Source organism: Rhodothermales bacterium (assembly GCA_040221055.1).
Classification (GTDB): domain Bacteria; phylum Bacteroidota; class Rhodothermia; order Rhodothermales; family UBA10348; genus 1-14-0-65-60-17.
The window spans coordinates 1-57671 of the sequence record JAVJVN010000020.1 but is presented as its reverse complement, the minus strand read 5'-3'; the positions used below and the strand labels follow the sequence as shown (position 1 = coordinate 57671).

Sequence of the window (57671 nt, the reverse complement as noted above, 5' to 3'; positions counted from 1 at the left end):
GCGCGCTATTTCGGTGAGAACGCTCCCGCCCGTGAAGCCCTGCAGGTATCGGCATTGCCGCGCGACGCCCGGGTGGAAATATCCTGCGTGGCGGTTCGGTAGGACGCTTCCTACACGCCCTCTACTTCCACCCGAACGGTGAGGACCAGGCTCATTTCGTAGGACTGCCCGGTACGCAGTGTCTCCGGATCGATCTGCAGGATCAGGCCGAAGTTGGGCCGCTCAAGGAAGGCGGCGATATCCCGGTTGGGCAGCACGGTCATCTGGGCGGTCCGGGAAGCCGGGAAGTTGGACGTATTGGCCACTTCCGTCTGCGACACGCCGGTTGCGGTGAATTTCAGGATGGCCTGGTCCAGGAAGGCCACGTTCTCGTTCACCGGGAAGAGCATGACGATCTGGGCTGATTGCAGCGACGCCGAGACGATTTCGCCCTTTGAGAACCCCTGTTCGGACAGCTTGCCGGCAATATCCAGTTGGCACCCGCAATCCAGATCCTGGAGGCGACCGGTCTGCAGGTCATTGGCATTGAACCCCAGGGAGATGGGATTCCCGTCCACGTCTTCTGTGATCTGCATGGTCAGGAAGATGGTTTCGGAGCTCGGGTCGACCGAGTCGCACCCGGCCAGGATGACAAGAAAAAAGGCTCCGAGGATCAATTGGAATCGGGATCGCATCATGGAAATGGTACAGGATTGAACGGAAAGCGGAGCAGGAGAGCCAGTCGTGTTCGACGCGAATCAGACTGGCAGGAGGGCATGTACGGGAACAGCGTCGTCCAGGTTGGATCGCCCATTGAGCGCCGTGAGTTCCACCAGGAACGAAAATCCTACCACACGGGCCTCCGCGAATTCGGCCAGGCGATGGGTGGCGGCAGCGGTACCGCCGGTGGCGATGACGTCGTCGTGGATGAGGACACGGTCCCCCTCCGAGAGCGCATCGATGTGCATTTCGATGGTGTCCGTGCCATATTCCAGGTCATACGTCTCTTTGATGGTCGTGTACGGCAACTTGCCTTCTTTCCGGACCGGAACGAAGCCCGCATCGAGTGCTTCAGCAATCATGGCGCCAAGGATGAACCCCCGGGACTCAATCCCGATGACCTTGGTGATGTTTTCAGCCTTCCAGGGTTCAACCAGAAGATGGACCGCCTGCCGTACCAGATCGGCCCTGGCCAGGATGGGTGTAATATCCTTGAACTGGATGCCCGGTGACGGGAAATCCGGGACGTTCCGGATGGCAGCGAGAAGTTCGGTGATCATGGGTTGGAGAGAGTCAGGTGGAGGCCACGTTCGTAGGCATCCTTGAATTCGCGGACCGACCGGAAGATAGCGCTGGCCAGATAGGTCTGTCCATCGTCGGAAGCAAGGAATCGGGCTTCATCCGGGTTCGTGATGAACCCCAACTCCACGAGAACGGCAGGCATGGACGCACTCCAAAGCACGTAGAACCCGGCTTGCTTCACACCCCGGTTCCGTCGCCCGACACGATCGGTGAATTGGCCCTGGATGATGCTGGCCAGGGCTTCGCTCTGCCGGATATAGCCGCTCTGTGTCAAGGTATGCTGGATGAGTCGCGGCCCACGAAAGGCTTCGTACACGGTGGGATCGTCTTCCAGCTGGATGACTTCATTTTCCTTTTCCATGACCTGGCGGGCCGCCTCGGTCTTGTGCAGGCCGACAAAGAACGTTTCCGCACCGTGCGCTTGCGCGCTCCGGGCGGAATTGGTGTGCAACGAAATGAACAACTTTCCGCCGGCTTCATTCGCCAGTCGCCCCCGTTCGTGCAATGGAATGAACGTGTCGTCCTCCCGCGTATACACCACGTTCACGTCCAGCAATTCCTCCAGGTAGGCCCCCAGTTTCTTGGCCACCGAGAGTACGATGTCCTTCTCACGGAGCCCCCGGTGTCCAACGGCTCCCGAATCCTTGCCTCCGTGACCGGCGTCGATCACGACCGTGTCCAGTCGCCATCGGCCGGCGGCCTGCTCGGTATTCACGGGCGTCGGCATGCCGGGTCGGGGGGGAGGAACGGCCACAAGGATGTCGGTCGATGCGCCATCACGGTAAACGGTCGGGGCCTCCGTGCCTTCCTGGACGGTCAGGCGGAGTTCGACCTGTCCATCGGCTTCATCCAGCCGATACGCCGAAACCGGCCCGATGGATGCGTCGAGCTGCCTGTCCGGAGAAAGGGAGGTGCGGAAGAGGACGATGGACCATGTGCCCGTTTCGCCGGACCGGGCCTCACTGAAGGCATCGACTTTTCCGGTTGTGTGGATGCGCACAATGGTGTGTCCGGTACGCGAAGACAGGGCGAACGAAACCCGTTCGATGACGGACACCTCTTCGGAAAGGGGTGTGATGAGAGCGGCCCGGGTCGCGCCTGCACCCAGCAGGACGACCCAGGCCGTGATCAGGAAGGATATGGCGGAGCGGGGTGTGCGCATGGATGACGTGGATACCCTTCCATGCCGCGATGTTCCCGCGCTCGGCCTACCAGTCGTAGACGTCGCGGTGTCCGAGCAATTCGCTTTTGCGTTTCCGGATGATCTCATCACGGGCTTCGGAACGGGTGGCAATCCGTTCTTCCAGACGTGCGATTTCTTCTTTCATTTCCTCAACGCGTTGTCGCTGGGCTTCCAGTTTACCGTTGAAGATGTCTTCCAGCAGATCATCCAGTTCCGCCTCGAGTTCGGCCGTATCCCCATCCGCCTGGCGGATTCGCTCTGCCAGACGACGGGACTGCATTTCCTTTTCGGAGAAGCGGTGGAGTTGGCCGAAGAACGGCTCGAGCCGGGCCTTGTATTCGCCATCGCGAAGCATATCGAGATGGGCCTCGAAGCCCGGAGAAACAAGGGAGTAGGCGCGGACGGACGATTCCTTGTCCTGGGCCTCGGCATGGCTGGCGGGAAGCATGAGCAGGAATGCACCGGTCATCAGGGCCAACGCGGTTGTTCGATTCAGAACGTTCATGACGTATAGGGTTTGGTTGAGGTACGTGCGTTGGGGGTGGAATGAGTGGCTACCGGTGCGCGGCCTTCTATTGCTTGCCGGTGAGTTCTTCTATCCGCCGCTGGATGAGGGCATCCCGCTGGCTCTCACGGGCCTGCAGACGCTCCTGGAGATCCCTCAGCTGGGCGGAGAGCTGCTCGATTTCACGCTGGCGGTTTTTCTGTTTGAGCTCGAAGATCGTGTTCAATTTGGTATGCAGCTCTTTCCGGAGTCGCTCCGAATCGGCCTCGGAGCGGGCCGAGACAATCCGTCGGGCAAGCATGCGGGATTCCGACTCCAGCGCATGCTCCAGGCGAAGCTGTTCGTAGAGCTCGCGATCATTGTCCTGCACTTCGTGGAGGTAGGCCTGGTACTGGGCCTGCGGAAGGACTTCAGCAATCCGGGCGGCCGATTCGACTTCGGCCACCATCCGTCGCATGATACCTGCCTTTTCCGGTGTGGTCTTCTCGAAGACGACACGGATACTGTCCAGCTCAGCGGCCTGGGACTGCAGGGCTTTGACGTAGAACGAGTATTGGTCGTTGCTGCGTTCCGTCAGTACGCCGGCGTTGTTGGAACGGAGCACGCGTACCGGGAATTCCTTGTCCTCATTTGCAAAGTAGACCATGACCCGGCCGGGTTCCTGCTCGTCCACCTTGACTTCCAGCAGCTTGCCGTCCACCACCTGGTACACGTGGTCGCGGATTTGAAGCAAGGCATCCTCATCACTCCAGAAGTTCAGATTCCCGCGGAGGGAGCGGGCATCGAGGGAGGCCGGCAAGTCCTTGGGTGCCAGTCGGTTGCCGTCAACATAGACGACGCCGTTTTCGAACGACACCTTGTGCACGGTCTGTGCCCGGGTGGCCGTACTTGATCCCAGCAGAAGGATCGCAAGAAGAATCAGGGTTCTCGTATTCATGACCGTAGCGTTCTTTTCATCAGTTGGCACCCACCGGCACCAGATTGCCGGGGCGCCCTGAAGGCAGTGATTCAAGTGGGACCGGGGGTTCGTCCCATGAGAGTGGGGATTGGGGCCGCATGGAATCCATGCGGCGATAGACTTGGCGGATATGGGTCGCATCGTCCCACGACAACTCGGTGTCGGCAGCAAGCGCAGGCGGCGTGGTCCCCGGAACGGTTTCCGGATCCGGTGTGGAAAACCACCCGAGGGCCACCGCCAGTACAAGGGCCGCGGCCACCGCGAGACCCGAGAACAACAGGCGGCGGGGCCGCATGAACCGGTGGACGGCCGGACGGTCCGTACGTTGGGCCGACGGAGGAGCGGTGGCCGCGGCCATGATCCGGTCCAGGACCTCGGCATCGGGTCGGACGGCCGGGCGCCGATCGAGCTTGAATTTCACCTCGGACAGCGTCCGGTACTCGTCACGCACCGACGCATCGGCCAACAGCGCGCGCAGGTCGCTGTCCTCGCGGGGCTCATCGTACAGGTGCAGGAGGGTCTGTTTGCGTTGGTCTTCCATATCAGGCGCCTACCGGTAATTCGGTGACTTCGAGCATTTTTCTGAGGTTCAACAGGGCGTATCGCATGCGGCCCAAGGCCGTGTTGATGGAACAGTCGGTCAGTGCGGCAATCTCGCGGAAGGTCAGGTCGGATTCATGCCGGAGCAGGACCACTTCCCGTTGTTCGGGAGGCAACCGATCTATGCAGGCCATGAGGATATCGGCTTCCTGGCCGGCCTGCAACACGTCGTCCGTGGGGAGGTCATCAGCGGGCAGGGTGTCCCACCAACTGAAGTCTTCATTGTCCGGTACGTCCTGCCATTTCTTGCGGGTACGCAAATGGTCCAGCGCCGCATTGCGGGCAATCCGCATGATCCATCCAAGGAAGCGCCCCTGATGATGGTAGGAGCCCCGGTCTTTCCGGAGCGCCGCAATCACGCGGATGAAGGTTTCCTGGAAGAGATCGTCGGCGACGGCCCGGTCCCGGACCATCCCCAGCAGGTACCCATACACCTTCTCCTGATGGCGTTCCACCAGGATCCGGAACGCGTGGTCGTCACCCCGTTCCGCGTATGCGCCAGCAAGCTCCTCGTCCGTCGGATGCATGTCGTTGTTGAACCGTTCCCGGATACAACGCACGCGCTGCCGGGATTATTGCCTGAGTATCCTGAGCTGCTGTCCGACGCGGATGGTGTTCGAGGACAGGTTGTTCCAGTCCTTGATCAGGGCGACCGTCACACCATGCCTGCCGGCAATTCCGATCAGCGTGTCACCGCGTTGGACCGTGTACGTTACGGAGCTCGACGTTCCGGGATACACCGTCAGGCGCTGTCCAATGCGGATGTTCGATCCGCTTATGCTGTTCCACTGGCGCAATTGGGAGACGCCGACGCCGTACGATTCGGCAATCTGACTCAGGGTGTCGCCCCGCTTGACCGTGTACTGAACCGGCTCATTCGATTCCGCCGTTGTGGTTGCCGGAGCCGATCGGCCATCCGTATAGATGGTCAGCCGTTGTCCGACATTGATCCGTGACCCGGACATGCTGTTCCACCCGCGGATGTTGTCGAGCGGGACATTGTACCGGGTGGCGAGCCCGCTGAGGGTCTCGCCGCGGCGGACCACGTGGACAATCCGGACTTCAGCCGGCGGGGTGGCCGAAGCCGTTCCCGGTCCGTCCGCACCGATGGGTGTAGTGGAGACCGTACGGACCGGCGTTGCGGCAGGAACAGGGCCTGCACCGGCAAGGGCAGGAGCCTGCTCCTGTTCCAATCGGATGGGCTGGATGCGACGCGGTGGATACGATATATCCGCGGCCGTTCCTGCGAACTGGACGGTCGAAATGTCGGTCGTGTAGTCGGCGATGGGTACCACCAGGCGCTGGCCGATGTTGATACGCGTGGATCGGAGTCCGTTCTTCTGCATGATCTGCGAGACCGATACGCCGAAGTCCTGCGAAATGCCGCTCAACGTGTCTCCGGACTTGACCACATATTCGCCCGAGGGTCGCCGTGCCGACGGGGGCAATGCCTCGTAGGCCGCTGCGAAGGCGTCCCGCGTTCCGAGCGGAAGTCGCAGGTTGAATTCACCCGTCGAAGGGGGCAGGGTATCCCTGCGAAGGTTGGGGTTCAATGCCTTCAACGTGGTGACGTCGGTACCGGCCATGGTGGCCACGTCCTCAAGGGACAGCATTCCGGTGACCGGCACCACATGGTAGGCATAGGCGGGGCCCGGTTCGGACGGCACCGGCACACCGAAGGCGGTCGGATTGGACGCAATCAGTGACGTGGCAATGAACATCGGAACATAGTTCCGGGTCTCCCGGGGCAGGTAGGGGTAGATATCCCAGTAGTCCGGGTTGCTTATTCCGGTGTTCCTTGCACGCTGCTGGGCACGCTTTATGCAACGGGGGGAACAGTTGTACCCGGCCAGGGCCACCTGCCAATCCTGTCCATACATCTGATACAGATCCTTCAGGTGGCGGGCTGCGGCGCGGGTGGCAAGTTCAGGGTCGGCACGATCGTCCACCCACGCGTTCACGTTCAGGTCGTAGGCCCGACCGGTAGCCGCCATGAACTGCCACATGCCACCGGCAGACGCCCAGGATCGCGCCCGGGGGTTCAATCCCGACTCGATCATGGCCAGGTACTTGAGTTCATCCGGCACACCTTCCTCCGCGAAAATCTGTTCGATCATGGGGAAGTACGTATCCGCCCGGCGCAGCCAGGTCTGCAACACTTCCTTCCGGTCGCGCAACAGGAACTCCATGGAATTCTCGACCAACCGGTTCATGGTCATGGGGACATCCGTCCCGACGGGTTGCAGTCCGGACGGGACCACGTCCTCCAGCAGGGGATCCTGCGTCTGTTCCAGGGCCGCGAACATGTCACGGCGCAGTTCGAAAATGTCCCCGAAGGCCACAAAAAGGGTGTCCGTCGGACCGTAGAATCGTTCGTACTCGGTCACGACCATCCGATAGGCATCGGAAAAACGGTCATTGTCGGTGACGCCGTCCTGTCGCAGCAGATCGCCCAGCTCCGTCATGGCCAGATCCAACGAAGCCACGACGGCGTCCCGGTCGTCACGTGCAATAGCGGCCATAAGATCGGACTGATGACCGTAGAGGACGGACAACTTTTCCATCAGCACACGCTCGGACCATTGCTCAGCGCCCTCTCCCAACCCCATCCGGTCCAGGTTCACGGTCGTCTGCAGGGTGGTCGGAGGAAGGAGGTCCACCCGTTGTGCGTCCTGCTGGCGGGCCTCGGCCGCTCCGGACGACAGGACAATCAACAGGGTCAGGGTCAGGAGTCGGACGGTGGCCAGGTAGGATGGATGCACAGCTTTGTACCGGATGGTTTAAGCGGTAGAATACAATGGGTTAAAGCGGGATGTTTCCGTGCTTCCTTTTCGGGTTGCGAACGGCCTTGTTCCGCAACATCTCCAGCCCCCGGATGAGCCGCGCCCGCGTTTCCGACGGCCGGATGACATCGTCCACATAGCCGTACTCAGCGGCAATATAGGGGTTGGCAAACCGCTCCCGGTACTCGGCTTCAATCCGGGCCTGGGTGGCCTCTGGTTCGTCGGACCCGGCAATCTCTTTCCGGTAAATGATTTCCACGGCGCCCTTGGGCCCCATAACGGCTATCTCCGCGGTAGGCCACGCCAGATTCAGGTCGCCGCGGATATGCTTGGAGTTCATGACATCGTAGGCACCACCGTAGGCCTTCCGGGTGATGACGGTGATCTTGGGTACCGTGGCTTCGCAGAAGGCGTACAGCAGCTTGGCGCCGTGCCGGATGATTCCGCGCCACTCCTGATCGGTCCCCGGCATGAACCCCGGTACATCCTCGAAAACGACAAGGGGAATGTTGAAGGCATCGCAGAAGCGGACGAAGCGGGCCCCCTTGACGGACGAATCGATATCCAGCACCCCGGCGAGGACCGCCGGATTGTTGGCCACGATGCCGATCGGTTGCCCATCCATGCGGGCAAATCCGACCAGGATGTTGGGGGCGAAGTCCGGGTGGATTTCGAAAAACGAATCCGCATCCACGATCCTGCCGATCACGGAATGCATGTCGTAGGGTTTGTTCGGGTTCTCCGGAACAGCCGCGTTGAGCGATTCATCCGACACCGGTTGTCCGGGCGACGGCGAACGGGGGGCGGGCTCTTCGCAGTTGGACGGCAGGTATCCCAACAGGGCGCGGATGGCCATCAGGCAATCCACCTCGCTGGCGCATGCACGGTGGGCCACGCCGCTCTTGCTGGCATGGGTGCCGGCACCGCCCAGTTCCTCGGACGAGACATCCTCCTGCGTGACCGTTTTGACCACATTGGGTCCCGTCACGAACATGTAGCTCGTTCCCTGAACCATGAACACGAAGTCCGTGATGGCCGGACTGTAGACCGCGCCCCCGGCGCAGGGACCCATGACGGCGGAGATCTGAGGGACAACCCCGGAGGCCAGGGTATTCAGCAGGAAGATGTCGGCGTAGCCTCCCAGGGAAACCACGCCTTCCTGGATGCGGGCGCCCCCCGAGTCGTTCAGCCCGATGATGGGTGCGCCGTTGTCCATGGCCAATTGCATGACCTTGACGATTTTCTGGGCATTGGCTTGTCCCAGCGAACCCCCGAAAACGGTGAAGTCCTGGGAGTACACATAGACGAGACGACCGTCAATGGTGCCATAGCCGGTGATCACCCCATCACCATACGGGCGGTTGTCGGCCAGTCCGAAGTCCTTGGTCTGGTGGCGGACAAACATACCCAACTCCTCGAACGAACCTTCGTCCAGGAGCAGGTCCAGTCGTTCCCTGGCTGTCAGTTTGCCCTTGGCATGCTGTTGCTCGATCCGTTTGGCTCCACCGCCCTGCAGGGCAAGATCCCTGCGTTCGTCAAGATCCTTGTAGAGGTCGGCCATGATGCGGTTCAGGACTGGTTGGGATGAGGGTGATACCGGCTTTCGACGGCATTCGTGAATGCCACCGCGGTCTCGGAATATATGTCGACCGCGTGGGGCCTGTACACATCATTCGCAAGGATGCGGGAGGCTGCCGTCCAATCGGGCGCGGCGTTGAGGCGGGACAGGACCGTTCTGTAGAGCGACTCGTTGCCCGCGAAAAGCTCGGCAATGACCCGCATCCGGTCGGGCCCGTTCGTGCCGACCACCTGCCGTTCCATTTCCGGAAGCTCGGGCTCGGGTACAGCTGCACGTTCCTGGAATGTTTTCCAAAGCGGCTCTCCGGGCGCCGGGGCAGCATCCGGGGGACGCGTCGTTGCAGGCGGGTGCGGGTGGTTGGGCGCCTTTGAAAATTGTTTCCAGAGTGGCGCGGGCTCAGCGGGCGCAGACGGAGCGGCTTCCGGAGCCGTCCCTTCCTGACTGGCAGGTTCCTCGGTACCCAGTGTGCGCAGCAAGGACGTCAGGGTGGGTACGGAAATCATGTCCGCACGCGCCTTGTCGGCCGCCGTTTCGACAGCGTCCCGCGCGGCCGTATGGCCTCTGGCTTCCAGGAACCGGCTGGCGAAAGCAACCGGCAGGCCCTCGGAAATCAATCCCGAAAACGACACAAAGGTCACCAGCGGGCTCAAGTGGTTCATCCATGCATCGGCATCGAATTCCGAGACGATGTTCCGATCCACGTGGCGCAGGACACCGGCCAATTCGTGACGTGAAATCAACTCCTCCTTCTTCTTGTCGATGAATGCCCCGACGGCCCGGGTCAGGTGGGAGTAGTCCCGGAAGTAGCCGCTCCTGCGGCGGGCGTCGGCCGCACGGGCACTGTCGGATCCCTCCGCGAACAGGAAGGCGACAAGGGTCCGCGTCGGATCCAGCAAATAGGACAGTGTGGTCTCGACTGCGTGGTGAACGGCCCGGGGCCACTCGTCCGGTGGAAAACATGCGGCCCGCAAGGCTTCATGGTGCAGGTGTTCCATGGCTCCGGCTACCCCTGCATCGGCCGCATTGAACCAGGCAAAGGAGCTGTCAAGGGCTTCCCGGAGCTCGAGTTCTGTCCGGCGCTCCAGGGTCCGATCCAGGAAATTCAGCAGTGAAGGAGGGGTCCCGGCCTGTGTCAGGGCGTCCTGCATGGATGCACGACTGTGGGTCGCGCCCTCGGGCAGGTCGGTCAATATCCGGGCCACGATGGCCTCAGTAATTCGTTCTCGCATGGAATCGTCGGTAAAGGATGGCAGTCCTACGCGTGCATACGGGTCTGGTTTTACCAAAACCGGCCTGGTCCACTCCGGAATCCATCGAATGCGTGATGAATGTTCGGTCAATCGCCCGTACCCCCGACCTGTTTAAGTTATTTTCGTGGTGGCCGATACTCTTCATCGAGGCGACATCTTGTTCATCCAGGATCCGTCTCAAGGCGGTTTGTCCCGTGAAGAGCTCGGCCGAAAGGCCGAGCTCTTCTCATTTTATCCCAATCCGGACGTGCGCCTTTACCTTTTTGCCGGTTTACTTTGCCTGTTGGCCATGCCTGTTCGGCCGGCCGTATCCCAGGATACCCGCCCCCAGACCATTGCCGTCTTCCTGGACTGTCAGAACACGCGATGTGATTTCGATTACATCAGACGGGAGATCGACTACGTGAACCATGTCCGGGACCGGGTCGGGTCGGATGTGCATGTACTCGTTACCCGCGAATCGTCCGGCTCAGGTGGGAGCACCTACCAGTTGGAATTCATTGGTCTTGGCCCCTATGCCGGCCGGACGGACGTCCTCACGTACAGCTCGAGTTCCACGGATATTGAAAATGAGCGTCGGGCAGGACTGACGGAGGCCATTGCGCGTGGTCTCGTCCCGTACTTGGTGCGCACGCGGACCGGTGACCAGGTCGTGGTACGTGTGAACCCGGCCGTCGGGGAATCCATCGTGGACGAGGGTCCCGTGGAGGATCCCTGGAATTTCTGGGTCTTCAACGTGAGCGTCAACGGCAACTATGATGCCGAGGAGTCCAGCACGTCCCTGCGCCTGAATCCGCGTCTCAGCGCGAGTCGCGTCACGGAGATGTGGAAAACCTCCATGAACGGTCGTTTTTCATACCGGGAGAATACCTACGACGTGACCGATGGGACGCTGTCCGTCATCCAGCGGGACGGCTCCGTGTATGGCCTCGTTGTCAAGTCCATCGGGGATCATTGGGGTGTCGGAGCAACATCCTATTCGGAGACCAGCACCCGGAACAACATTGACTACTCCCTGTCGGTCTCACCGACCATCGAGTACAACATCTTTCCGTACGATCAGTCCTCCCAACGCGAATTGCGCATCCAGTGGGAGCTGAACTTCCGGCACTTCAACTACAACGAGATTACGGTATTCGAGAAACTGGAGGAGTCGGTCATCCAGCAGCAACTGTCGCTCCGGCTTGACCTCTCGCGCCCGTGGGGTTCGGCCAATGCACGCGTCCAGTTCGAATCGTTCCTGACGGACTACGAGAAATCCCTGACGGACCTGTACAAGGTCGAATTCGGCGGGGACATTTATTTCCGGCTGCTGCGAGGGCTCTCGGTCAACCTGGGTGCACAGGTATCTTCCATCCACGACCAGATCTATCTTGCCCAGGCAGACGCCTCGGACGAGGACATCCTGCTCGGGCGCATCAGCCTGCCGACCAGCTTCTCGTATGAGCTGGAGATGGGGCTCAGCTACCGATTCGGTTCCATTTACAACAACGTCGTGAATTCCCGTTTCGGCGGATAAACGCATGAGTATGACCGGAAAAAAGAGACTTGGTGTCGGTTTCATCGGAAGTGGCTTCATCGCCCAATTCCATATCCGTTCCTGGCAGGCCGTCCGTGACGCGGATATCCTGGGCGTCTGGAGTCCCAACAGGGAGAATGCCGAGGAGGCTGCGACCCTCGCTCGAACGCTTCGGGTCGGTGAGGCCAAGGCCTATGGTTCGATTACGGAGATGATTGCCGATCCGGCCATTGATTGCCTCTGGATCTGCGGCCCGAACCACCGCCGTGTCGAGAATATGGAAGAGATTGTCGATGCGCTGGGACGGGGCGTAGGAGAATTGGTGGGACTGGCCTGTGAGAAACCCCTCGCCCGGAATGTCGCCGAGGCCCGCCGTGTGGTGGAACTGGTGGAAGAGTCCGGTCTGCTTCATGGCTATCTGGAGGACCAGGTATTCTCTCCGGCCCTCATGCGCGGCAAGGAGATTTCATGGAAGCGGGGTGCGGCCCTCAGCGGCCGACCGTATCTGGCCCGGGCAGCCGAAGAGCACTCCGGCCCGCATGCCGCCTGGTTCTGGGACGGTACCCGCCAGGGTGGAGGCGTCCTCAATGACATGATGTGCCACTCCGTCGAGGTAGCCCGCTATCTGCTTACGCGTCCGGGGGCTCCGCGGTCGTCCATCCGCCCGGTAGCGGTGACCGGGCATATTGCCTCACTGAAGTGGTCGCGTCCTGAATACGCGGAAATCCTGCGTGCGCAGTTCGGGAAGTCCATCGATTACGCAACGCGACCTGCCGAGGATTTCGCGCGTGCCACCATCGAGTATGTGGACGAACAGGGGCATCCCTTGATTGCCGAGGTGACAACATCCTGGAGTTTCGTGGGGGCCGGTCTTCGCCTTTCTTCCGAGTTGCTGGGACCTGAATACTCCATGCGGGTGAATTCACTGGATTCCGGCGGGACCGTGTTCCTGAGCAGGAATGTCACGGGTTCGTCCGGCGAAGACCTGGTGGAGAAGCAGAATGCTGAGCAGGGCAGCATGCCCTACGTGGGCAACGAGGCGGCTGAATATGGATACGAAGACGAGAACCGCCACATGATCCGCTGTTTCCTGGATGGCCAGCAACCCGCGCTGGACTTCCATGCGGGTCTTGACGTCACGGAACAGCTCATGGCCGCCTACATGAGCGCGGAACAGGGACGACGCCTGACCTGGAGACCGGACGGTCTCGACACCTTCATTCCTGCCGTCGCGCAGGGCACGTGGAAACCCAATATCCCGGACGCATGAAACACCTGGCCACGACCACGACCACGACCTTCCTGATCCTTTTCATGTTGGCTGTGCCGGTGGTGCGTGCGCAGCAGCTGGACATGGACGCGATGTCGGCCATGAAGCCCCGCAATATCGGCCCGGCCGGCATGAGCGGACGCGTGACGGCCATCGATGCGGTCCACGATGATCCGTCCGTCATCTATGTGGGCACGGCTTCAGGGGGACTCTGGAAATCCACGAGCGGCGGCGTGGACTGGAAGCCGATTTTCGATGAGGAACCGGACCATTCCATTGGTGCCGTGGCCATCAACCAGTCCAATCCGGATATCGTCTGGGTGGGAGCCGGAGAAGGCAATCCTCGCAACAGCCAATCTTCCGGAAGCGGCCTCTATAAATCCCTGGACGGCGGCCGTTCGTGGACACGGCTCGGCCTGGAGATGTCCCGCAATATCCATCGGATCCTGCTGCATCCGACCGATCCCGACGTGGCTTGGATCGGGGTCCAGGGACCGGCTTGGGGCACATCGGACGAACGGGGAGTCTATGTGACCCGTGACGGTGGCAAAACGCTGGAGCGGAGCCTGTTCATCAACGATGGTACCGGTATCGGCGATCTGGTCATGGACCCGTCCAATCCCAACCACCTGCTCGCGGCCATGTGGGAGTTCAGGCGGTGGCCGTGGTTCTTCCATTCCGGAGGAGACGATTCCGGAATCTGGGAAACGTGGGATGGCGGCATCAACTGGGTCCGACAAACGACCAAGAATGGACTGCCCGCCGGGGATCTCGGTCGGATCGGCCTGGCCTTCGCCCACAATGAACCGGAAGTGGCGTACGCCTTGATTGAAGCCAAGAAGAACGGGCTGTACCGATCGGATGACGGCGGTTCGAACTGGCGGCTCGTGAACTCCGATGATGGGGTGAACAGTCGGCCTTTCTACTATGCGGACATCTTCGTCGACCCGGAGAACGAGAACCGGATCTATCGTCCGGAGACCTACATATATGTAAGCGAAGACGGAGGGCGTTCCTTCCGTCAATGGCAGCCTGGCTACAGCCAGAACGGCATCCATCCGGACCATCATGCCTTCTGGGTCTCCCCGTCCGATCCTGACTTCATTATTGAAGGGAATGATGGTGGCCTGTCCATTACGCACGACAAGGGGCGTACGTGGCGATTTGCCGAGAATCTGCCGGTGGCCCAGTTCTACCATATCAACGTGGACATGGACATCCCCTACAACGTCATGGGCGGCATGCAGGACAACGGGTCATGGGTGGGTCCGGCGTACGTGTGGCGGAGTGGCGGCATCCGGAACAGTCATTGGCAGGAAATGGCCTTCGGTGACGGCTTCGACGTGTCGCCCGATCCGGAAGACAGTCGGTTCGGCTACGCCATGAGCCAGGGGGGGAGCATTTCGCGATACGACCGGGAAACCGGGAATTCCAGCTTCATCAAGCCGCTCCATCCGGAGGGCACCTTCCTGCGGTTCAATTGGGACGCTGCCTTCGCGCAGGATCCGTTCGATGCCGGCACCCTCTGGTTCGGCAGCCAGTTCCTGCACAAATCCACGAACAGGGGACAGCGTTGGGAAATCGTATCGCCCGACCTGACCACGAACGATCCTGAAAAACAGCAGCAATTCGAGTCCGGCGGTCTGACGTACGACGTCACGCAGGCCGAAAACCACACCACCATCGTATCGATCGGCGTATCTCCTGTTGAACCGGGCATCCTGTGGGTCGGTACGGACGACGGCAATCTGCAGTTGTCCCGGGATGGCGGCGGATCGTGGACGAACCTGGCCAGTCGCCTGCGCGGCGTACCCGACGGATCGTGGGTGAAACAGATCAAGCCGTCCCCCCATCATGCCGCCGAGGCCGTGGTGGTGGTGGAAGACCATCGCCGGAACAACTGGGAGCCGTACGTTTATCGCACGCGTGATTTCGGTCGCACCTTCGAACGTGTGGCCGATGCCAACACCGTATATGGTTTCGCCCTCTCCTACGTTCAGGACCCGGTGGAACCCCGGCTGGCCTTCATGGGCACGGAATTCGGACTGTACGTGACCATTGATGATGGCGCGACCTGGACGAAATGGACGCAGGGGTACCCCACGGCGTCCACCATCGACCTGGTCATCCACCCGCGCGAGCACGATCTGGTCATTGGCACGTTCGGTCGCTCGGCATGGGTCCTGGATGACATCCGCCCGCTTCGGGCGCTGGCGTCTGAGGGGCTGGACGTGCTCGAAGACCCCGTCCGGCTGTATGAGCCGCCGATAGCCTACATGGCCGCCAATATCCAGGCATCCGGAACCCGTTTCATGGGGGATGCCATGTATGCAGGTGAGAATCGTCCGCGCGGTGCCATGCTTACCTACAGCATCCGGCCCGATACGTCCCTCGAGGAACAGGAGGTCACGGTCGACATCCTGGACGCGGATGGCGCGGTCATCCGGACGTTCGACGCGCCGGCCGAGGCCGGAATGAACCGGACGTTCTGGTCATTCACGCGCAAGGGGGTCCGGACGCCCAGTCGGACCGCTCCCCGGGCCAATGCCGCCGAGCCTTCGGGTGCGCAGGTGTTGCCGGGTACCTATACCGTGAAAATGACGTACGGCGATCACACATCCAGCGTCCAGTTGCACGTCGAGCCCGATCCCCGCTATCCGTACGACCGGGAGGCGGCACTGGCACGTATGGCCATGTACCGCACGTATGAACAACTGGCCACCCGTGCCACCCGGACTACGGATCGGTTGCGGGAGTTGAAAGAAGTCATTGCACGCGTATCGGCGCAGATGGAAGGTCGGGACGACTCCCTGGCAACGGCTGTCGCCAAACGCGGCGCATCGGTGGGCGATTCCCTGGATGTCCTCCTGGATGAATTCTTCGGCGTGGAGGGCAAGCAAGGCATCTACCGGAATCCGCATACCGTATCCAATACCCTTGGCACAGCCCGCTCCTACATCTTCTCGAGTGATCGCGCCCCGAATACTCCGGAAGATGTCGCGCTGTCACTGGCCTCAGCGTCCATCGATGCCTACGAGAAACGCGTAAACGCCGTGCTTCAGGCTGAGTGGGCGGCGTACCGTGCGGCCGTGGATGCCGCCGCGATCGAACTCGTACCGGCCCTCGAGGACGTCGGGGATGGCCAGTGATTGCGGGGATATCCCCTACACAACGTGCATGACTTTCGTGTACGGGCGGGATTGATTTCCTTGCGGATACTGCGGGTGTTGAGATCCGAACACCCCGAGGTCCGTCATGCGCCTACTGTACACCCTGTTTTTCGTACTTTTTCTGACCGCCTGCGCGAAACCGGCCGAAGAGGCACCTGAGGCCGTTACCGATCAGGTCCGCCTGCTGGTCGCCCATGAGGTCGACGACTATGCCGTCTGGCGGGAGCGGTTCAATGCACAGGTCGACGCCCGTCTGGATGCCGGCGTCGAGGATGAACTGGTCATGCAGGCGGAGGACAATCCGAACCTCGTGTTCGTCCTGCTGACGGTCCGGGACCGGGAAGCGGCCACGGCCTTCCTGACCGATCCCGAGACGGCCCGGTCCATGGAATTCGCCGGGGTCACGGGCGAGTTGCTCACCGAACTGGTCACATACGGGACCCTCTGGCCCACGACCACCGAGACCGGGCTGCGTCTGCTGGTCCGCCACCCCGTCGAGGATTTCGAGCGCTGGATGAACACCTTCAAGGGGCACGAACAGGAGCGGGCCAACGCGGGTGTGCACACCATGATGGTCACTCAGGCGCTGGACGACCCGAACGACGTGATGATGATGTTCAGCGTGACGGATCCGGAAACTGTTTCGGACTACATGTCGTCCCAACTGCTTCGTGTGACCATGCGGTTGGCCGGCGTCATCGGTGAACCACAGGCGTATTTCGTTACCGTAGCAGACTAGAGCATACAATGAGCCAGGAACTCCTGATAGAAGACGTGGAAATCGGCACCGGACCGGAAATCAAAGCCGGCCAGCATGCCGAGGTGCATTACACCGGCTGGCTCTTCGATATGAGTGCACCCGAAAACCGGGGTGACAAGTTCGATTCATCCCGCGATCGGGGGGAGACCTTTTCCTTCCCCTTGGGTGCAGGCCGCGTGATTGCCGGATGGGATGATGGCGTTGCCGGCATGAAGGTGGGTGGACGTCGGATCCTGACCATTCCGCCGGAGCTTGGCTACGGCCGCTATGGTGCCGGAGGCGTCATACCTCCACATGCAACGTTGGTGTTCGATGTTGAGCTTGTAGGTATAGGATGAGGGCATGGGCGAAGAGGAGCACGCCCATCATTTCCATGCCTTCTTCCACCAACACCGTCATGTTGTAAACCAGCGTGTCGGCGTCCATGGGATCCCCGACGATCTCCATTCCGATGGAGCCTCCGACGAACACCAATCCGGCCAGGATGAACCGAAAGGTGGTGGCGCGCGGCAGGGCCCGCAGGAACGGCAGGAACCACAAACCCAGCAAGACTACCAACGCGAGCGCCGGCCAGACCCACAAGGTGTCCGTCGCCGTGTTGAGCGTTTCGTGGACCCCGGCCACTTCGTCCACCGACATCAGGAAGAAGCCTGCCGCCAACAGCGTCCAGTGCCCACGCCACGCATCGGTCGACTTCCGGATGAGGAAGAGCAGGCCGGCCACGTTCAGCATCAGGAAGCTGGAGAACCACGTCGGCAGATTGTTTTCCTCATCCAGGTCAATCAATTGACGGACCAGCCAGGGCACGTCGTCCATCCAGTAGTGGTACATCATGACCAGCATGTGTGCGGACAACAACGCGAGCGCCCAGGGCAACAGGATACGGCTGGCGTACCCGTCGGGAATACGTACAGGAATCATGGTTCTTTCCTTTGGCCGGGGTAAGTTGGACACCTGCAATGTAGCATGACCTGACCATGTTGTCGCTTTCGAAAGATAAAATCCGGATTCTCCTCCTGGAGGGCATAGATGCCTCGGCCGTGGAGCATTTTGCGCGCGCCGGCTATGCCAATGTGGACTGCATACGCGGCACCTTGCCGCCCGATGAGTTGGCCGAACGCCTTGCGGACACGCATTTCGTGGGCATCCGCTCGCGTACGAAGCTGACGGCAGATATCCTGGCCGCCGCTCCCCGCCTCGCCGGCGTTGGGTGTTTTTGCATCGGGACCGACCAGGTGGATACGGCTGCTGCCCGCACGCTCGGGATTCCCGTATTCAACGCACCATATGGCAACACCCGGTCGGTCGCCGAACTCGTCCTGGCCGAGATCATCCTGCTGCTCCGGGGAATTCCGGCCCGAAATGCGGCAGCGCACAGGGGCGAGTGGCAGAAAAGCGCCGATGGGGCCCACGAGGTCCGCGGAAAAACCTTGGGTATTGTGGGATACGGGCACATCGGTATGCAATTGGGCGTGCTGGCCGAAGGATTGGGGATGCATGTCGCGTATTTCGATACGGCGCCCCGGTTGCCGCTGGGCAACGCCCGTGCCTGCACCAGTCTGGAAGAGGTCCTGGGGGCCGCGCATGTCGTCACGTTGCACGTACCCGATACGCCGAGCACCCGGGGCATGATCGGTGCGGTTGAAATGGCCCGCATGCGGCCCGGCAGTCACTTGGTGAATGCGTCGCGCGGCGGCGTGGTGGACATCCCGGCGCTGGCTGAAGCCCTTCGACGCGGACACGTCGCCGGTGCTGCCGTGGACGTCTTTCCGAAGGAGCCGGCCACGACACAGGAGCGGTTCACATCTGAATTGCAGGGCATGGACAATGTGCTCCTGACGCCCCACATAGGTGGCAGCACGCATGAGGCCCAACAGAATATTGCGGCCGACGTGGCCATCAAGCTCATCCAGTATTCCGACAACGGATCCACCGTGGGCGCGGTCAACTTCCCGGAAGTCAGTTTGCCGGATCATGTGTCTGCCCGCCGCATCCTGCACATCCACCGGAACGAGCCCGGGGTGCTGACGGCGGTGAACCGTGTACTGGCCGCCAATCACGTGAATATTGCCGGCCAATACCTGCAAACCATGCCGGATGTCGGGTATGTGGTCATGGATGTGGAGACCGACGACGTGTCGCCCTTGCTGGTGGGGTTGGGCGCCCTGGAGGCGACGATCCGGACACGCTGGTTGCGGTGATCAGACGAGTGCAAGAAGGTTCGGGGAGCGGTATGTTTGGTACGGTAATCGGGCCTGACCGCCCGCACTGTATATCTACTCCCAAAGTCCCATGCACCGCTTGCTTGCCCTGCTTCTGCTCGTCCTCTCGCCCGCGGCCTTTGCCCAGGCCCAGTCCGTAGACCCATCCCTGCTTGAGGGATTGGAGTATCGTTTCGTGGGTCCGGAGCGGGGCGGCCGCAGCGCGGCCGTGACGGGCGTGCCCGGAAAGCCGGACCTGTTCTACATGGGCGCGACCGGAGGAGGCGTGTGGCGAACGGAAGATGGGGGTGGGTCGTGGGAGAATATTTCGGACGGCTACTTCGGCGGATCCATTGGCGCCGTGGCTGTGTCCGAGTGGGACAACAATGTGATCTACGTGGGCGGTGGCGAAAAGACGTTGCGAGGGAACGTGTCCCACGGATCCGGCATGTGGAAGTCCGTGGATGCCGGGCGTACCTGGACGGCCAGCGGGCTGGCCGACTCCCATCACATACCCCGTGTACGCATCCATCCGCGTAACCCAGACCTGGTGTATGCCGCCGTGCTGGGACGCATCTATGGTCCGAGCGAGGAGCGGGGGGTGTATCGCTCGAAGGATGGAGGCGCCACGTGGGAGCGGGTCCTGTTCGTCAGCGACAAGGCAGGTGCCGTCGACCTGGTCATGGACCCGTCCAACCCGCGCGTGCTGTATGCCTCGACGTGGGAGGTGTATCGTTCCCCCTACGAATTGTCCAGTGGCGGGGAGGACTCGGGTCTCTACAAGTCGACGGATGGCGGGGATACGTGGACCGAGCTCACGAACCAGGACAACGGCCTGCCCGGGGGAGTGCTGGGCATTATCGGCGTGGCGGTCTCCCCGGTGAATGCGGACCGGGTCTGGGCGATCGTAGAGCATGAGGAGGGCGGTGTGTATCGCAGCGAGGACGCCGGAAAGAGCTGGCGCCGCATAAACGACGACCGGAATCTGCGCCAGCGGGCCTGGTACTACACGCGCCTGTATGCCGGAACGCAGGATGAGAATGATCTCTGGGTGTTGAATGTGAGCCTGTGGCATTCGGCGGATGGCGGTCGTACGTACGAGTCCGTCTCTACACCCCACGGTGACCACCATGACTTCTGGATTGCTCCCGAAGACCCGGATCGCATTGTTGTGGCCGATGATGGCGGTGCCCAGGTCACGTACAACGGTGGTGAATCCTGGAGCACGTATCACAACCAACCGACGGCCCAGTTCTATCGCGTGGCGACGGACAACCACTTCCCATACCGCATCTATGGCGGCCAGCAGGACAACTCGACCGTTCGCATCCTGCATACCTCCACCGGGAGCGAAGACGACTGGGAAGAGACTGCCGGAGGAGAGAGTGCCTGGTTGGCCGCCCATCCGGACAACCCGGATGTGGTGTTCGGGGGCTCGTACGGTGGCTACCTGCAGCGGCTGGATCACCGGACCGGGCAGTCCCGGAACGTGAACGTCTGGCCGGACAATCCCATGGGTCACGGCGCGGAGGACTACACGTACCGGTTCCAATGGAATTTCCCCATCAAGTTTTCCCGGCACGTACCCGGACGCGTGTTGACGGCCGCCCAGGTCCTGTTCAAGAGCGACAATGACGGGCAGTCCTGGGAGGCGTTGTCACCCGACCTGACCCGCAACGACCCGACGACGTTGGGGCCCTCCGGCGGTCCCATCACGAAAGACAATACCGCGGTCGAGTACTACGCCACCATCTTCACCTTTGCGGAAGGAGCGGAGCCGGGGGTCATCTGGACCGGATCCGATGACGGCCTCATCCACATCACGCGCGACGGTGGAGCCAGTTGGACCGATGTCACACCGCCGGCACGCCTGTTTCCGGAGTGGATGCAGGTGAACGACATGGTCGTGGATCCCCGGAACCCGGGCGGCCTGTACGTGGCCGGAACGCGGTACAAGTCCGACGATTTTGCCCCGTACCTGTACAAGACGTCCGATTACGGCGCTTCCTGGACGAAGATCACGAACGGGATTCCGGCCGATCACTTCACGCGCGCCATTGAAGTCGACCCGGTCGTGGACGGGCTTCTGTTCGCCGGTACGGAGATTGGGATGTACATCTCATTCGATGACGGTGCCCATTGGCAACCCTTCCAGCAGAACTTGCCCATCGTACCGATCACCGACCTGGAATGGCGGGATCATGATCTGGTGGTAGGCACTCAGGGACGCGCGTTCTGGATCATGGAGGACCTCACGCCGCTGCACCATGTAGGTGCCGATCAGGTGGCGGAGTCCTACCGCTTCCACAGTCCGTACCCGATCACCCTCGGTGCCGAGTCAGCGGTTCGCCTCCGGTACTGGCTGCCCGAGGACATGGAAGATGCGTTGACCCTCCGGATCCTGGAAACCGACGGCACGCTTATCCAATCGTTCGACAACGACGATGTGCCTGCGGAAGCCGGCTTCAACGAGTTCCGTTGGAACATGCGGTACGAGGATGCGGAATCGTTCGATGGGCTCATCATGTGGGCGGGATCCGTGCGGGGCCCACGCGCCGTCCCCGGCACGTACCGGGCCCGCCTGGTTGCAGGTGACGACTCGACGGAGGTCCCCTTCGGGATCCAGCCCGATCCCCGCAGTGAATCGTCCATGGCCGACCTGCAGGAGCAGTTCGATTTCCTGATTGACGTGCGGGACAAGCTCTCGGAAACCCACAGGACCATCAAACACATCCGTTCCTTCCGGACCCAGATCAATGACCTGGTGAAGCGCATTCCGGACGGGAACGAAGACGTGGAGGCCCTCGCCGATTCCATGGTAGCCGACATGACGGCCATCGAGGAGGCGTTGTACCAGACCAAGAACCGGTCCGGTCAGGACCCGCTGAACTTTCCCATCCGGTTGAACAACAAGCTGGCCGCCGTGGGCGGGGTCGTGGCAAGCGGCAACTACCGCCCCACGGACCAGGCGTACGTCGTCCGGGACCAGCTGGTGGCGGAAATCAACGACGAACTCGGCAAATGGACGGCCATCCTGGACATCCGGGTGCCGGAATTCGAGCGCAGGATTGCCGCACTCGACCTCCCGGTCCTGGAGCGTCCGGAATAATCCGCCCTAGTCCAGGTCTGAACTAGTCCAGGTCTGCCCGGGCTCCCCGCGGCAGCGCCATGGCATCCAGGAGCCGTCCGTTGATCATGACGTGCGAGACGTTCTCGGCGGCGCGCAGATCGACCAGTGGATTGCCGTCCACCAGCAGCAGGTCGGCCAGTTTGCCGACCTGCAGGGAGCCGATGTCGCCGTCCATGCCCAGGTAGCGGGCACCATGGAGCGTGGCCGAACGCAGCACTTCGTGCGGTGTGAAGCCACCGGTTTCCAGCAGGCGCATTTCCCAATGGAAGGCCAGGCCCTGCATTTGACCGTGCGAGCCGATCTGGACCAGGTTGCCCTGATCCACCAGGCGTTTGGCAGCGGCCGCAATCTCGTCGTGGAAATACTCGTCGCCGGCGGCTTTCTGTCGGCGGCGGGACTGGGGATCGATGCCTGAACGCGGCACGTAGCGCAGCAGGCGTTCATTCTCCCATACGTTGTCCTGCTCGTAGGCCCAGCGCTCGCCGCTGGGTCCACCGTAGGCTACCACCAACGTAGGTGTATAGCCCGTTCCGCTGTGACGCCACAACTCCAGTACATCGTGGTACAGGGGAGCCACGGGAACGTTGTGCTCAATGCCCGTATGCCCGTCCACGATCATGGTCAGGTTGTGGTTGAACGTCGAACCGCCTTCCGGCACCACGTTCATTCCCAGCTCCCGTGCGGCCTGCATGATCTGCTGGCGCTGGTCACGGCGCGGTTGGTTGTAGCTCTTCACGCTGACGGCTCCGACGGCTTTCATGCGTCGCAAATGTGAGCGTGCATCTTCCATGGAATTGACAATGGCCCGCATGTCGCCATCCGCCCCGTACAGGACGGTCCCGGTTGAGAAAATGCGGGGTCCCTGCAGGCGACCGGCCTTCACCATTTCCGACAGTGTGAATACCGTTTCGGTATTGGCCGACGGATCGTGCGCGGTCGTTACGCCGAAGGCCAGGTTGGCCGAATACCCCGCGTGCTGTTCCGGTACCGGTCCGGAGAAGAAATGGGATACATGCGCATGGGCATCCACGAATCCGGGCAGCACTGTCTTTCCGGTCCCATCCACCACGCGCGCTCCGTCCGGGACCGTGGTCGAGGCCGTCGGGCCAACGGCCACAATCCGGTTGCCGTCCACGACCACCGTACCGCGCTCAATGATTTCATCCCCGTTCATGGTCACAATCCGCGCATTCGTAATAGCGGTCATGCCTTCCGGGACATCACTTTCCAGGACCAGTCCCAGGTCCGTCCGGGTGGAGGACACGTCGTCCTTGTCCAAGCGACCGGCCTCTCCCGAGGGCCGTTCCGTGCTGACATAGGTGGGACCGATCACCCAATGGATGCGCTGCCCGTCGGCCGACCAGTGGACATCCGTACCCAGGTCTTCCGTGATCCGTGTTACCGGTACCGCCTTTGTATCCTTGTCCAGGTCCACGGCCTCGCCGGTTTTCGGGAACGGGGCCACGTAGGCGTTGAACAACTCATTGAACGCCACCCACTCGAAATCGGGACTGGGAACCACCACATTGGCGTACTTCATGGTGAAATGCGTGCGTTCGTCGCTGCCATGCAGGTCCACGGACCGGTAGGATTTGTTCAGGCCTCCGCCGCTCATGAAATAGATGCGCTCACCATCGGGGCCGAAGCGGGCATCGGAGCCTCCCCGACTGACCAACACCGGCGTTCCGCCGGTCGATGCCATGCGCCAGATACCGGTGTCCATCCCGTGAAGCGGACCGATCAGCGAACTGGCACCGCCGCGGCGGTACACGATCTGCGTTCCGTCGGGCGAGAACCGGGGTTCGTGGTAGTGCCCGGGCCGCGTTGTAAGGACCTGTGACCGGCCGTTCGCGAAGGAGAGCACACGGATGGTGGCATACGTGTCGTCGTCCCAGGTCGTGTAGACAAGCGTCTGGCCGTCGGGGCTGAACGACGGGCTGTATTCCCAATGATCGGTCTGGGACGTGAGCCGGCGGGGCATGCCGTCCGGAAGCTCTTTCACGTACAGGTATCCGGCCGCGTGGAACACCACCTGTGTTCCGTCGGGGGACGAGGCTACGTCGCGGATCATCCGGGCTTCAAACTGCTCCGGAAGGACGTCAACCGGTACCCGCAGTGCCGTATGGATGGTGCGCTCCACGTCCACACTGAAGGGAATGGGGGTCGTGGTGCCGGCTGCCACATCCAGTCGGTGAATACCTCCGCCCGCCCAGAACACGATGGAGCGGCCGTCCGGTGTCCAGTCCATGCGCGGATACACACCAAAAATGGCCCAGGCCTCCTGTTGATCCCGATCCAGGCCGTCATACACCATGCGCTGGCGGCCGGTCGTGGTATCGAACAGGTAAATCGTGCTCTTGTCGCGGACCCGGCGGACGAAGGCCAGCTTCTTACCGTCCGGGGAGGGGGTGGCGCGGGCCGATCCACCGGCGCCCGTCACATAGCTCTCCGTGCGGCCGGTTTCCCGATCCAGGCGACGGATGACGTAGATCTGGCCGTTCGGATCCTTGTTGTACTCGAAGGTGGAGCCGCCCGACATGTCCTCACTGTAATACACGTACCGGCCATCGGGGCTCACGGCGATCTCGTTGCCCTGATCCTGCTGGTCGTTTTTTCGCTCCGTGAGCTGGAGTCCGCCCGAGGCCGTCCCGGACGCATGATACATCCAGACTTCACCGGCGCCAAGCGACCGGCCCGATGTGAAGTGCTTGCGCGCCAACAGGTACTGGCCGTCAGGTGTCCACGCCGGACCGTTCAGCAGCCGGAACGACTCCTTGGTGATCTGCTTCGGGTCCGATCCGTCGCGGGCCACCGTCCAGATGTTGTCACCCCCCGCCCGATCGCTGGTGAAGGCAATCCGGGACCCGTCCGGGCTGAACACGGGCTGCACATCCCACGCCGGCCCCGATGTGAGCGGCGTGGCGCGGCCTCCTCCGATGGGCATGGTGTACAGATCGCCCAGCAGATCGAACACGATGGTTTCGCCGTCGGGCGACACGTCGAGGCTCATCCACGTTCCTTCCGTGGTCGTGAACGACACGTTCTCGGTCGGGCCGAATGCGTCATTCACGTCCCACTTGGACTCGTCCTGGGCCATGGCGGACGGGGGCAGAAGCAAGGCCAGGGCCAGTGCGGAAAACACAAAGGCCGGGATCGGGAAATGGATGCAGCGCATGGGGCTATTCGGGCTGGTTAGGGCAGAGCGGGATTGGTTCGCCCCAATATAGGATTCACGCAGCCGGTTATGCCGCCGCCCTGACGGTGTCGAAACCAGACGTCGATCCCGTCGTTGGAACCATTATGGAACCAAAACGGGGAATCGGAATGGCATCGTTGACCTTGAAATCCATACCGGACGACCTCATGGACCGTCTTCGCCGACTCGCAGACGAAGAACGACGCAGTTTGAATCAACAGGCCATCCTGTTGCTGGAGGAGGCGTTGGAGCAGCGACCGCGTCCCTTCAGCGAACTCTACGACCAATTCCTGAAGACGTACGGGCCGTCGCCCCTGGACCCGGAAGACCTGGAGGGACTTCGCGATCGGTCGCCGGGGCGGGAATCATGATCCGGTATCTGTTGGATACCAACATCGTATCGGAACTGTCGCGTCCTGATCCTCACGCGCACGTTCTGGCGAAAATGAGGCGTCACGGACGAGAGTCCGCCATTTCATCCGTGTGTCTGCATGAACTGGTGTACGGTGTAGTACGCCTGCCGGACGGACGTAAGAAAGCCTGGCTTTCGAAGTATCTGGAGACCATGGTGCTGCCCGCGCTGCAGGTCCTGGAATATGACTCCGCCGCATCCATATGGCATGCCCGCGAACGAGCCAGGCTGACGGCTGCCGGTCAGACACCCGCCTTCGTGGATGGTATGATCGCAGCTACGGCGGCTTCTCGTTCTCTTATTCTGGTGACCCGGAATGAACGTGATTTTGCGTCCTTCCAAGGGCTGAGCGTCGTGAACTGGTTCGAGAATTGACCCGAACCGACCGCACCCAGCGACAAGCCAACCGTCTATTCGTTCGAATGCAGCCCTACGCGGTTGCCTTCCGAGTCCTCGAAATGGCCCACGAAGCCGTACTCACCGATGCTCATTTTTTCGGTGATGACCTTTCCGCCCGCCGAGCGGACGCGATCGAGCGCCGCGGCTACATCGTCCACGCTCAGGTAGACCAGACTGCCCTCATACGATGGCACATAGGACTCCTGTTGGATAAGGGCTCCGGACGATCCGGCCGCTCCGGGTACCATCGGAAACCAGGCCATGGGCAGGCCCATGACGTCCTGACGGTTCAGTTCCACGCCGATTACGGTCTCATAAAAGCGCTGGGCCCGATCCAGGTCGGACGTAGGGATTTCAAACCAATTGACAGGGTTCATGACAAGGAAGGATGATGGTGATGAAGCGCTGGTCGGGGAACGGTGCCCGGGTTGCGGGATAAACCGGCCCTTGCTTGCAGTATAAGATTGCATATTTGCGTAATCATTACCACGCCAACGGCCAAGTCATGCATCGCACCGCCTATCCGCCCGTCCGGGCCGTCCACATGAACATGGGCGGCTTCGCCGTCAGGCAGCCGCTTCCGCATGCCCGCATCAACAACATCGATCCCTTCCTGCTGGTGCATCACGCCGGTCCGGTGACGTTCGAGCCCGGGGGGCGGCAGTCCCAGGAAGGCGTGCCTCCGCATCCCCACCGGGGCTTCGAGCCGGTCACGTTCGTTTTCAAGGGAGGGGTGCATCATCGCGACTCACGTGGCAATGACCACGTGGTCCGGGCAGGGGGTGTGCAGTGGATGACTGCGGGCATGGGCATTGTCCACTCCGAACGTCCAACGAAGGAATTGGCCGAGCAGGGTGGCGAATGGGAACTCATGCAGATCTGGGTGAACCTCCCGGCGCGTGACAAAATGGTGCAGCCCCGGTACCAGGGGTTGTCTGCAGCGGACATTCCGGTCCTCGAGCAGGATGGATTCCACGTCCAGGTCGTAACCGGGGCGCTGGACCGGACCGCAGGCCCCGTCCTCACCCATACGCCCATCACCGCACTGGTGCTGCACGCCGAGGAAGGGGCGTCCACGACGCTGGCGCTTCCGGACGGCCAGGTGGGATTCCTGTATGCGCTCGACGGTCAGCTGACACTGAATGAGGAGGTGGAGCTGCCCGGTGGATATTTGTCCGAGTTGGCCGGCGTGGGGCCGTTGCGTGTGGATGCCGACATGGATACGCGTGCGTTGCTCATGCTCGGCGAGCCGATAGGCGAGCCCGTGGTAACGTCGGGTCCCTACGTCATGAACACGACCACGCAGATACTGGAAGCCATGCGCGACGCGCAGATGGGAAAGATGGGGGTGTTGGTCGAGGATTTCTGAGGTCCAGAACCTGAACCGATGCTACCTTGGGGCATCTGTTCCACCCACGTCCGCTCGACATGTCATTCTTCCCACCACGTGCCTTCCGCTTCTCTTCGCTCGCCCTGCTTTCGTTGATGTTGATGCCTGTCCAGGCACAGGAAGCATCCGCCCAAGCCGCACCTGCCAGCCTGGAATCCACCTTCCAGGACCTGGACTACCGATACGTCGGGCCCTCGCGCGGCGGTCGGGTGACGGCGGTGGCCGGTCACCGCGCTCATCCCCACACCTTCTACATGGGATCCACGGGGGGCGGCGTCTGGAAAACTTCCGATGCCGGGCAGACCTGGACCAATATCTCCGACGGCTTCTTCGAAACGGCCTCCATCGGATCCATTGACGTGGCCGACAGCAACCCCGACATCATTTATGTCGGTACCGGATCCGACGGCCTGCGCAGCAACGTCATCATCGGGCGCGGCCTGTACAAATCAACCGACGCCGGGAAGACCTGGACACACATGGGCCTCCGCAAGACCGGTCAGATCGGCGCTGTGGTGGTGCATCCCACGAATCCCGACATCGTTTGGGTCGCGGCGCAGGGTTCACCTTTCGGGCCGAACCCGGACCGGGGCGTCTACAAATCGGTGGATGGGGGCACCACCTGGCAGCATGTCCTGCACGTCAGTGACCGGACCGGTGCCATCGACCTGGAATTGAATCCGGCCAATTCGGATGAGGTCTACGCTGCGCTCTGGCATGCCGAGCGCAAACCGTGGACCATCATTTCGGGAGATGATGGCTCCGAGAATGGCATTTATGTTTCGCACGATGCGGGCGCCACGTGGACCCGCAGCATGAAGGGGTTGCCGACGGACCTCATCGGCAAGATCGACTTTGCCGTCACGCCGGCCGATGCGTCGCGCATCTATGCGCTTGTGGAGGCCCGGCCGGAAGTGGAAGGCCTGTACCGCTCCAATGACCACGGGGAATCGTGGCAACTGGTGTCCAACGAGGGCTTCCTCATGACGCGCCCGTTCTACTACACCAACGTGGATGCAGACCCGGTGGATGCGGACCGGGTGTACGTGAACAACCTCGGCTTCCATCGCTCGGATGACGGCGGCAAGACCTGGGTGCGGATTTCAACGCCGCACGGCGACAACCACGACATGTGGATCAATCCGGATGATACCGATCTCTACATCCAGGCCAACGACGGGGGTGTGAACGTGACCCTCGACGGGGGGAGAACGTGGTCCCCGCAGGACAACCAGGCGACCGCCGAGCTCTACTCCGCCGACGTGGATGACCGTTTCCCGTACTGGATCTACTCCGGGCAGCAGGACAATTCCACCATCCGGGTCCCGTCCAATCCGGCCGGATCCCGCGCTGGCGGATACCAGGCGTACTGGGAGGCCGTCGGCGGCTGCGAAACCGGACCGGTCGTGCCCAAGCCGGGCGATCCCGACATCGTCTATGCCAACTGCAAGGGCCAGTTCGGGGTCTACAACGACCGGACGGGCCAGGAGCGCAGCTACTACGTAGGTGCGTGGAACCTGTACAGCCGCAATCCGGCTGAATTGCCGTACCGGTTCCAGCGTGTCGTGCCCATCGAAGTCTCGCCGCACGATCCGGAGACGGTCTACCATGGCTCCCAGTACGTCCATCGGACGCGGAACGCCGGGCAGGATTGGGAAACCATCAGCCCGGACCTGACCGCCTTCCGGCCGGAGCGGCAGATGGTTTCCGGCGGCCCCATCACGCGGGACGGGACGGGGGAGGAGCACTACTCGACCCTTTACGTCATCGAGGAATCTCCCCTGGAGCCCGGCGTCATCTGGACGGGCGCCAACGACGGTCCGGTGCATGTCACGCGGGACGGGGGAGCGACCTGGGTGGACGTGACGCCGGGCGACATGCCGCCCGAGGGGCGCATCAACAGCCTGGACCCATCGCCGCACACGCCGGGCGTGGCGTATCTCGCGGCGTATCGGTACCTGTTGAATGATTTCACACCGTACTTCTATCGCACCGCCGATTACGGCAAAACGTGGACCCGGATAGCGACCGGGATTCCTGCCGACCACCCCGCGCGGATCCTGCGCGTCGATCCCGAAGTGCCGGGGCTGCTCTATGCCGGTACGGACTATGGCGTATGGGTCTCCATGGATGATGGCGCAAGCTGGCAGACGTTCCAGTTCGACCTGCCGGTCACGCCGATCACCGACATGCGATTGGTGCACGGCGACCTGGTGCTGTCCACCATGGGACGCGGTTTCTGGGTGATGGACGACCTGAGCCCCGTTCGGGAATGGGCCGGCGCGCACCGCACAGCCCGTTTGCAGATGGATGCGTTCCAGGCAGAGCCCCACCTGTTTGCTCCGGCCCCGGCTGTCCGTGGACGGTGGGGGGCCCGGGGCGGACGGCCCGAGGAACCTGAATACGCGCCACCGGGCGCCCGGATTGACTACCGTTTGCCCGAAGGCTTCACCGGTCGGGTCACCCTGGAGGTGCACGATGCCGCAGGTACACTCGTCGGGTCGTTCGAGGGGGAAGCCGCAGCGCCCGCGAGTGAGGAACAGGGCATGCGCCAGCCGCCCCGCCCGGCCCCGCGCGGCAGCGATCTCGACACCACCCCCGGCGTCCACCGGTTCGTGTGGGACATGCGCCATGAGGGACCGGACTACGGCAACGGCCGGACCGGCCGAGGCCCGATGGCCGTCCCCGGGGACTACACCCTCACGCTCAGGGCCGGCGCGGTGGAACGCACACAGGTGTTGACCATCGTCCCCGACCCGCGCCTGGAAGGTGTATCGCAGGCAGACATGGAAGTGCAGTTGGCCTTCAACCAGAAAATGGTCACGCTGATCTCCGAGGCCTATGCGTTGCAGGACCGGGTGGAGAAGGCCCTTGAGGCATTGCCGGAGGGCGCCGACGCCAGGAAGGAACTGACCGCCATCGCAGAGGCGCTGGAGAATTCCGATACCGACAGCTATGCGACCCCCATGATGTTGAACCAGATGGGGTACCTGTACGGGATGACATCCGGTGCCGACCAACACCCTGGCGGGGAGGCCGAGAAGCGCTATATGGAATTGAAGTCAGAACTACAGGATCTTCAAGCGCGTTTCGAAGCGGTGGCCAAGTAATCCATTGCCATATCAACAGTCTTCCAGGACGGCTTGAAAAACAATAGCGATTACTTGAATAATATATAGCTGATCAGTAGACTGGCTGTGTTCATTCAAAGTGACCACGGTATTCAGGACAGCCGCCATGTCTTCAAAGCAAAAAACCCGGCCCAAACGATCCTACGGACAATATTGCGGTCTGGCGTTGGCGCTGGACGTGATCGGCGAGCGGTGGAGTCTGCTCTTGGTCCGGGAATTGATGACCGGGCCGAAGCGGTACTCCGAGCTCGAGGTGCGTCTGCACGGGATCGGGACGAATCTGTTGGCGGACAGGTTGAAGTCCCTGGCGGCGGCTGGTGTGTTGCGGAAGCTGGACTCCGGTGAATACGAACTCACGGAGACCGGCCGCGAGCTTGAAAAAACCATAGTTCCGTTGGCGCGCTGGGGTCTGGGCATTGCGCCGGCGCCGGCAGCCGACGACTACCATGTACCGAGTTCGTCGGTCCTCATCATGCACGCCGTATTCCGGCCGGATCGGGCCGAGGGCGTGGACGAGTACTATGAGTACCGGATAGGCGACGACATTTTCCATGCCCACGTGTGCGACGGGGAGTTGCACACCTGGGAAGGCCCGGCGCCCGATCCGGCCTTCACGCTCACGGCCGATGCGTCCACGTACCGGGATCTGCTGGCCGGGACCGTGTTGCTCAGGGAAGCCGTCGCCCAGGGGAAGGCCAGCGTCACGGGCAGTACGGACGCGCTCATCCGGAGCGGGAGGGTGTTCGACATGACCGGGCTTCGACCGGCGGACCGACGCTGACCACCTTCCGTTCTTGTGTGAGCTGCTGAGCAAATGAGCTGCAGAGCAGGCCCTACTCCGTCTTGAGCGCGACCACCGGATTCACGGTCGATGCGCGGATGCCCTGGTAACCGACCGTCAGGAGCGCGATCAACAGTGCGCCCACCCCGGCTCCGGCCACCAGCCAGACCGACACCGATGTGCGATACGCGAAATCGGCCAGGTAGGCATCCATCAGGTACCAGGCTACCGGTGCAGCGAGGGCGAATGCGACGATGACCAATACCGTGAACTCCCGCGACAGCATGACCACGATGTCGGTCACGCTCGCGCCGAGCACCTTGCGGACGCCGATCTCCTTCGCCCGCTTGCGGGCGCTGAATGCCGACAGGCCGAACAGGCCCAGGCATGAAACGAAGATGGCCAACAGCGCGAAGAACGTGAACAGGTCACCCAGCTGTTGCTCGGTTTCATACAGCCGGTTGAAGTCCTCATCCAGGAACCGGAAATCGAACGGGTAACCCGGGCTGACGCCGGCCCACGCCGCCGTCAGGACGTCGACGGCTTCCTGGGCATCGCCCGGCGCCACGCGGAAGGCTGCCCATGAAATCCAGGGCTTGATGTTGATGACCACGGGATGGATGGCTTCGTGCAGGGACTGGAAATGGAAGTCCCGGACGACACCGATGACTTCGCCCATCTCCTTGTCCCACGCCCGGAAAGGCTGTCCGATGGCTGCTGCCGGATCCTCGAACCCGAGCTCCCGGGCGGCCGTCTCGTTCAGGATGTACGCATTCTCGAAGTCGTTCGGCCGGTCACGGGAGAAGTCCCGGCCGGCAATCAGTTCCAGCCCGAACGTGCGGATGTAGTCGTGGTCCGCCAGTACGGTTGTAAAGGAGCGCCCTTCCTCGCCTTCCCCGGTCTGCCCGGGCCAGTTGTACCCGCGGGACGTGCCCACGCGGCCCGGGACATTGCCGGCCAATGTGGCGGCCTCAATCCGCGAACTCTGCAGGACCGTCGTCCGCAACCGGTCGAAGTTCTCCCTGATTTCGGCATTCACGGGCGCGTACACCACCTGCTCCCGGTCAAAGCCGAGGGCCTGTGACTTCATGAATTGCAACTGGTTGTACACGCTGACCGTGGCAATCACAAGGGCAATGGCAATGGCGAACTGCGCCACGATCAGGCTCTTGCGCAGGACCGCCGAACCACCGCCGGTGGCCATTTCCCCTTTCAGGACGCGCGACGGCAGGAAGGCCGACAGGAAAAACGCCGGATACACGCCGGCCATCAACCCGGTAAGCAGACCGATGGCCAACATGGCACCGAGCAGACCGGCGATCGACAGGACACCTCCGCCGAGACCCATTTCCACGCCGAGCAGCCCGGAGAACACGGGGAGCGCCAGCACGGCCAGCACCACCCCGACAACCGCCGCCATCACGCCGCTGACACCGGATTCCAACAGGAATTGGGAGGTCAGCTGACCCCGAACGGCACCGACCGTTTTCCGGACGCCCACTTCCCGGGCCCGCTGCATGGCCCGGGCTGTCGCCATGTTCGTGAAATTGACACCCGCTATGAACAGGATGAGCAGTCCGATGGCCGCAAACATCCACACCGTCCGGGGATCGGTCGTGGCGTTCGTATCGGCCTGGATTTCGGAGGCCAGATGGATGGACGTGATGGGCTGCAGCAGCAATTCGGACGAGACCGTGCCATCATCCCCCGCGAACTGTTCGACGAGGGGTTGTTGCAACGCATCGTGCAGCGAGGCGGGTGCCACGCCGGGCGCAAGGCGGACGTAGAGGGAGTAGTTCCAATTGGAAAAGTTGGTGCGCGAATCATCCCCCATGCGGTTGGCCATCACATCGAACGGGAGGAGCGCATCGAATTCCAGATGCGAATTGCTGGGCAGTTCTTCGAGCACGCCGGTCACGGTCAGTTCACGGGTCCCGTACCGAACGAGCTCGCCGACGGGAGACCGGTCCCCGAACAGCGTGCGGGCAGCCTCACGCGTCAACAGGATGGACGACGGGGACACCAGTGCCTGTTGTGCATCGCCTTCGACGAGCGGAAACGTGAACGCATTGAAGGCCGCCTGATCCATGAATCCGGCCTTGCCTATGCGACGGCTCTCGCCGCCCACCTCCAGGTACACCGGCTGCGACTCCTCGTACAGGTACAGCTCCACGAGGCCGGACACGCGCCCGTCCAGGATTCCGGCCATCCCCGCCGCGAAGTTCGTGGAGGTCTCTCCGGCATTCTCACCGGTTACGGTCCGGAAATACATCCGGTACAGATTGTCGGCGTTCTCGTGGAAGCGGTCGTAGGACAGCTCATGCCGCACGAACAGCATGATCAGGAATGCACAGGCCAATCCCACGCCCAGCCCACCGATGGTGATGGCCGAGAATCCGGCCTGACGACGAAGGCTCCGGATGGCAACGGTTAAATAATTCCTGAACATGACAAGACTCCATCTGAGATTGAATATGAGGGGATGATGCGCCGCGCGGGTGGATGTTGATGCGTCCTGGATTTTCCGGTACTCGCCAGCCAGGACGTCGGCATGGCCCAGTCTGGCCGATGCGCCGAGCACGGCCTCGCGCACGGACTTGCCGTCCGCAAGCAGGCGCTCGGCCTCGTCGAACAGGTGACTTTCCAGTTCGTCCAGTTGGGCCGGCTTGAACGGCGTGCGCTGCTCCATGGCGCGGCGCCACGCGGCGACCTGCTTTTTCAGCTCGCGTTCCATAACGTCACCAGGGCTTCGTGGACGTGGAGCCACTGTTCCTTTTCGAGCTCAAGGGCGGCATGGCCTTCCTGCTTCAGCCGGTAATAACGGCGGCGACGTCCGGTTTCGGACCGGCCCCACCGGGCCAGCAGCAGACCTTCCTGCTCCAAACGGTGCAGGACGGGATACAGCATGCCATCCTGCCACTCCAATCGACCGTCCGTCAACTCTTTGACGCGGTTGATGATGTCATAGCCGTAGCTCTCACCGGAATCGGCGAGGATGGACAGGATGAGCGGGCGGGTCGATGCGGCGACGAGGGCTTTGGGTATCACGGGTACATTCGCGTGGTGAAAGGGTGGCCGGACCGTCCGGACCACATACCTTGCGCCACTACGTATGCCGCGCCGCCAGAGTTACATAGCCGCGCTATGTAACGCGAAAGCGTCGGATCCCGCTCGCGACTTCGGGCTCAGAACCGGCTGTCCCGCAACCAGATATCGGCGCGGGCCCACGCGGTCTGGAATGCGGCCCGGGCCGCCTCGGCGTCAGCGGCGCGCGACGGACCCTGGGCCTCCAGTGCCTTCCACAGCCCGAAGTACGACCACCCGTTGCGAGGGTGATCTTCGAGCTCGGTCCGGTATACGGCCTCGGCGTCTGCGGGGCGGTCGGCGGCCAGCAGGGCCGATCCCAGCCAGTGGCGCGCATCGAAGGGCAGCGGCTCGGGTTCATCGTAGTCCAGGGCATCCTCGAAGGCCACGGCCAATTCGAAGTGGCGTATCGCATCGTCCAGATCCCCGTCCATGCGCGCCATTTCCCCGGCCAACAGGTGACGGGCCGATCCCAGCAACTGTTCGGCCGAATGGAAGCGGAACCGACCGGACGACGTATCGGCCAGTGCCTCCACGAATGCCAGATGGCGCAGCGCATCCATCCGGCGGCCCTCCTTCAGTGCGGCATAACCCTGGGAGAAGGACCACAACCCGTGAGCGACGTCACCGCCGCGATCCGGGGCCTCGACCCCGGCGACCTCGGAGAATCGGCCGAACCGGACCAGCGTCATGGCTTCGTACATGGAATTGCCCGTTAGCACGGTGTAGTCGCGGCCGGCCTGCGTGGCCACCCCGCCCTGGCCGTCCATGGACCCCGCAAACAGCAGCATGTGCAGGTTATGGGAGGGGTAGATGGCAAAGCCTTCGCCCCAGGCGGCGCGCTGGTCGGCGTGCCAGGCCTTGATGTTCGCACGCACGGCATCGCCCCAGCGGCCGATTTCGTTCCAGGTGTGGGACGGCATATGGTTGATGTGGCTCGCCCCCGGCATGGCGTCGGCCAGGTATTCACTGCACGCCTCGGCCCGCGCCGGCTCCTGGCTCGACTCCGTGGCGTGGATATACAGGTGACAGGCGCCCGGATGGGTGATGTCACGGGCCAGGATGTCCTCCAGAACGGTGTGCAGACGAATGACATCGGGGTCGTTCACGTCGCGGTTGCCGCGGCGGGGCTCGAGCAGGAACAGGGCCTCGGCGTAGAGCGTGGCGACATCCAGGTCGTCCGGGAATTGGCGGACGACGCCCTCAAGGGCCTCGGCGTAGAGGGTGTCGCGGCGGGCCTGCTCGGCGCGGTCGTAGGGGACGGCGTATCGGATGCCGATGGCGTCGATGAGGGCGCGCTCGCGGGGGTCGGCAGAAGACCGGAGCTCAGCCGCTCGGCGGGCGGCGTGGACGGCGTACTGCGCATCCTGTGCATTCATGGGGCCGTTCAGGTACGGTCCCCACGCCCAGGCCTCGCCCCAGTGGCAAATGGCGCACGTGGGATCGAGCTCGGCGGCCGTGCGGAAGGAGCGGGCGGCATCGCGCTTCGTGAAGGCGTACATCATCTGGACGCCCTGGCTGAAGAACAGGCGGGTCGAGTCCACGGAGGACGAAATCCGGTAATCGTAGTCACCGAGCGCGGTTTCGTAGTAACCAATGCGTTCCAGGTCAGCGGCTTCCTGGGCGACGGCCGCCGGGGACAGCAGGGCTGTGAGCGCAACGAGGGTCACTGCGACGGCGACGACGGGGGTGAACGCGGCGGCGGGAAAACGCGGGAAACAGCGGACCATGTCAGAATTCCGGGAAGATGGACGTACTCTATGATCGTGTGAACATACGGCCCGCGTATATTCCGGAAAACCACCAAACGAACCGCTACTGTCATGGCTGAACAGAATTTTGCCAACCACGCCCGCATGGTGCCCGGATTCCACTATTTCACGTTCCTCGTTCTCCTGCTCACCTTCATTGGCGCCGGTGTGAACATGTACGAGGCCTGGGGCACGAACGCACAGTACAGCGCGAGCCTCATCCTGGCGCTTTGCCTGTTGGTCACGTCTGCGCTGTGGTATTGCCGGGTCTTTGCCCTCAAGGCCCAGGACCGGGCCATCCGGGCCGAAGAAAACCTGCGATCGTTTGTCCGTACCGGTCGTCCGCTGGATTCCAGGCTCTCCATGGCGCAGATTGTCGGCCTCCGGTTTGCCAGTGATGATGAAGTCGATGCGCTCGCCGCGCGGGCTGTGTCCGAGAACCTGTCCCAGAAGGCCATCAAGCAGGCCATCACGAACTGGAAGGCGGACCATCACCGCGTCTGATGCGCCGCGCCTTGACATATGCGTTGTCGTTCGGGCGGGCGCTCGGGTTCGGGCTGGTGGTGTTCGGGCTCGTTGGCTGCTCGAATCTGGATCCGCTCGGCGGTGAGGACTTCGGGGGCACGGCGGGTCCGCTGGATCTGGCGGACGAAGTCTGGGATGTTGTTGCCCTGAAGCGACTCGATGCGCCTGCCAGCTTCATCGATCCCCCGTTCCTGGATTCGGAAATCCCGGAAACCGTAGGGATTGACTATGTGGGCGATCGGGCGGACCGCCACCGGGTCATGACCGACGGATTCCTGCGCCTGGAAAAAGGAGGCACGTACGTCTTCAATGCGGCCTTCGCCACCTATATCGTAACTGCCGGCTTCGACCAGGGGCCGAGTGAGACCTGCATTGCCAATGAGCGGGGCACGTTCGAACGGGGCGAGGTCACGGTATCGCTGACGCCGCACGGCGAGGCGGGATCGGCCAACGCGCCGGAGGCCATCCCCGCCGTCCTCGATGCCGAGGGCGACCTCAGGATGGCCTCCATTCCGGTCACGTGCTCGCGCACGTCCGGCACGTCGCTGATTACCGCCAATATCCTCCTGGAAGGGGTGATCCTGCGGAAGCGGTAGGCTGAATCACGTGCGCCAAAGCGCGGCCCATCAGTCTTTCTTGAGCAGGTCCCGGATTTCGGTGAGCAGCTTTTCCTCGGCGCTCGGCTCGGGAGGAGCGGCGGGGGCGGGTTCCGGGGCGGCCTCTTCCTTCTTCTTCATGCGGTTCATGCCCTTGACCACCATGAAAATGGCGAAGGCAATGATGACGAAGTCGATGACTGACTGCACAAAGACGCCATAGCTGATGGTGACGGCTTCCGCCTCGGCGGTGGCTTCCTTCAGGACATAAGCCAACTCGCTGAAATCGACGCCGCCAATGAGCAGGCCGATGGGGGGCATGATGACATCGGCCACGAACGAGGACACGATCTTGCCGAACGCGCCGCCGATGATGATGCCGATGGCCATGTCGACCACGTTGCCACGCATGGCAAATTCCTTGAACTCCTTCATCATGGACATGGGAGTAACTCCATTTGGTGGGTGGGGGATTGCCAGTAATTAAGGCATGGACACGAAAAGAGAAAGCGCTTCATGCGTGTTTGCTGGGTGACCCGCGGCGCACGTCGCGTTGCGCGCGCCGGTGGCGTTTAGAAGGATGAGCGGTCCCGCTGCCCATGCGAACGCGATTGCCTGCCCATGCTCCGCCCTGCCGTCACGTTTTCTCCCCGAACCGGTTGCTGGACGTTGGTGTCCGACTACCAGGTCGTCGTGGGTTCACACATCGTGGAAATACCCGCCGGGTTCACGTTCGACCTCGCTTCCGTGCCCCGGCCGTTCTGGTTCCTGATCACGCCGTACCACCTGTCCATTCCCGCGCCCCTCATCCACGACTGGCTGTACCGGAGCCGCGGATGCTTCCGCTGTCGTGGTGGGCGGCGCGTGTGCTTGCGCCGATCCGAGGCCGACCGGCACTTCTTCCGGCTCATGCGTGCCGAGGGCGTCCACGTACTGGTGGCGGCTGTCGCATGGTTGGTGGTGCGCGCCGTCGGATGGCTGTGGTGGCGGCCATTCGATGAAGATTCAAGAGCAGAATCCCGGGTGGTGGAGAACCTGGCCCCGGAAAACCGGTTAGCCACGGACACATCTTCGGGGCAGGGTGAAATTCCCGACCGACGGTATGGAGTGTAACAGCTCCGAGCCCGTGACCCTTCCCGGGCCTGTCCGCAGGCCCCTGAAGGTTGATTCGGTGAGAGGCCGAAGCCGACGGTACAGTCCGGATGGGAGAAGATGTCGGGCGTGTGGTCCATGGTGGCCGCATGCCTGCGCCTGCATGTGCCCCGGAGTCATCCATTCTGATGATGACCGATACGGACTACATGCGCGAGGCGCTCGAGCTGGCCGCCCGCGGACTGGGGCATACCCGTCCCAATCCGCCCGTGGGTGCCGTGGTCGTGCACCCGGACGGGACGGTCATCGGTCGGGGCTGGCACAGGCGGGCTGGTGAGGCCCACGCGGAAGTCCTTGCGCTGCAGGAAGCCGGGGATTCGGCCCGGGGCGCTACCCTGTACGTGACGCTTGAACCCTGCAATCACACCGGACGGACCGGCCCCTGCACGACGGCCATCCTCGACGCCGGTATTGCCCGCGTGGTCGTGGGCACCCGCGATCCCAATCCCCATGTGGATGGGGGTGGTGCGGCGCATCTGAAACGGCACGGCGTGTCCGTGGAGTTCGGTGTATGCGGAGAGGAGGCTGCGTGGATCATCCGCTTTTTTGCGCATCACATGCGCCATGGACGACCCTGGGTCATTGCGAAGACGGCCACCAGTCTGGACGGACGGGTGGCGACTGCGTCCGGGGAGAGCCAGTGGATTACCGGAGACGAGGCGCGGGCGCACGCACACGGGGTCAGAGCCGTGGTGGACGCCATCCTGGTGGGCGTCGGGACGGTGGTGGCCGACAATCCGCAATTGACCGCGCGGCGTTCAGGTGGATGGGCTGGAGACCACGCAACATCTCACGCTCAAGCACCAGGATCCCTTCATCAGCCCATGCGGGTCGTACTTGATGGGTCCGGGCGAATTCCCCTGGACGCGACGCTCGTGGGACCGGGCACGCTCGTGCTCACGACCAATCGCATGCCGGACGCGACGCGACGGGCGCTGGAAGATGCGGGCTGCGCCGTGCACCTGTGTGCTTCGACGGACGATACCCGCGTATCCATGGATGATGCGCTCAACGTGTTGGGGGGCTTGGGTATCCAGTCCCTTCTCGTTGAAGGTGGGCCGACGGTCCTGGGCGCGTTCCTGGATGCCGGATGCGTGGACGAGTGGCATGCCTATATGGCACCGGTGGTGATTGGTGGCCTGGGAGCCCCCGCCTCGGTGGCAGGCGAGGGATCACGTCAACTGGGGCTCGCGCCGCGCCTCCGGGACCGTCGCGTGCACGTGCTTGGTGACGATGTGCTCATTTCTGGAACGATCTCGGATTGGAGGACCTGACCATGTTTACAGGAATTGTGGAAGAGACGGGAATGGTGCGGCACCTCGACGGCGGTCAGCTGGACGTGGCGTGTTCGCTCGTGGTGACCGATGCATCCGTGGGCGACAGCATTGCCGTGAATGGCGTCTGCCTGACGGTCGTGGAACGGTCCGCCGACGGATTCCGCGCCGGACTCGCACCGGAGACCCTCAGTCGGACGAATCTGGGAGCGCTGGGTGCGGGCGACCGCGTGAATCTGGAGCGGTCCATGGCCGCCGATGGCCGGTTCGGGGGGCACATGGTCCAGGGGCACATTGAAACGACGGCGGAACTCGTGGAACGCACGGTCGACGGGGACAGCCTCCGGTTGTCATTCCGGCTGGATCCGGCCTACGTCCGGTACGTCGTGCCGAAGGGATACGTGGCCATTGACGGTACGTCGCTCACGGTGGTCGATGCCCGGGACGACGGATTCTCGGTCATGTTGATTGCTTTCACGCAGCAGATGGTCACGCTCGGCACCCAACCGGTGGGGTACCGGGCCAACATTGAAACAGACATTGTGGGGCGCTATATGGAACGCTGGTTGAGACACGGATGGGACAGGCTTACGGGGACATCCCAATGAATACCGCCTTGAACGATGCCGTACGCACAGCCATCGCCGCCTTCGCGGCGGGTCGCCCGATCGTGGTGGCCGACGATGCGGACCGCGAAAACGAGGGGGACATCGTGTTCGCTGCCGGGCACGCAACGCCCGAACTCATGAACCTGTGTGCCACGGAGGCACGCGGGCTCATTTGCATCGCCATGGCGCCCGAACTCGTGGACCGCTTCGACCTGCCGCTGGTGCCGGTCCGTGGGCAGGCCGGGCACAGCAGTCCGTTCACGGTTTCGGTCGAGGCCGCCGCAGGCGTGACCACCGGGATCTCGGCATCGGACCGCGCGGTCACGGCTCGCGTGCTGGCCGACCCGGATGCCGACGCCACATCGGTCACGACCCCGGGCCATCTGTTTCCCTTGCGTGCGCATCCCGGTGGGCTGGCGGCCCGCAGGGGACACACCGAAGCGGGCGTGGCCCTGGCCCGCATGGCCGGTCAGCCGCCGGCGGCCATCCTGTGCGAAATCATGGCTGATGACGGTACCATGCTTCGTGGCGACGCCCTGCGCGCCTTCGCCGACCGACACGGCATGCCGTACGTGGATGTGAATGCGCTGGCCGAGGTCGAAGCTGAAGCTGAAGCTGCTCCGGCTCAGGCTTTTCCCGCCCCGGCTCCCGCTTCCCCGGACCGGGCCGTCCGCTTCATCGCGGAATCGGTGCTGCCCACCCGGCACGGCCGGTTTGCCGTCCGGGCCTACCGGGATGCGTGGGGCCTGGATCATCTGCTTCTGTCCATGCCGCCGGAAACCGTGCATGGACGGGTGCACGGATCGGGGGCCGTTCCGGACGCAGCCCTGCCGCTCGTACGCGTCCATTCCGAGTGCCTGACCGGGGATGCCCTCGGGTCCACGCGCTGCGATTGCGGGGCGCAGTTGGAGGCCGCACTCGCCGCCATTGCCGCGTCCGGGCATGGACACCTGATCTACCTCCGGCAGGAAGGTCGGGGCATTGGGCTGGCCAACAAAATCCGCGCCTATGCCCTGCAGGACCAAGGCATGGACACGGTGGAGGCGAACGAGTGCCTCGGGTTCGAGGCCGATGAACGCCGCTACTTCCTGGCGGCATCCATGCTGCGCGATGTCGGGGTCACGGCGGTCCGGCTCATCACCAACAATCCCGACAAGATCGCTGACCTGGATACGTGCGGGATTACCATTGCAGAACGCGTCCCCTCGCGTGCCGTGCGCGGGCCGGACAACGAGAAATACCTGGCCACCAAGGTCCGGAAACTGTCCCACCATTCGGAGCTGATTGATGATTGACGGTGCCCCTTCTTTTCCAGATGATGTCGATGCGATGCAGGCCGCGAGCATCCGCCTGGCCATCGTGGCCGCCCGGTGGAATGCCGAGGTGACCGATGCGTTGCTTGCGGGCGCCGAGGCGGCGTGCCGCCGCCTGGGCGCCCCGAAACCCGTTGTTTCCCGCGTTCCCGGCGCGTACGAACTGCCGGTCGTAGCCGCTGGCTGGGCGCGGTCGGGCCAGGTGGACGCCGTCGTCTGCCTGGGTGTGGTCATCCGCGGTGAGACCCCGCACTTCGATTTCGTCGCGGGTCCGGTGGCGCATTCCCTGCAGGCCGTGGCGGTGGAGACGGGCGTTCCGGTCTCGTTCGGGGTGTTGACATGCGACACCATGCAGCAGGCGCAGGAACGCGCCGGAGGGCGGGTCGGCAACAAAGGTGAGGAAGCCGTGCTGGCGGCCGTGGAGACCGTTGCCGTACTTCGTAGATTGCAGGTCCAATCAACCGACGACCATGACTGACGCGTTCCGTACCCGCCCCGACGAAACCGAGTATGCCCCGTACTATGCAGGCTATGTAGCGGCCGTGCCGGACGGCTCCCTGTTGGAGACGTACAAGGTGCAACATGCCGTTTTCGAGCGGTTGTTCAACTCCATCGGCATTGACCGGGCCGACCATGCCTACGCCCCCGGAAAGTGGACAGTCAGGGAAGTGCTCGGTCATATCAACGACACCGAACGCGTGTTCGGCTACCGGGCGCTGTCTTTCGCACGCGGTGACGCCGGTCCGCTCCCCGGCATGGATCAGAATCGCTACGTGGAGGGCGGGCACTTCGCATCGCGGCCCCTGGCGGGTCTCGTGGACGAGTTTGTTCATATCCGCGCATCGTCCATCTCCTTGCTGAAGGGCATGACCAAGGAGGACCTGGTCCTGCGCGGGACGGCCAGCGGGGTGGAGTTCACCGTCCGGGCCTTGGTCTGGATCATGGCCGGCCACGCGCAGCATCATGTGAACATCCTCCAGGAGCGCTATCTGAAATGATGCACACGAGAAGGGTGGTCATGGCCGTCGCAGCGCTGCTGCTGGCCACGGCCGGATGCGGTGGTCCGGAGTCGGACCCCGATCCCGATCGGGAAGACTGGGTTCGCCTGTTCGACGGGCGCAGCCTGTCGGGTTGGAACGGAGACCGTGATCTGGTCGACGTGGATGATGGTCTCCTCCGATTCCTGCCCGGGACTCCTGCGGATGGCATTGCGCCGGATCCAGGACGATTCCTCGCGCATGACGGGGAATGGTCGTTCTACCGGCTTCGTTTGGAATACCGCTTTCCGGAAACGGACCTGGACCCGGCGTCGTGGCCCGAACGGGACGTGCGTCGGGCTTCGGTGTGGGTCCACTCCACGGAAGGAGCGAATGGTGAGAACGTCGGGATGGAAGTGGAATTGCTGGGCGGCGACGGCGAAAACGATCGTCCCACGGGCAATGCGTGCACGCCCGGTACGCAAATGGACATGAGTGGTCGGGCCGTGGGACGGGAATGTGTCAGCTCGGCCTCTGAGACCCATCACGGGGACGAGTGGGTGACGCTGGAAGTCACCGTATTGGGTGCCGAACGCGTGGAGCACAGGGTGGACGGGGTACGCGTGCTCGCCTACGAACGCCCACGCATGGATGACGGCACGCTATTGGCCGGAGGGGGCATCGCCATCCGCTCGGGCGGATGGCCGTTCGATATCCGGCGCATCGATTTGCTTCCGCTCCGGGGGTGCACCGATCCCCAGGCGGTCAATCGCAAGTCCTATTACGTATCGTCCGATCCCCGCGCGTGCCTCGACTGAAGCGGTTTCGCCCATGCCGGGGGAACCGTGTGCATTGCATGGCTATACACGCTGTCCGTGTAACAAATCCGGCGGTGCTCCGTGAACAGGATCGGACCGTCAAATCGGAAGCGCCCGTCGGGCGATCGAATCGCAAACCATCGTTTTTTTACGACATGAATACCTTTTTCAGAACTTTTTCTGCACTCGCAGTGCTGTTGGTCATGGCCATGCCGGCCGTCGCCCAGCAGTTCGGTGGGGCCGTGGCCGTCTCCGGTGACGACGTCATTGTCGGCATGAGTGGCCAGAATTCAACCAACTCGTCCGTCCATGTCTTCCGCAAGGGTGATGACGGCAGCTGGATGCAGGCCGAGCTCGTGGCCGCTTCGGACAACAACGGCGAAGACGACCGCTTCGGTCGCTCCCTGGCTGCCGACGGACGTACGTTGGCCGTCGGCGCCACGCTCATGGACAACTCCACGGGTGGCGTCTACATCTTCCAGAAGAACAACAACGGTGCGTGGGTCGAATCCCAGAAATTGCTCGGTGACGACACGCAGGAAGGCGACTCATTCGGGCGGACCATTGCGCTGGACGGCGATTGGCTCGTCGTGGGTGCGGCCGGTGCCGACGGTCAGTTGGGCGCAGCCTACGTGTTCCGTCGCGGTGCCGACGGCATGTGGGCCCAGCACACGAAGTTGGCCCCGGAAGGGCGTCCGGAGCAAGGCTTCTTCGGACTGTCCGTTGCCGCTTCGGACGGTAACGTCCTGGTTGCCGCCCCCATGGCCGGCGATGACAACAACGGCGACGTGTACGTGTTCTATTATCATGCCGACCAGGATGCGTTCGTGGCCCACGGCACGCTGGGCAAATTCCCGGGTGTGTTCGACGCTTCGCAGTTCGGACTCGGTCTGGATGCCCGTGACGGCATGGTCGTGGTTGGCGCCCCGCAGTTGGCGGGTGGCATTGGCGGCGCGGCCGTCTACCGCGGTCAGGCCGGTAATTTCCAGCTGGCCGGACTCCTGCTGCCGTTTTCGGTCGCCCAGCCGGGCACTGGATCGGCCGTCAAGATTGTCGGTCAGGATGTGTGGGTCGGTGGCGCAGGAAGTGTCTACGTCTACTCGGGTGGTGAGAACGGCTATGAGTCCGCCTCCTTCCTGGCCGATGGCGATGCCACGGGTGGCACCTCCATGGCCGTGAGCGAAGGTCTGGCCGTCGTCGGCAATGCCGGCGCATCCAACGGGCTGGGCACGGCACACGTACTGGCCTGGAACGAAGAGGGCTGGGTCGTAGAGCAGTCGCTCGAAACCGCGTACAAGGACCTGTTCGAATCCATGACCGGTGGCGAAGTCCGCTGTGAGGATGGCGAGGCCAGCCAGTTCCCGTGCCAGGATGTGGACATGCTGTCCTTCCTGAACATTTCCGACCTGGGTGGTGGTCGTGGCGTCCGGATGAACGACGTCTGGGGCTGGACCGACCCGGAGACCGGTCGTGAGTATGCTGTCGTAGGACGCAACAACGGCACGTCCTTCGTCGATGTGACCGATCCGTACAACCCGCGCTACCTGGGTGACCTGCCCATGACCGAAGGTGCGAATGCTGCGGCCTGGCGCGACATGAAGGTGTACAACAACCACACCTTCATCGTGGCCGACGGGTCGGGTCAGCACGGCATGCAGGTGTTCGATCTCACCCGTCTGCGCGACGTCACGGAACCGCAGATGTTCGAGGCCGACGCCCACTACGGTGAAATCGGCAGCGCCCACAACATTGTCATCAATGAGGATACCGGCTACGCCTATGCCGTTGGCGTGAACTCGGGTGGCGAAACCTGCGGAGGCGGCCTGCACATGATCAACATCCAGGATCCGCTGAATCCGACGTTCGTCGGTTGCTTCGGTCACGAAGGCACGGGCAATGCAGGCACAGGCTATTCCCACGATGCGCAGTGCCTGGTCTACAACGGTCCCGATTCGGACTACGCCGGTCGTGAAATCTGCTTCGGTTCGAACGAGACGGCTCTTTCGATTGCCGACGTGACGGACAAGAGCAACCCGGTCGCCATCTCGACGGGGGACTACCCCAACGCGGGATACACGCACCAGGGCTGGATTTCCGAGGATTTCGCGTACTACTACGTGAACGATGAGTTGGACGAAATGCAGGGCACGACGTCCAAGACGCGGACCATGATCTGGGACATCACCGACCTGGATGAACCGGTTCTCGTCAAGGAACACCTGGGCACCGTCGGATCCTCCGACCACAACCTGTACATCAAGGGCAATCTGATGTACCAGTCCAATTACAATTCGGGACTGCGTGTGCTGGACATCAGCGACCCGGAGAATCCGGTTGAAGTGGCCTACTTCGACGTCGCGCCCCAGGCCGACGACAACACGGCAGGCTTCAACGGTACCTGGAGCAACTACCCGTATTTCCAGAGCGGAACGCTCGTGGTTACGGGCATCGAGTCCGGTCTCTTCCTGTTGAAGAAGCGTCAGGTGGACCTGTAACCAGGCCCCAGGACTGAATGTGCATTCGGGCGTGCTGTCACGCCCCGGAAAGAGAGGGTGGCGCTACGGCGCTGCCCTCTCTTCTTTTTATGGGTGTGTTGAAACGCTCTGCGGAAGCGACCCGGGCTGGTTCGCCCCACCGGATCCCCAAAACCCTGAGCCGTCTCAGCCGCGCAGATAGGAAAGCGTCTCCGGCGTGAACGGTACGGGTTCAATCCCGAACGTGTCCACGTATTCCGCCGGGTCACAGGTATTCCCCTCCAACAGCATGCGGAACTGGTCTATGGAGATGGGAAGCGCCCATCCGCCGAACAGGGTCACAAGAGGTTCCATGAGGGCGGCCGGTTGGCGGATCATCGGTTTGACGGACAACCCCGCCCCGCCCGCCATCCGGCGCAGGATTTCGGTATAAGCGAAGGCTTCGGGTCCGGCCACACAGAACGTCCGTCCGTGGGCACGGGGCTCGTCGACCGCACGGGCGAACGCCAGGGCCACATTCTCGACGGCGACGGGCTGCATTTCGTATTTCCCGTCCCCGAAAATGGGCCAGACCGGGAACGGACGCAGCAGCGTGGACGCCAGACGAGTACAAAACTCCTCCTGGCCCGGCTCCGGCCGTCCAAAGACCAGGGAAGGCCGCAGGATTACCCAGTGGGCGAATCCGGCGGCGGCCACCGTCTGCTCGGCGTGCCACTTGCTGGTCTGGTACTCCGATACGCCATCCGGCCGAGCTCCGTTGGCGCTCATCTGGACAAACGCGTTGACGCCTGCACTTCGGGCAGCCTGCACGACGTTTTCCGTACCCTTCCGGTGGACGGCATCGAACGTGATGCCTTTGGATGGCTTCTCATCGATGATCCCGACCAGATGGACGACGGCATGGACACCCTTCATGGCGTCACCGAGCGATCCGGGTTGCAGCACGTCACCGTGCGTCCATTCCATGGTGGGCCACGCTGCCGTTTCTTCGGGACGCGAGCGGGACAGGCCCCGTACGGTATGACCGCGCTCGACGAGCGCGTTGAGGACATATTTTCCGATGAAGCCGGAGGCTCCGGTAACCAGAACGTGCATGGCGGCAGGGTGTGGGGTATGAGGTGTTCGCTGTCCTGAATGGTGTCACGAGGCGCACCAATGGGTGCCTGGACCAAAGTACATTGCTTGACTCGGCCCGTCCAGTCGAATACCTTGCAGTGTCCATTTGCCCATGGTCATCAAGTCTATCATATCGCACACCCGACTCGCGGTGTGTCAGATGGTTCTCGTCGCGCTCGTGGCGGTTCCGTCGGCCGCGCAGGTCCGTGTCGTACACGTCCCCAAGGCCGTTGCGATCGGTCAACCGGTCGTATTGTACGTGCAGGTGGAGGCCGACGGCCTGGTCATTGAATCCTCTTCGGCGTACCGCGTGAATACCGTCCGATACAGGACATATGCCGGGTGGGCCCATGCGCGCATTTCGGTCGAGGATCAGGCTTGGATGATGGATGCGTCGGGTCTCCGGAATGTGGCTGTAACGGTGACGGCCACGGAGGCGGTCCGGGATGCGACGCTGTTCATCCGACCGGTCCAATACGCCGAGGAAGACCGCCGAATCGTACGCGGCGCACCCGTGCGACTTGCGCTCCCGGAAAGTCGGCCGGCTCTCCGCTCCCCGTTCAGGCATGGCGTTTTCGATTCCAAAACGCCGTCCAACGGCATCGTTCGTGAAGGGCAGTCCATCCCGGAACATCACACCCTGGAGTTCTGGATGCGAACCGGCTCCACGGACCAGGTCGTAGCCACATCATGGACGGGACGCGAATCGGATCCGTATCCCTTCGAGGTCACCGTGGACGCATCCGGACACGTTGTCGCCTATCGGGGCAACGGGCGGGAGCATGTCTCGCTGCGGAGCCCCGGACCGGTTGCGGATGGCACCTGGCATCATGTGGCCGTGGTTTCGGGGAAGTGGTGGACCTTGATGATTGACGGGGCTGCTGCCGATTCGCTGCTCGCGCGTCGCCTGCCGGCAGGCACCAAGGCGTTCCGGGCGCCCGTTTCGTTGGGAGGCGCGTTCACCGGCGCACTCGACGAAGTCCGGCTGTGGGACAGGAGTTGGACACCGGGTCAGGTCCGTTCCCGCATGCGTCAGCATTCGACGACGCTGGTGGATTCGCCGCTCCTCGTGGAGTCCTTTGAATCCTCCGGCCAGCGGACCGTGCGGTCCGACCTCATGCTGTTTCGTCCACCCCGTGACATCCAGGTCAGCTTCCGTGAAACGGGCATGACGCTGACATGGCAACCGGGTGAGCCCGGTGTCCGGACGTTCATCGTGGAGCGGTCCGGATTGGATGGGGAATTCGAAGCCGTCGCGCGGATGGACGGTGGCGTCGTGGCCAACACAGATGTCGTGTCCTGGCAGGCGGACCGCCCGGAGTCCGGTATACGGTATTACCGCATCCGCCAACTCCACGCCAACGGGGCCGATGTGGTCTCGGCCGCCATCAAGATCGGTGCCGGCGTGGAGCAGCCGGAAACGGCACTGCCCGCACGCATCACCGGGAACTATCCGAATCCGTTCCGGGAGCGAACCATCATCACCTATGCCGTCGACCGACCGGCGTACATCCGAATTTCCGTCTGGGATCTTTCGGGGCAGTTGGTCCGTGTGCTGCTTGACGGCAATCGGCCGGTCGGAACGCACGAAACCATGTTCATTCCGGACGATCTGCCCAGTGGGACGTATTTTGCCCACATGGAAGTAGACGGACGAACGCAGACGCACAGGATGGTGGTAGCCAGATGACCCTCACGTATTTCGGACATTCCGCATTCCAACTCGTGGTGGACGGGACGACGGTGCTCGTGGACCCCTTCCTGGGCGACAATCCGCACACGGATCGTTCACCGGACGACGTGCACCCGGACGTCATTCTGCTTACGCATGCCCATGGAGACCATTGGGGCGACACAGCGGCCATCGCACGCCGGACAGGGGCCCTGGTCGTGGCCAACTACGAGATCACGCAGTATTTGACCGCCCGTCACGGACATGAGAACGTGCACGGCATGAACACGGGAGGGTCCTGGACCTTTCCCTGGGGACGCGTAACCATGACCTGGGCGCTTCACAGTTCCTCGTTTCCGGACGGGACCTATGGGGGCAATCCGGGCGGATTCATGATTGAAGCCGGGGGGCTGTGCGTGTATGCGGCGGGGGATACCTCCCCGTTCCATGAAATGGTCTGGCTGGGGACGGATTTTGACATTGACTATGCCCTGCTTCCGATTGGAGATTGTTTTACGATGGGCATTCCAGGGTCCCGCCGAGCCGCCGACATGTTGAACCCCCGCATTACCATTCCCGTGCACTACAACACCTTTCCGCCCATCGAAGTGGACTTGGCGGCATGGGAGCGGGAATTCAGCGAAGCGGGCCATGACACCCGTGTCATGGCACCCGATACCAGCATGGACCTGCGAGGGGCATGATGGGCGGACGCACCCGGATCCTGCTGTTGTTGCTGCTGGTGGGCACCACCCACACGGCCACGGCCCAGCGTCCGGTGCAGATGTTCGACCCGTTCTATCGCGGCGAATCGGCCGGTCGCACGTTCTACGACACGTATGCCCTTACCGCGGAATTGACGTATCGCCCCCCGGGATTCCTGCAGGCCGATGAGGCCGTCGGCGGTTCCGGTCCGGGAATCGGAGCCGAACCCATCGGACTGAACCTGCTTTTCGAGTACCGCCTGGCCAGCGCCCTGGATGCGGGTGCCTACATTGACGCATCGGGCAATGCGGCCGGACGTTCCCTGGATCTGAGCTGGTTGATGCTCAAATACCACCGGCATCGGGACGGGGTGGATTACGCCGTCCGATTGGCCGTCGACCCGTCGTCCGATGCGCGGGGTGGTTTTCCGCAGATGGACCTCGGTTTCCTCTATGCCGCCCCATTGGCATCCACAGTGTCCACCGATTTCGGGATCGGCGTGCGCAGGGTGCAGGTCGGGTTCCAGGAATTGGTGCCGGTACCGCCCGGGCTCGTGGACGAGAATGCCTTCGAACCCATTCCCCCGGGACCTGTGACCGAACTGCTGCGTGGCCGGGCCGTCGGCTGGGAGTTGCACATGACAACCAGCTATCGCGTGGTGTTCGATCCCGGCGGCAGCAACCTGTTCCTGTTGGCCCTGGCGCAGACGGGCTCGTACGATGTGGTGGAGTGGACGGTCGACGACGGGAACCGGACCACGACCGGATACCGGGGCGGAGTGGTCCTGCTGCGCTCAGGACTCGAGATTGCCCGGCCGTCCTACGTGTTCATGCCTTATGTGAGTCTTCCGCTCACGCAGTGGGCACCCGAATCGGGTGAGTGGCCGGGCAAGCGGGCCCGGATTGGTGTCCGGTTCATGCTCCGATGATCATTGGCATCCTGTCGGACACCCATGGATGGTTCCACCCGAATCTGGCCACCTACCTGGCCGATGTAGACTATATCCTGCATGCCGGTGACGTGGGCACGATCGACATTCTCGATACCCTCCGGACCCTGGCGCCGGTCCGTGCGGTCCATGGCAACGTGGACGGGTGGGACATCCGTCATGAGGCTCCCGAGCACCAACATTTGTTGCTGGGAGGACTACGTATATGGATGACCCACATTGCCGGAAGGCCCGGTGCCTGGCAGCGCGGCATGGGAAAGGCGCTTGCAGACGAACCACCGGATGTGTTCATATGCGGGCACAGTCATATACTTCAGATAGAACGCGTACGTCGCCTGGGAGGTATGCTTTTCCTGAATCCCGGTGCGGCCGGACGACAGGGGTTCCACCAGGTAAAAACGTGCGTTCGTCTCCATGTGGATGACGGGCGGGCACACAAAGCGGAAGTGATCCATCTTGACGACCATGAATGATACCAGCAGAACCGACCGTTTCGACCTTCGCGCCCTGTACGAGACGAGTCAATTGCTCAGCTCTTCGCTCGACCTGGAGTTCGTATTGAGCAACCTGTTGCGGACGGCCATGGGCAAATTGTTGGTCACCAAGGGGGCAGCCCTGCTCTACGATCCGCTCCAGTCCAACTACTCGGTGGGTGCCTCCAAAGGATTGCCCAAGCTGGGTGCAGGTACGCGTGTTGCGATTGCCGACATGGACGTCACCCGGGTTATGACGGGAGATGACGTGCCTGTGGAACTGGCCGAAAGGGACATCCGCCTGGTCTTTCCGGTGGCCTTCGGGCATCGGGAAATCGGACTTATCGGCCTCGGAGGGAAGTTCACGGGTGAGGCCTTTGACGAGCAGGAGCTGGAGTTCATGGCTTCGCTCGTGAACATGTCATCCGCGGCCATCCACAACTCGCTGATGGTCGAGGAATTGAAGCTGGCGAACCGGGACCTGGATGCCAAGGTCCAGCAGTTGAACACGCTGTTCGACCTGTCGCAGGAATTCAACTCCACGGTGGACCGGACGCGGCTGGTCAAACTGCTGACGTTTGCCCTCATGGGGCAGATGCTGGTCAACAAGCACCTTTTCCTCATCCGGTCCGTGGGCGATCACGGCGAGGATGATTCAGGTGTGAACGTGGTCACCGCGAAAGGCATCAACCGCAAGGATGTCACCCCCGAGGTCATCCAGGAATTGTGCGAGCTCAAGGAAATGATCCTGCTTGAGGGCGAGCACGCAACCGGCGTGTTTTCAGACCTGGCCGAGAAGGGGTTCACCTTGCTCCTTCCTATCCGCCATAAGGGAAAGACGGGGGCCATATTGTGTCTGGGCTCCAAGATGACCGGTCAGGACTACCAGCCTGATGAGGTGGAATTCCTGTACGCTCTCGGCAATCTGGCCTTCGTGTCGCTCCAGAACTCCTATCTGGTGGAGGAACAGATCGAAAAGGAGCGGCTGGAGGAGGAAATGCGGCTGGCACGGGACATCCAGGAGCGCCTGCAGCCGAGTTCCCTGCCGTCGGTTTCGGGCCTGGAGACCGACAGCCTTGCGTTGCCCAGTCGTCACGTGGCCGGGGATTATTTCGATGCGGTCAAGTTGGATGAGCACCGGATGTTGTACGCCATCGCGGACGTCACCGGAAAGGGCGTGCCGGCATCGCTCCTGATGTCGAATCTGCAGGCCTGTCTGCGGATCCTGTGCCCCCTGGATCTGGACCTGACCACGGCGACGGCCCATATGAACCGGGTCATCTGTGAGAATACGGGCTACGACAAGTTCATCACCTATTTCCACGGGATCTATGACACGCGGGACGGATCCTTCGTGTATGTGAACGCCGGTCACAACCCACCAACGCTCGTACGGGCCGACGGCAGTTTCGAATTGCTGGAGAAAGGCGGGTTGCTGCTGGGTGTGATAGCCGGAATGCCCTATGAATCCGGGACGGTCACGTTGAAAGATGGCGATGTCCTGGCCATGTTCACGGACGGCGTGACGGAGGCCATGAGTCCGGAAGGGGAGGAGTACGGCGAAGAGCGATTGGAGCCGTTGCTCGTCGCGAACCGCGAGAAAACCGCCAAGGACATCCTGGAGACGCTTCGCAGGGAAGTCATGGCGTTCACGGACCATGCTCCGGTACTGTCGGATGACTTTACCATCATCGTACTCAAGAAAATACCCGTGGAAGGGTAGGTTCCGCGTGTTTTGCGTCCAGTAGGTTGCGGGGCAAGGTGTCACATTCCCAAACCTTCCCTGAACCATGCAATACACATCCTTTTTCCGATTCCTGTTCGTTGCCCTTTTTGCGCTGACGCTGACGGCCTGCGATTCCGGTGGTGACGGTGACGGCGATACCGGTCTGGACAGCGCCGGTACCCTCAAGGCCACGGTTGCCGGTCAGTCGTTCGATGCGGTCCTGGTGGTAACGACCTGGCAGAACGGGGTCCTCAGCATAACCGGTAATCTGGGTGCCACCCAGGCGGGCAGCAACGAGCAACTCAGCATCACGCTCAACGCCGCCTCGGTCGGATCCCACAGCTTCGGGATCGGTGGTGCCATCGGCGTCTGGGCAACGGGTTCCCTGACGGCCCTGGACGGCTACACGGCGCTCAGTGGCACGTTGAACATCACGACACTGAGCGACAATCGGGCCGTCGGTACGTTCTCCTTCACGGGTCGCAACAACAATGGCGACCAGATCCAGGTCTCCAACGGCGAGTTCGACGTAAAGCTCTGAGCAGGATCGGGGTCAAGACGCCCTGGACTCAGGGAAACACCACCACGCTCTGGTTTCCGTCCTTTCCGACGGACGATACGCCGAACAGGTAGTTGTCAATGACGACGCCTTCGAGCGTGTACGAGGTCGTTTCCGGCCCCAAAAACCGGGAATATTGCCATTGTGGCGCCGTGGTGTCCCTCCAGTGGACCAGGTATCCGGCGAGATGCGGGTCGTCCACGGCACGCCATTCCAGGGTGGTTGAGGGCTGTACGGCGCCGCGGACCCGGACTTCGCCCGGCTGCCGCGGCGCCGCAGCCAGTCCGGCCAGCGTGATGGCGTTCACGGCCGTCAGCCGGGCGGCGTAGTCGGCATTCACCCCCTCGACGACATCCCCGTAGGCAATGCCGTCCTCCATTCGGATGTCCTGGTGCTGCCGATCGTAGTGTTCATGCATCTCCATGATGCGGATGCCGGCGAACCCGGCATCGTTGAACGGCCGGTGGTGTCCGCCGCGGCCAAATCGGTCCAGTCGGTAGATAAGGACCGGATTCATTTCCGGCATGTAGGTTTGTGTCATTCGGTGGACGTACCTCGCCAGCTGGCGCGAGACGCCATCCACTTCTCCACCGGTGAATCGCCGCCGGTTCCGGTCCCGTTCCGACTCGGTCACGGGTGTCGGCTCCGAAAAAATGCGGAATGCACGGTTGTCGATGACGCCGTCAATACCCTCGATATTGCTGATCATGTCATTGTTCAGGACACCGATGACATCCCATCCTGCATCCACGGCGACCTGTGCCATGTGCGCGCCGCCCCAGAGCCCCTGCTCCTCACCGGACAGGCCTACGTAGACGATCGAGGCAGGAAACCGGTAGGCCGACAGCACACGCGCCGCCTCCAGAACCCCGGCCATGCCCGAGGCATTGTCATTCGCGCCCGGTGCATCGGTGGAATCGTCTGTCGCGCTCGATGCGCGGGAATCAATGTCCCCGGCCATGATGACGTAGCGGTCAGGATGCAAGGAGCCGCGCTGTATGGCCAGGACGTTCACCACCTCGACGTCCCGAACGGCCCGGGAGGACGAACCGGCTTCAATCCGCGAGGTCTGCGTGCGGACCTCGAGGCATCCGCCGCAGGCGCTCCCGATGGCCTCGAATTCCGACGCAATCCATCGGCGTGCCGCACCTATGCCTCGCGTAGCCGAGAGCGTATCGGAAAACGTGTTCCGCGTCCCGAATCCTGCGAGTGTCTGGATGTCGGCAAGGATCCGGTCGGGTGAAACCGCATCGACAATGTCATACATCCGCACGTCGACAGCTGGTGGTGCGGTGATTGACTGCGCCTGTGCTGGAATCGAAATGAACAGGACAGACAGAAGAGCGAGCAATGTCGACGAACGCGCGTCGTGAACGGCGTGGGGCATGGGAGTGACCGGCGATTGGAGGTTCACACCCACGCTACGAAAAAACTCAGCCTCGTTCAACGCACGGGGCGTTGACGAGGCCGATGGTGCAGACAGGGGACGAAGGGCATACCCCCTCAAATATGACCCTCGCCCCCGGGCTGTCTGCACGTTGATTGGAGCATCGACCAACGCAGTCCGCGATTTAAGCTTCGCCTTAACAAATATGCATTGTGCTCCGATACTGATAACGAAATCCGAACCTGAAACACGACTCCGGCCGTGCCACAAAGTCTTCTTGCATTCCTGGCGATGATGATCGCGACGATGGCTGCCTTCAATCAGATGAGCGCCAAGCTCGGGTCATACAACGAAATGATCTACTCGGAATTCGAGTTGATGGCGAATGCCGTGGCCATTGACCAGATGGAGCGGATAGACCTCCTCACGGATTACGAGGACCTGGAGACCTGGGACAGCGCACTCGTCGAGCGTTCCTTCGAGTCGGGCTCGCGGACCGTGACCTTCGATCTGGCCATCACGGTCCGGTGGGTGGACGATGAGGGAAATCCGTCCGCCATTGAAACGGACCAGAAAGAAGTGGAAATCCAGGCCATGGAAGACCACTTTTCCCGGGTCATGGTCACCCACAGCCGCATTTTCAGCGACTGATGCAGCTGCTTCTGGATCACATATCGTCGGTCATGATTGCGTCTGCGGTCATCCTCATCGTGCTGACCACGCAATTCCAGGCTCAACGGTCGGCCATCGAGCAGACGGTGGCCTATGCGTCAAAGAAAATCACCCTGGACCTGGCCACGACACTGGAACAGGAATTGGGATTGATCGGCGACGGTACGGACGAAACCATTACGACGGCCACCACCAACGCGGCGGGTGAGACGTCTTCCTTCGTCTTCTGGCGCGAGAATGAGGCCGGGGTCGATACAGAGTATGAGTACCGGCTCACGGAAACCGAGGAAATCAATATTGCCGGTGAGACCGTCCAATTGTATCGCCTGGACCGGCTGGAAGGCGGCGTTGTCGTGGGGGGTGGAGGCAGCCGCATAAGGCATTTCCGGATTACGATGCTCAATCCGGCGGGAAACGCGACGACGGATGTAGCCTCGGCGCGTCTGCTGCGCGTGGTTGTAGTGAACGCCTTCCCGTTCGGGATGGGCGAGGATGCCTACCTGTTCGAGAGCCACTGGGGCATGACCATCAACCCGATGAACCTGGACACATGACCCAAGCGACCGCGCCCTCGACCCGTCGAAATTTAACATTTGGACACACGCCGACGATACTTCTGATACTCCTCAACAAATTCTCAGGTGATTACCGTGGGTAAAGCGGTTCTATTGATCGTTCTGGGTTCCATGATGGCCGCTACGGCCATGTTTGTGGGACGGGAACGCACGGCGGTCGACACGGCTGCCGTCGAAGCCGATTACGAAGCGCGCGTGTTGGCACGCGAGGCCGCCCATTCGGCATACAATGTCATTACCGGCCGTGTGAAGCGCGACTTCGAAGGCTATCGCGGTACGGAATCCAATATCGAATACCGGGGTGCGAAGTACGATATTTCGGCTGTGGACGCCGACGACAATACGGTGGTGATTACGGCCATCGGCAAGTACTCGGGCTATGAGCACAAGATTGTGGGTGCGGCCACCCGCGGTGGTACGCGTCGTCTGGATGCCCTGACCCTGGACGGTGGATTCGCCGACCTGGACTTCCGGGACGACTACCTCATTTCCGGTACGGACCTCAAACTGAACGGTACCCGGGCGTCCGGCCCGGATGTACATGCCATCCTGGTTACGAAGTCGAGCGTGTTCAACACGGTCCAGTTCGAATCGTCGTCGGACAAGGTGGTTGGCGTAGGTGGCGAACTGGATATTCTCTCCGGCGCTACGCTCATGGATCTGGATGCACTGGAATCCGCCATCCTGAATTATTCGGGCGGGTCTCTGATCACGGCATCCGGGGCAACAGTGTTTGATTCCGGGACGCTGGGATCACCGGCATCACCCAAGTTGGTCCGTGTGGCCGGGGATGCGACCCTGTCGGATACGTTCGTCGGCTATGGTGTTCTGTATGTAACCGGGGATTTCGTGATCGAGGACAATGCCCGTTGGAATGGACTCGTTCTCGTGAACAATCCCGCCGGAGCAATACATGTCCTCCGCGACGGAGGCTCCATCATGGGGGCGGCTGTCTTCCGGACGGCCATGGACAGTGGCGACGACGATGATGACGACGACGGCGACGACGGTGAGGGCGAATGTGAAGAGGACAAGTCCGGCAAATCCAAGAAGAGCGACAAATCCGCGAAGTCGGATAAGTCGGACAAGTCGGACAAGTCCGCCAAATCCGATAAGTCAGGCAAATCCGCGAAGTCCGCAAAGTCCGCGAAGTCCGCGAAGGATTGTGAGCCCAAATCCGACAAGTCGGACAAATCAAAGAAGAGTGACAAGTCGGACAAGTCAGACAAGAGTGACAAATCGGACAAGTCAAAGAAGAGTGACAAATCCAAGAAGCTCGCCTTCATCAATTTCGATTTTGCCCGTCCGGCTTTCGCCAAGGCTCCTGTCTACCAGGACGCGGTCGTCTGCCACGTTCCGCCAGGAAACCCTGCCAACAAACACACCATCACGGTGGGTGTGTCCGCCGTTGCGGCCCACCTTGCCCACGGCGACACAGAAGGGGCATGCGAAGATGACATTCGAACGGAAGAGGGTACTGAAATGGCCTTCACCATTCGTGATGGTGCCCAGATCCTGTACAGCACGGAAGCGCTGAACATGGCAGCCGAACTGATTGGCTTCCTGGACATCGGTGACAATACGGTAACGGTCCAGCGGATTGAGGATCGGATCATCCTGGATCCGGTTGCGCCATAAGACTGAATCCTGGAGAAATACCAAGTTATCCACAACAGGGGCGGGGGGGAGGGTTTTGCCCCAACCCCCCCCAGTGCTAAAGGACAACCCCCCACAAATATGGGGGGCAGGTTATCCCACCGGTGTGGC

At 62.2% G+C, this 57671-nt stretch carries 50 protein-coding genes and 1 riboswitch (1 of these 51 running past the window's edge); of the genes, 31 read left to right on the top strand and 19 right to left on the bottom strand.

All coding sequences use genetic code 11. The annotated features are described in order from the left end of the window. Positions 1-102, top strand: the 3' portion of a protein-coding gene (locus RIE53_12780; GenBank protein MEQ9105558.1) for a RidA family protein. 300 nt of this gene lie to the left of the window's left edge; the window shows 102 of its 402 coding nt (coding positions 301-402); the start codon falls outside the window, past its left edge; the stop codon is at positions 100-102. Positions 103-110: 8 nt separating this feature from the next. On the opposite strand, the gene RIE53_12775 is transcribed toward RIE53_12780, so the two are convergent. The 10 genes from RIE53_12775 to RIE53_12730 form a co-directional block, all read right to left on the bottom strand. Continuing rightward, complete coding sequence (locus tag RIE53_12775) at positions 111-677, bottom strand: hypothetical protein (GenBank protein ID MEQ9105557.1); 567 nt, start codon at positions 675-677, stop codon at positions 111-113. 60 nt (positions 678-737) lie between these two features. After that, positions 738-1259 carry an adenine phosphoribosyltransferase gene (locus RIE53_12770; protein ID MEQ9105556.1) on the bottom strand — a complete coding sequence of 174 codons (522 nt, stop codon included), beginning with the start codon at positions 1257-1259 and terminating at the stop codon, positions 738-740. Beyond that, entirely contained in the window at positions 1256-2443 is a 1188-nt protein-coding gene (locus RIE53_12765) for an N-acetylmuramoyl-L-alanine amidase (protein ID MEQ9105555.1), read from the bottom strand. Before RIE53_12765 ends, RIE53_12770 begins: the two co-directional genes overlap by 4 nt. A 46-nt stretch (positions 2444-2489) precedes the next feature. Continuing rightward, positions 2490-2969 (bottom strand): hypothetical protein, encoded by a 480-nt coding sequence (locus RIE53_12760; GenBank protein ID MEQ9105554.1) that lies wholly within the window; start codon positions 2967-2969, stop codon positions 2490-2492. 67 nt (positions 2970-3036) lie between these two features. Continuing rightward, positions 3037-3906 carry a hypothetical protein gene (locus RIE53_12755; GenBank protein ID MEQ9105553.1) on the bottom strand — a complete coding sequence of 290 codons (870 nt, stop codon included), beginning with the start codon at positions 3904-3906 and terminating at the stop codon, positions 3037-3039. A 19-nt stretch (positions 3907-3925) separates the two neighbouring features. Continuing rightward, entirely contained in the window at positions 3926-4468 is a 543-nt protein-coding gene (locus tag RIE53_12750) for a hypothetical protein (GenBank protein ID MEQ9105552.1), read from the bottom strand. Between the two features lies 1 nt (position 4469). Continuing rightward, entirely contained in the window at positions 4470-5054 is a 585-nt protein-coding gene (locus RIE53_12745; GenBank protein MEQ9105551.1) for a sigma-70 family RNA polymerase sigma factor, read from the bottom strand. Between the two features lie 45 nt (positions 5055-5099). Next, the gene (locus RIE53_12740) at positions 5100-7289 is read right to left on the bottom strand and encodes a LysM peptidoglycan-binding domain-containing protein (protein MEQ9105550.1); all 2190 of its coding nucleotides are present in this window, start codon (positions 7287-7289) and stop codon (positions 5100-5102) included. A 40-nt stretch (positions 7290-7329) separates the two neighbouring features. Next, entirely contained in the window at positions 7330-8871 is a 1542-nt protein-coding gene (locus tag RIE53_12735) for an acyl-CoA carboxylase subunit beta (protein ID MEQ9105549.1), read from the bottom strand. 8 nt (positions 8872-8879) lie between these two features. Beyond that, on the bottom strand, positions 8880-10118 hold the full coding sequence (locus RIE53_12730; GenBank protein ID MEQ9105548.1) for a hypothetical protein: 1239 nt from the start codon (positions 10116-10118) through the stop codon (positions 8880-8882). A gap of 310 nt (positions 10119-10428) precedes the next feature. Here RIE53_12730 and RIE53_12725 point away from each other — a divergent pair, with 310 nt between their 5' ends. The 5 genes from RIE53_12725 (at position 10429) to RIE53_12705 (ending at position 17196) form a co-directional block, all read left to right on the top strand. Continuing rightward, positions 10429-11658 carry a hypothetical protein gene (locus RIE53_12725; GenBank protein MEQ9105547.1) on the top strand — a complete coding sequence of 410 codons (1230 nt, stop codon included), beginning with the start codon at positions 10429-10431 and terminating at the stop codon, positions 11656-11658. Positions 11659-11662: 4 nt separating this feature from the next. Continuing rightward, entirely contained in the window at positions 11663-12928 is a 1266-nt protein-coding gene (locus RIE53_12720) for a Gfo/Idh/MocA family oxidoreductase (protein ID MEQ9105546.1), read from the top strand. Next, positions 12925-16077, top strand: coding sequence for a hypothetical protein (locus tag RIE53_12715; GenBank protein MEQ9105545.1), 3153 nt, complete (start codon positions 12925-12927; stop codon positions 16075-16077). Before RIE53_12720 ends, RIE53_12715 begins: the two co-directional genes overlap by 4 nt. Positions 16078-16183: 106 nt before the next feature. Further along, positions 16184-16837 (top strand): hypothetical protein, encoded by a 654-nt coding sequence (locus RIE53_12710; protein MEQ9105544.1) that lies wholly within the window; start codon positions 16184-16186, stop codon positions 16835-16837. Between the two features lie 8 nt (positions 16838-16845). Beyond that, complete coding sequence (locus tag RIE53_12705) at positions 16846-17196, top strand: FKBP-type peptidyl-prolyl cis-trans isomerase (protein ID MEQ9105543.1); 351 nt, start codon at positions 16846-16848, stop codon at positions 17194-17196. Here the strand turns inward: RIE53_12705 and RIE53_12700 are convergent. Further along, the gene (locus tag RIE53_12700) at positions 17141-17779 is read right to left on the bottom strand and encodes a hypothetical protein (GenBank protein ID MEQ9105542.1); all 639 of its coding nucleotides are present in this window, start codon (positions 17777-17779) and stop codon (positions 17141-17143) included. The two genes, RIE53_12705 and RIE53_12700, sit on opposite strands and share 56 nt — an antisense overlap. Positions 17780-17835: 56 nt before the next feature. Between RIE53_12700 and serA the strand changes: the two genes are divergently transcribed. Together serA and RIE53_12690 are read left to right on the top strand one after the other, a co-directional pair. Continuing rightward, positions 17836-19059 carry a phosphoglycerate dehydrogenase gene (gene serA, locus RIE53_12695; GenBank protein MEQ9105541.1) on the top strand — a complete coding sequence of 408 codons (1224 nt, stop codon included), beginning with the start codon at positions 17836-17838 and terminating at the stop codon, positions 19057-19059. Positions 19060-19150: 91 nt separating this feature from the next. After that, complete coding sequence (locus RIE53_12690) at positions 19151-22168, top strand: glycosyl hydrolase (GenBank protein ID MEQ9105540.1); 3018 nt, start codon at positions 19151-19153, stop codon at positions 22166-22168. A gap of 22 nt (positions 22169-22190) precedes the next feature. Here RIE53_12690 and RIE53_12685 read toward each other — a convergent pair whose 3' ends face one another. Next, complete coding sequence (locus RIE53_12685; GenBank protein MEQ9105539.1) at positions 22191-25364, bottom strand: amidohydrolase family protein; 3174 nt, start codon at positions 25362-25364, stop codon at positions 22191-22193. 164 nt (positions 25365-25528) lie between these two features. Here RIE53_12685 and RIE53_12680 point away from each other — a divergent pair, with 164 nt between their 5' ends. Both RIE53_12680 and RIE53_12675 read left to right on the top strand, forming a co-directional pair. Then, positions 25529-25756 (top strand): hypothetical protein, encoded by a 228-nt coding sequence (locus RIE53_12680; protein ID MEQ9105538.1) that lies wholly within the window; start codon positions 25529-25531, stop codon positions 25754-25756. Next, on the top strand, positions 25753-26172 hold the full coding sequence (locus RIE53_12675) for a type II toxin-antitoxin system VapC family toxin (protein MEQ9105537.1): 420 nt from the start codon (positions 25753-25755) through the stop codon (positions 26170-26172). The genes RIE53_12680 and RIE53_12675 overlap by 4 nt, the downstream gene beginning before the upstream one ends. A 35-nt stretch (positions 26173-26207) precedes the next feature. Here the strand turns inward: RIE53_12675 and RIE53_12670 are convergent, their stop codons facing one another. Next, positions 26208-26573, bottom strand: a complete 366-nt coding sequence (locus RIE53_12670; GenBank protein ID MEQ9105536.1) for a VOC family protein — start codon at positions 26571-26573, stop codon at positions 26208-26210. Between the two features lie 128 nt (positions 26574-26701). Here RIE53_12670 and RIE53_12665 point away from each other — a divergent pair, with 128 nt between their 5' ends. The 3 genes from RIE53_12665 (at position 26702) to RIE53_12655 (ending at position 31498) form a co-directional block, all read left to right on the top strand. After that, positions 26702-27565, top strand: coding sequence for a pirin family protein (locus tag RIE53_12665; protein ID MEQ9105535.1), 864 nt, complete (start codon positions 26702-26704; stop codon positions 27563-27565). Between the two features lie 59 nt (positions 27566-27624). Beyond that, positions 27625-30696, top strand: coding sequence for a glycosyl hydrolase (locus RIE53_12660; GenBank protein ID MEQ9105534.1), 3072 nt, complete (start codon positions 27625-27627; stop codon positions 30694-30696). Between the two features lie 127 nt (positions 30697-30823). After that, positions 30824-31498 carry a winged helix-turn-helix transcriptional regulator gene (locus RIE53_12655; GenBank protein MEQ9105533.1) on the top strand — a complete coding sequence of 225 codons (675 nt, stop codon included), beginning with the start codon at positions 30824-30826 and terminating at the stop codon, positions 31496-31498. Between the two features lie 52 nt (positions 31499-31550). Here RIE53_12655 and RIE53_12650 read toward each other — a convergent pair whose 3' ends face one another. From RIE53_12650 to RIE53_12640, 3 genes are all read right to left on the bottom strand, one after another. Then, entirely contained in the window at positions 31551-34232 is a 2682-nt protein-coding gene (locus RIE53_12650; GenBank protein MEQ9105532.1) for an ABC transporter permease, read from the bottom strand. Then, on the bottom strand, positions 34217-34546 hold the full coding sequence (locus RIE53_12645) for a helix-turn-helix transcriptional regulator (protein MEQ9105531.1): 330 nt from the start codon (positions 34544-34546) through the stop codon (positions 34217-34219). Before RIE53_12645 ends, RIE53_12650 begins: the two co-directional genes overlap by 16 nt. 137 nt (positions 34547-34683) lie before the next feature. Further along, complete coding sequence (locus tag RIE53_12640; protein ID MEQ9105530.1) at positions 34684-36312, bottom strand: hypothetical protein; 1629 nt, start codon at positions 36310-36312, stop codon at positions 34684-34686. A 93-nt stretch (positions 36313-36405) separates the two neighbouring features. Here RIE53_12640 and RIE53_12635 point away from each other — a divergent pair, with 93 nt between their 5' ends. Both RIE53_12635 and RIE53_12630 read left to right on the top strand, forming a co-directional pair. Further along, positions 36406-36837 carry a DUF6526 family protein gene (locus tag RIE53_12635; protein ID MEQ9105529.1) on the top strand — a complete coding sequence of 144 codons (432 nt, stop codon included), beginning with the start codon at positions 36406-36408 and terminating at the stop codon, positions 36835-36837. Then, the gene (locus RIE53_12630; GenBank protein MEQ9105528.1) at positions 36837-37454 is read left to right on the top strand and encodes a hypothetical protein; all 618 of its coding nucleotides are present in this window, start codon (positions 36837-36839) and stop codon (positions 37452-37454) included. The genes RIE53_12635 and RIE53_12630 overlap by 1 nt, the downstream gene beginning before the upstream one ends. Before the next feature lie 30 nt (positions 37455-37484). On the opposite strand, the gene mscL is transcribed toward RIE53_12630, so the two are convergent. Continuing rightward, positions 37485-37898 carry a large-conductance mechanosensitive channel protein MscL gene (mscL, locus tag RIE53_12625; protein ID MEQ9105527.1) on the bottom strand — a complete coding sequence of 138 codons (414 nt, stop codon included), beginning with the start codon at positions 37896-37898 and terminating at the stop codon, positions 37485-37487. Between the two features lie 619 nt (positions 37899-38517). Next, a riboswitch (FMN riboswitch) is annotated at positions 38518-38672 on the top strand. Positions 38673-38695: 23 nt separating this feature from the next. On the opposite strand from mscL, the gene ribD reads away from it, so the two are divergent. The 7 genes from ribD to RIE53_12590 all read left to right on the top strand — a co-directional run bounded on the left by ribD (position 38696) and on the right by RIE53_12590 (position 46091). Beyond that, positions 38696-39880, top strand: a complete 1185-nt coding sequence (ribD, locus tag RIE53_12620) for a bifunctional diaminohydroxyphosphoribosylaminopyrimidine deaminase/5-amino-6-(5-phosphoribosylamino)uracil reductase RibD (GenBank protein ID MEQ9105526.1) — start codon at positions 38696-38698, stop codon at positions 39878-39880. 2 nt (positions 39881-39882) lie between these two features. Continuing rightward, positions 39883-40488, top strand: coding sequence for a riboflavin synthase (gene ribE / locus RIE53_12615; protein ID MEQ9105525.1), 606 nt, complete (start codon positions 39883-39885; stop codon positions 40486-40488). Between the two features lie 8 nt (positions 40489-40496). Continuing rightward, entirely contained in the window at positions 40497-41783 is a 1287-nt protein-coding gene (gene ribA / locus RIE53_12610) for a GTP cyclohydrolase II (GenBank protein ID MEQ9105524.1), read from the top strand. Then, a complete protein-coding gene (gene ribH / locus RIE53_12605; GenBank protein MEQ9105523.1) occupies positions 41776-42279 on the top strand; it encodes a 6,7-dimethyl-8-ribityllumazine synthase in 504 nt (167 codons plus the stop codon). The genes ribA and ribH overlap by 8 nt, the downstream gene beginning before the upstream one ends. Beyond that, the gene (locus RIE53_12600; protein ID MEQ9105522.1) at positions 42272-42799 is read left to right on the top strand and encodes a DinB family protein; all 528 of its coding nucleotides are present in this window, start codon (positions 42272-42274) and stop codon (positions 42797-42799) included. The genes ribH and RIE53_12600 overlap by 8 nt, the downstream gene beginning before the upstream one ends. A 20-nt stretch (positions 42800-42819) precedes the next feature. Beyond that, positions 42820-43596, top strand: a complete 777-nt coding sequence (locus tag RIE53_12595) for a DUF1080 domain-containing protein (protein MEQ9105521.1) — start codon at positions 42820-42822, stop codon at positions 43594-43596. A gap of 155 nt (positions 43597-43751) precedes the next feature. After that, complete coding sequence (locus tag RIE53_12590) at positions 43752-46091, top strand: choice-of-anchor B family protein (protein ID MEQ9105520.1); 2340 nt, start codon at positions 43752-43754, stop codon at positions 46089-46091. A 165-nt stretch (positions 46092-46256) separates the two neighbouring features. Here RIE53_12590 and RIE53_12585 read toward each other — a convergent pair whose 3' ends face one another. Further along, positions 46257-47165, bottom strand: a complete 909-nt coding sequence (locus RIE53_12585) for a complex I NDUFA9 subunit family protein (protein MEQ9105519.1) — start codon at positions 47163-47165, stop codon at positions 46257-46259. 133 nt (positions 47166-47298) lie between these two features. On the opposite strand from RIE53_12585, the gene RIE53_12580 reads away from it, so the two are divergent. The 6 genes from RIE53_12580 to RIE53_12555 all read left to right on the top strand — a co-directional run bounded on the left by RIE53_12580 (position 47299) and on the right by RIE53_12555 (position 53252). Further along, a complete protein-coding gene (locus RIE53_12580) occupies positions 47299-48876 on the top strand; it encodes a LamG-like jellyroll fold domain-containing protein (protein ID MEQ9105518.1) in 1578 nt (525 codons plus the stop codon). Beyond that, on the top strand, positions 48873-49562 hold the full coding sequence (locus tag RIE53_12575; GenBank protein ID MEQ9105517.1) for a metal-dependent hydrolase: 690 nt from the start codon (positions 48873-48875) through the stop codon (positions 49560-49562). The genes RIE53_12580 and RIE53_12575 overlap by 4 nt, the downstream gene beginning before the upstream one ends. Then, positions 49559-50491, top strand: a complete 933-nt coding sequence (locus RIE53_12570) for a hypothetical protein (protein ID MEQ9105516.1) — start codon at positions 49559-49561, stop codon at positions 50489-50491. The genes RIE53_12575 and RIE53_12570 overlap by 4 nt, the downstream gene beginning before the upstream one ends. Then, positions 50488-50985: a metallophosphoesterase family protein gene (locus tag RIE53_12565; GenBank protein ID MEQ9105515.1), complete on the top strand. Its 498-nt coding sequence runs from the start codon at positions 50488-50490 to the stop codon at positions 50983-50985. The genes RIE53_12570 and RIE53_12565 overlap by 4 nt, the downstream gene beginning before the upstream one ends. Then, entirely contained in the window at positions 50978-52708 is a 1731-nt protein-coding gene (locus RIE53_12560; GenBank protein ID MEQ9105514.1) for a SpoIIE family protein phosphatase, read from the top strand. Before RIE53_12565 ends, RIE53_12560 begins: the two co-directional genes overlap by 8 nt. 67 nt (positions 52709-52775) lie before the next feature. Continuing rightward, positions 52776-53252 (top strand): DUF6252 family protein, encoded by a 477-nt coding sequence (locus RIE53_12555; protein MEQ9105513.1) that lies wholly within the window; start codon positions 52776-52778, stop codon positions 53250-53252. Between the two features lie 28 nt (positions 53253-53280). Here the strand turns inward: RIE53_12555 and RIE53_12550 are convergent, their stop codons facing one another. Then, positions 53281-54657: a M28 family metallopeptidase gene (locus RIE53_12550; protein MEQ9105512.1), complete on the bottom strand. Its 1377-nt coding sequence runs from the start codon at positions 54655-54657 to the stop codon at positions 53281-53283. 261 nt (positions 54658-54918) lie between these two features. Between RIE53_12550 and RIE53_12545 the strand changes: the two genes are divergently transcribed. The 3 genes from RIE53_12545 to RIE53_12535 all read left to right on the top strand — a co-directional run bounded on the left by RIE53_12545 (position 54919) and on the right by RIE53_12535 (position 57542). Next, positions 54919-55308, top strand: coding sequence for a hypothetical protein (locus tag RIE53_12545; protein ID MEQ9105511.1), 390 nt, complete (start codon positions 54919-54921; stop codon positions 55306-55308). Further along, the gene (locus RIE53_12540; GenBank protein MEQ9105510.1) at positions 55308-55883 is read left to right on the top strand and encodes a hypothetical protein; all 576 of its coding nucleotides are present in this window, start codon (positions 55308-55310) and stop codon (positions 55881-55883) included. The genes RIE53_12545 and RIE53_12540 overlap by 1 nt, the downstream gene beginning before the upstream one ends. Positions 55884-56015: 132 nt before the next feature. Beyond that, positions 56016-57542 (top strand): hypothetical protein, encoded by a 1527-nt coding sequence (locus RIE53_12535; protein ID MEQ9105509.1) that lies wholly within the window; start codon positions 56016-56018, stop codon positions 57540-57542. The last annotated feature ends 129 nt before the right edge of the window (positions 57543-57671 follow it).

Excerpts from the sequence above, each read along its gene's own strand:
- RIE53_12710 (MEQ9105544.1), top strand. The coding sequence starts at position 16,184 with ATGCGCCTACTGTACACCCTGTTTTTCGTACTTTTTCTGACCGCCTGC.
- RIE53_12630 (MEQ9105528.1), top strand. The coding sequence starts at position 36,837 with ATGCGCCGCGCCTTGACATATGCGTTGTCGTTCGGGCGGGCGCTCGGG.
- RIE53_12685 (MEQ9105539.1), bottom strand. The coding sequence starts at position 25,364 with ATGCGCTGCATCCATTTCCCGATCCCGGCCTTTGTGTTTTCCGCACTG.
- ribD (MEQ9105526.1), top strand. The coding sequence starts at position 38,696 with ATGCCTGCGCCTGCATGTGCCCCGGAGTCATCCATTCTGATGATGACC.
- RIE53_12600 (MEQ9105522.1), top strand. The coding sequence starts at position 42,272 with ATGACTGACGCGTTCCGTACCCGCCCCGACGAAACCGAGTATGCCCCG.
- RIE53_12550 (MEQ9105512.1), bottom strand. The coding sequence starts at position 54,657 with ATGCCCCACGCCGTTCACGACGCGCGTTCGTCGACATTGCTCGCTCTT.
- RIE53_12725 (MEQ9105547.1), top strand. The coding sequence starts at position 10,429 with ATGCCTGTTCGGCCGGCCGTATCCCAGGATACCCGCCCCCAGACCATT.
- ribH (MEQ9105523.1), top strand. The coding sequence starts at position 41,776 with ATGATTGACGGTGCCCCTTCTTTTCCAGATGATGTCGATGCGATGCAG.
- RIE53_12585 (MEQ9105519.1), bottom strand. The coding sequence starts at position 47,165 with ATGCACGTTCTGGTTACCGGAGCCTCCGGCTTCATCGGAAAATATGTC.
- RIE53_12560 (MEQ9105514.1), top strand. The coding sequence starts at position 50,978 with ATGAATGATACCAGCAGAACCGACCGTTTCGACCTTCGCGCCCTGTAC.
- RIE53_12590 (MEQ9105520.1), top strand. The coding sequence starts at position 43,752 with ATGAATACCTTTTTCAGAACTTTTTCTGCACTCGCAGTGCTGTTGGTC.
- RIE53_12670 (MEQ9105536.1), bottom strand. The coding sequence starts at position 26,573 with ATGAACCCTGTCAATTGGTTTGAAATCCCTACGTCCGACCTGGATCGG.
- RIE53_12765 (MEQ9105555.1), bottom strand. The coding sequence starts at position 2,443 with ATGCGCACACCCCGCTCCGCCATATCCTTCCTGATCACGGCCTGGGTC.
- RIE53_12655 (MEQ9105533.1), top strand. The coding sequence starts at position 30,824 with ATGTCTTCAAAGCAAAAAACCCGGCCCAAACGATCCTACGGACAATAT.
- RIE53_12640 (MEQ9105530.1), bottom strand. The coding sequence starts at position 36,312 with ATGGTCCGCTGTTTCCCGCGTTTTCCCGCCGCCGCGTTCACCCCCGTC.
- RIE53_12570 (MEQ9105516.1), top strand. The coding sequence starts at position 49,559 with ATGATGGGCGGACGCACCCGGATCCTGCTGTTGTTGCTGCTGGTGGGC.
- serA (MEQ9105541.1), top strand. The coding sequence starts at position 17,836 with ATGTTGTCGCTTTCGAAAGATAAAATCCGGATTCTCCTCCTGGAGGGC.
- RIE53_12665 (MEQ9105535.1), top strand. The coding sequence starts at position 26,702 with ATGCATCGCACCGCCTATCCGCCCGTCCGGGCCGTCCACATGAACATG.
- RIE53_12540 (MEQ9105510.1), top strand. The coding sequence starts at position 55,308 with ATGCAGCTGCTTCTGGATCACATATCGTCGGTCATGATTGCGTCTGCG.
- RIE53_12755 (MEQ9105553.1), bottom strand. The coding sequence starts at position 3,906 with ATGAATACGAGAACCCTGATTCTTCTTGCGATCCTTCTGCTGGGATCA.
- RIE53_12580 (MEQ9105518.1), top strand. The coding sequence starts at position 47,299 with ATGGTCATCAAGTCTATCATATCGCACACCCGACTCGCGGTGTGTCAG.
- RIE53_12535 (MEQ9105509.1), top strand. The coding sequence starts at position 56,016 with ATGATGGCCGCTACGGCCATGTTTGTGGGACGGGAACGCACGGCGGTC.
- RIE53_12690 (MEQ9105540.1), top strand. The coding sequence starts at position 19,151 with ATGCACCGCTTGCTTGCCCTGCTTCTGCTCGTCCTCTCGCCCGCGGCC.
- RIE53_12555 (MEQ9105513.1), top strand. The coding sequence starts at position 52,776 with ATGCAATACACATCCTTTTTCCGATTCCTGTTCGTTGCCCTTTTTGCG.
- RIE53_12675 (MEQ9105537.1), top strand. The coding sequence starts at position 25,753 with ATGATCCGGTATCTGTTGGATACCAACATCGTATCGGAACTGTCGCGT.
- RIE53_12700 (MEQ9105542.1), bottom strand. The coding sequence starts at position 17,779 with ATGATTCCTGTACGTATTCCCGACGGGTACGCCAGCCGTATCCTGTTG.
- mscL (MEQ9105527.1), bottom strand. The coding sequence starts at position 37,898 with ATGTCCATGATGAAGGAGTTCAAGGAATTTGCCATGCGTGGCAACGTG.
- RIE53_12735 (MEQ9105549.1), bottom strand. The coding sequence starts at position 8,871 with ATGGCCGACCTCTACAAGGATCTTGACGAACGCAGGGATCTTGCCCTG.
- ribE (MEQ9105525.1), top strand. The coding sequence starts at position 39,883 with ATGTTTACAGGAATTGTGGAAGAGACGGGAATGGTGCGGCACCTCGAC.
- RIE53_12635 (MEQ9105529.1), top strand. The coding sequence starts at position 36,406 with ATGGCTGAACAGAATTTTGCCAACCACGCCCGCATGGTGCCCGGATTC.
- RIE53_12750 (MEQ9105552.1), bottom strand. The coding sequence starts at position 4,468 with ATGGAAGACCAACGCAAACAGACCCTCCTGCACCTGTACGATGAGCCC.
- RIE53_12705 (MEQ9105543.1), top strand. The coding sequence starts at position 16,846 with ATGAGCCAGGAACTCCTGATAGAAGACGTGGAAATCGGCACCGGACCG.
- RIE53_12650 (MEQ9105532.1), bottom strand. The coding sequence starts at position 34,232 with ATGGAACGCGAGCTGAAAAAGCAGGTCGCCGCGTGGCGCCGCGCCATG.
- RIE53_12575 (MEQ9105517.1), top strand. The coding sequence starts at position 48,873 with ATGACCCTCACGTATTTCGGACATTCCGCATTCCAACTCGTGGTGGAC.
- RIE53_12715 (MEQ9105545.1), top strand. The coding sequence starts at position 12,925 with ATGAAACACCTGGCCACGACCACGACCACGACCTTCCTGATCCTTTTC.
- RIE53_12565 (MEQ9105515.1), top strand. The coding sequence starts at position 50,488 with ATGATCATTGGCATCCTGTCGGACACCCATGGATGGTTCCACCCGAAT.
- RIE53_12720 (MEQ9105546.1), top strand. The coding sequence starts at position 11,663 with ATGAGTATGACCGGAAAAAAGAGACTTGGTGTCGGTTTCATCGGAAGT.
- RIE53_12760 (MEQ9105554.1), bottom strand. The coding sequence starts at position 2,969 with ATGAACGTTCTGAATCGAACAACCGCGTTGGCCCTGATGACCGGTGCA.
- RIE53_12730 (MEQ9105548.1), bottom strand. The coding sequence starts at position 10,118 with ATGCGAGAACGAATTACTGAGGCCATCGTGGCCCGGATATTGACCGAC.
- RIE53_12595 (MEQ9105521.1), top strand. The coding sequence starts at position 42,820 with ATGGCCGTCGCAGCGCTGCTGCTGGCCACGGCCGGATGCGGTGGTCCG.
- RIE53_12745 (MEQ9105551.1), bottom strand. The coding sequence starts at position 5,054 with ATGCATCCGACGGACGAGGAGCTTGCTGGCGCATACGCGGAACGGGGT.
- RIE53_12660 (MEQ9105534.1), top strand. The coding sequence starts at position 27,625 with ATGTCATTCTTCCCACCACGTGCCTTCCGCTTCTCTTCGCTCGCCCTG.
- RIE53_12775 (MEQ9105557.1), bottom strand. The coding sequence starts at position 677 with ATGATGCGATCCCGATTCCAATTGATCCTCGGAGCCTTTTTTCTTGTC.
- RIE53_12770 (MEQ9105556.1), bottom strand. The coding sequence starts at position 1,259 with ATGATCACCGAACTTCTCGCTGCCATCCGGAACGTCCCGGATTTCCCG.